Source organism: Microbacterium sp., from assembly GCF_017305435.1.
Taxonomy (GTDB): Bacteria; Actinomycetota; Actinomycetes; order Actinomycetales; family Microbacteriaceae; genus Microbacterium.
Map to the genome: position 1 here is coordinate 115,344 of NZ_JAFKIP010000008.1, position 57,494 is coordinate 172,837.

Genomic DNA, 57,494 nt, shown 5'->3' on the forward strand with positions numbered 1-57,494 from the left:
GGCTTCGTAGATGACGTCGACGCGGTCCATGCCGCGTGAGCGCGCCTCTTCGAGCAGCTTCTCCACGGCGAAGCGGCCGATGCCGCGGCCCTGGTCGTCGGCATCCACGTTGATCCGCCAGAGCACCGAGCGGAAGTGGTCCTTATCGGCCTCTTCGTCGAAGTTCGCGCTGACGAAGCCGACGACCTCGTCGCCGTCGAGCACGACGCGCTGCCACGAGGTCGCGGGATTGACGACGGCGCCGGCGACGGCGTAGCTCGTCGGGGCGATGAACGCCTCCTGTCCGGGCTTGAGAGACAGGGCGTTGACCGCGACGATGGTCGCGGCGGACAGTTCCACGAGGCGCAGCTCGGTCATGGCTCCAGGCTAGCGGGTCGCGCGGAAGGCGGCATCGTCCATTCGTCGATGCCGCGACGGGACCCACTATCGTGAACGGCGTGAGCAGCGGATGGACGCGTCGGGTGCTGGTGGTCGAGGACCAGGCTGCGCTGCGCCTCCTCGTCTGCGACATGCTCACTCAGCGCGGGTGGGAGACGGCGGGCGCAGCGGATGCCGCCGAGGCGACGGCCCTGTTCGCCGAGTTCGACCCCGATGCGCTCCTCACCGACATCGACCTCGGCTCGCGTCCCTCCGGCGGAGAGCTCGCCGCCATGCTGACCCAGCTCGCACCGCACCTGGGCGTCGTCTTCCTCAGCAGCTATCCCCGCGCGGCGGCGGGCGCGAAGGCGATGGGGGTGGACCGCGCGGTGTTCGTCTCCAAACAGGATCTCGGATCGCCCGACGACCTCGTCGCGGCGCTCGAGCGTGCCCTGTCGACGCACCCCGTCCCGGAGGGGTCGGCGCCCGCTCCCGCGGACGCGCTGGACGGCCTCACCCGTCATCAGCTCGACGTGCTCTCGATGATCGCGCGCGGCTGGTCGAACGAGCAGATCGCGACGAGTTCCGGCGCCACGGTGCGCGCGGTGGAGCGGTCGATCAGCCGCATCTTCGACCGGCTGGGGGTGACCGGGGATGCCGCGGTGAGCCCCCGCGTCGCCGCGGCGACGCTGTACCTCGCGGCGTTCGGCCCGAGTCGATCCAGCCGCCCGGGCGGTTCGAGCCACTCGGACGACCCGAACGACCCGAACACCTCCTCGGCGTCATGACGCCCGCGCGATGACCCGACTGATCGCCGCCGTGCGCGCCTCCGTGCAGTCGGGCAGGTACGTCACGGGGTGGACGCTCTCCGCGTCGTTCCTCCTGTCGTTCACGGTGATGGCCCCCTCGGCCGAGGGAACTCTCACACAGGTTCTACTCGCGGGGGCGGCGACGTGGCTCTGCGTCGCGGCGGCGCTCATCGCCCTGGCGGTGACGGAGCGTCGACTGGTGGCCCGCGCCCGGGCGATCGTCGTGACGATCGGCGTCATCCTGATCGCCGCGGCGCGGCCGGTCGTCGCGGATGCCTGGCTCCGGGCCGCCGGCGCGACGCCTCCTGACGCGTGGCAGCTGCCGTTCCGCATGCTGACGAACGCCGTCACGTGGCTCGTCGTGTTCACGGCGATCGCGGTCATCGTCGACGCCGTCCGCTCCCTGCGGACGGTCAACGCACTGCTGCGCGCGGCCGTGGGCGAACGTGCGCGGGTCGACCGCCGGACGGCGGCGTTCGACACGCGCGCCCGTGCCGCCGTCCGCAGCGCTGCCGAGGACGTCGCGCGCGCGTTGCCGACCCTGGCCGGCCACGCCGCCCCGACTTCCCCAGGCGCCGCCGCCCCGACTTCCCCAGGCGCCGCCGCCCCGACTTCCCCAGGCGCCGCCTCCGCCCCGAGCTCCCCAGGCGACGCCGACGACGTCCGCGCCTTCGCGACGGGGCGCGTCCGCGCGGTCAGTCACGCCCTCGTCGACCTCGCGAGCGCCCCGCTCGACGACGATGACGCGCTGGCCGACGAGTTCTCCGCCCAGCGCTCAGCCGCCCGGCACGCGCCCGCCCGGCAGGCACCGCCCGGGCAGGTGGCGGTCCTGAGCGTCCCGCCGCGGTGGGCGGTCACGGTGATCTACGCCGTGTGCCTGCTGCCGTTCGCGATCCGGGCCGTGCCGCTCACCGAGCTCGCCCTGGGCGCCGCCGTCGCGGTGGCGGGGGGCGCGCTCGTCGACACGGTCAGCCGCGGACGGCGGCTGCGGCATCGCGTGCGGGTGTTCCTCGCGGCATCCCTGCTCTGCGCCGTCGCCCTCTCGCTGGTCTCCGTTCTCTGCGGTGCGCCGGCGCTCCGCGCGGTCGTTCCGGGTGTCGTGTACGCGCTCATCGCGGTCGGTGCGGCCGCATGTGCCGGAACGCTCCGCGCGCTGCGCATCGAGCAGCGCCGTCTCTCCGGCGCGGTCGCCGCGGCGCAGCGCTCGGGGCGGGCCGGTACCGCGCCCGCCCGTGAAGCCCTGGCCGAGGCGGCCGAGCTGCTGCACCGCGACGTGCAGGGGAGGTGCGCGGTCTTCGTGCTCGCCCATCCGCAGCCGACGAGCGCCGATCGTGCGGAACTGGTCGACGAGGTCACGCAGACCCTCGCGCAGGTAGGCGGCGTCTTCGCGCGGGAGCGCCGTGCCGTCCCCGTCTCGCTCGACGGCATCGTCCAGACCTGGGGGCGGGTGATCGCGCTGGAGCTCACGGTGAGCCCCGCGGCGCGCACGGCGCTGGATGCCGGGTCGCAGGCGGCGCGTGATGCGTACGACATCGTCGCGGAGGGCGTGCTCAACGCCGTCAAGCACTCCGCGCAGCGCCGGGCGGACGTCGCGCTCGATGTCGTCGCGACCGGCGCGGGGGACGCCCTGCGGGTCCGCGTCCGGTCGTACGGGCCGCTGCCGGGGACAGCGGGCACGGAAGCGCAGCTGCGCCCCGCATCCCACGTCGCCGCCCTCGGCGCGGTGCTGTCGGCCGGCACCGGAGGTGCCGTGCTGGAGGCCGCGATCCCGCTGCCGGCGAGGGTCGCCGCGCCCGCTGTCGCGTCAACCGAACATCCCGGCTGAGCACGCAGGCGACGGTTCTACCGTCGTTCGCATGGCATCCGAGAACCCCACCACCGCTTCCCCCACCCCCGTCGACCCCGCCTGCGTCGTCACGGCGCCCGCCGGCACGTTCCGCGGCTCCGTCCATTCGGGAGTGCGATCGTGGCGCGGCATCCGCTACGCCGAGCCCACCGTCGGGGCGCAGCGCTGGCGCGACCCGATCGCCGCCGCCGTCGCCCTGGACGAGATGGATTCCACGGCCTACGGCCCCGCCTGCCCTCAGCAGGCGAACCCCTCCGTCCCGCTCGGCGCCGACACCGTGATGGACGAAGACTGCCTCTCGCTCAACGTCTGGGCGCCGGATGCCTCGGGGATCCCCCGCCCCGTCATGGTGTGGGTCCACGGCGGTGCCTACACCTTCGGCGCCTCCAGCCAGCCTCTCTTCGACGCGACCTCGCTCGTGAACGCCGGCGACGTCGTCGTCGTGACGATCAACTATCGCCTCGGCGCGTTCGGCTTCCTCGACCTCGCCGGGCTCCTGCCGGACGCCGGATTCGACCGCAACCTCGCCCTCAAGGACGTGCTGCTGGCCCTCCGCTGGGTGCAGCAGAACGTGGCGGCGTTCGGCGGCGACCCCGACCGTGTGACCGTGTTCGGCGAGTCGGCCGGCGGCGGACTCGTGACGACCCTCCTCGCGACTCCCGCGGCGGCGGGCCTGTTCCACCGCGCGATCGCGCAGTCATCGCCGGCATCCAGCGTCTACGGCACCGACCGCGCGGCCGCGGTCGCGGAGCGGTTCGTCCGGGAGCTCGGTCTCGACCCCGCGGCGCAGGATGTCGCCGAGGCGCTGCGGGCCCTCCCGGCGGACGAGATCGTGCGGGCGGGCATGGCGGTCTACGCGGCGGTTCCCGACTCCGACCCCGGCGTGCTCGCCTTCGCCCCCGTCATCGACGGTGACCTGCTGCCCGAGGCGCCCGCGCTCGCGCTGCACGAGGGCCGGGGCCTCCCCGTGCCCCTGCTGATCGGCACCAACAAGGACGAGGCGTCGCTGTTCAAGTTCATGAAGTCGCCCCTGATCCCCATCACCGACGACCGCATCGCGCAGATGTTCTCCGACATGGCCGCCGACAATCCGACGGTCGAACTCCCGTCCGCCAGCCAGGTGCGCACGGCCTACGAGCACGCTCGGGCGCGGGCCGTGGGGCTCGGCATCGCCCGCGACATCGGCTTCCGCATGCCGACGGTGTGGGTCGCCGAGGGGCACAGCGCCGTCGCCGACGTGTGGCTCTACCGCTTCGACCACGCGGCGCCGTTCCTGCGGCTCATCGGCCTCGGCGCGACGCACGCGACGGAGCTGCCGTATCTCTGGGGCAACCTGCAGTCCGGCCCCAACGAACCGAAGGATCCCACCTTCCGTCTGGGCGGGCTGCGCGTCGCGGAGGAGATCTCCCGCCGCATGCAGGAGCGCTGGACGGCCTTCGCCCACGGTCGGAACCCCGACGCGAGCGGAGCCCCGGCGTGGCTGCGTTACGAGGCGGCATCCGACGCGGCGTCGCGCGAGACGCTCGTCATCGGGCGCTCCGACGACCTCGTGCCCGACCTCGACGGAGCCCTGCGTGCCGCGTGGGGCGATGAGGTGCTCGCCTTCCACTGAGGCGCCACTGAGGCGTCACTGAGGCGCGATGTCACGGATGCCGCGCCGGCGAAAGTATCTCGACGTCGAGATACTTTCGCCGTGTGCGGTAGGGTGGGAGGCGACCCCGCGACGCTCGATAGAGGAAGTTCAGACGTGCCTGATTCCACCATCATCTACACCCACACCGACGAGGCCCCGGCGCTGGCCACCGCCTCGTTCCTGCCGATCGTGAAGGCGTTCGCGGGCCAGGCGGGCGTCGAGATCGACACCCGGGACATCTCCCTCGCGGGCCGCATCCTCGCGGCGTTCCCGCAGCGCCTCACGCCCGAGCAGCAGGTCGGCGACGCGCTCGCCGAGCTCGGCGGGCTCGCGACCCTCCCCGAGGCGAACATCATCAAGCTGCCCAACATCTCGGCATCCATTCCGCAGCTGAAGGCCGCGATCGCGGAGCTGCAGAGCCAGGGCTACGACATCCCCGACTACCCGGACGATGCGGGAACCGTCGAGGAGAAGGACGTCCGCGCGCGCTACGACCGCATCAAGGGCTCCGCCGTGAACCCCGTCCTGCGCGAGGGCAACAGCGACCGCCGGGCGCCTCTCGCGGTGAAGAACTACGCGAAGAAGCACCCGCACCGCAACAAGCCGTTCGCGGCCGGCTCGAAGACCCGCGTCGCGACGATGGGTCACGACGACTTCAAGAGCAACGAGAAGAGCTGGATCGCCGCCCACGACGACGTGCTGACGATCCGTCACACCGCCGCCGACGGCGCTGTCACGGTCCTCAAGGACGGCCTCAAGGTCCTGCCGCGCGAGGTCATCGACGCGACCTTCCTCTCCGCGAAGGCGCTCGACGCGTTCCTCGCCGACACGATCGCGCAGGCCAAGGCCGAGAACGTGCTCTACTCGGTGCACCTCAAGGCGACGATGATGAAGGTCTCCGACCCGATCATCTTCGGCCACGTCGTGCGCGCCTTCTTCGCCGACGTCTTCGACGCCTACGGCGCGCAGCTCACGGAGGCGGGCCTGAACGGCAACAACGGCCTCGGTGCGATCCTCTCCGGCCTCGGCGACGTCGAGGGCGGTGACGCGATCTCCGCGAAGATCGCCCAGGGCCTCGAGAACGGCCCGCGCCTCAGCTACGTCAACAGCGACAAGGGCATCACGAACCTGCACGTGCCCTCCGACGTCATCGTGGATGCCTCGATGCCCGCGCTCGTCCGCAACGGCGGCAAGCTCTGGGGCAAGGACGGCGAGGAGGAGGACACCATCGCGGTGATCCCCGACTCGTCCTACGCCGGCGTCTATCAGGCCGTCATCGACGACGTCATCGCGAACGGTCCGCTCGACCCCGCGACGATCGGCACCGTCCCGAACGTGGGCCTCATGGCGCAGGCCGCCGAGGAGTACGGCAGCCACGACAAGACGTTCGAGATCCCGGCGGACGGTGTCGTCGAGGTGCTCGACTCCGCCGGCACGGTGCTCATCGAGCACCACGTCGAGCAGGGCGACATCTGGCGTGCGACGCAGGCGAAGCACATCGCGATCATGGACTGGGTGCGCCTCGCGGTAACCCGTGCCCGCGCGACGGGCGTTCCCGCGGTGTTCTGGCTCGACGTCAACCGGGCGCACGACGCGCAGCTCATCGGCAAGGTGCACCAGGCGCTCGCGACGCTCGAGACCCACGACATCACGATCGTGATACTTCCCCCGGCCGAGGCGACGCGCTACACGCTCGCGCGCCTGCGCCGCGGTGAGGACACCATCTCGGTCACGGGCAACGTGCTGCGCGACTACCTCACCGACCTCTTCCCGATCCTCGAGGTCGGCACGTCGGCGAAGATGCTCTCCATCGTGCCCCTCCTCGCCGGCGGCGGCCTGTTCGAGACGGGCGCGGGCGGCTCGGCCCCCAAGCACGTGCAGCAGCTCCTCGAAGAGGACTACCTGCGCTGGGACTCGCTGGGCGAGTTCTTCGCCCTCGCGGCATCCTTCGAGCACCTCGCGGAGTACACCGGCAACGCCTCGGCCAAGGTGCTCGCCGATACGCTCGACGCCGCCACGGGCACCTTCCTCGAAGAGGACCGCTCGCCCGGCCGCTCGCTCGGCACGATCGACAACCGCGGCAGCCACTTCTACCTGGGCCTGTACTGGGCGCAGGAGCTCGCGAAGCAGACGGTCGCGCCGGAGCTCGCGGCCGCCTTCGCCCCGATCGCGCAGAAGCTGACGGATGCCGAGGCGCAGATCGTCGAGGAACTGAACGCCGTGCAGGGGCACCCGGTCGACATCGGCGGCTACTACCACCCCGACGTCGTCAAGGTGACCGAGGTGATGCGTCCGTCGCCGACGCTCAACGCGGTGATCGACGCCCTCTGACCCGAGGATCACGAAGCGGCGGATGCCTCGGCATCCGCCGCTTCGTCGTGCACGTTCCGGTCTCGATACACCGCGGCTGCGCCGCGGCACTCGACCACCGACACGGGCGGCGGCCGTCATTCCGGTGATCGAGTGCGCCCGCGCAGCGGGCGTGTATCGAGATCAGGTCAATTGTGGATCCAGACGTCGCCGCCGTTGGGCAGCCAGTCGTAGATCTGCTTGGCGCGCCAGTTGGGCATGCCGACGCAGCCGTGGCTGCGCGGGTTGCCGAAGTCGTTGTGCCAGTACACGCCGTGCAGCGCCTCGCCGCCGTAGTAGTACATGATCCACTGGACGTTGGGGACCTCGTAGTTCCAGTAGGAATCCGTGGCCGACGACGACGTCATGGTCTGCACGTCGTAGTGCGACTGCACCGTGAAGTGGCCGACCGTCGTGGGCGACTCGGCGATGCCGCTCGAGATCGGCCACGAGTCGATGACCTGCCCGTTCTCCTTCATGTAGAGCATCTGCTCGGAGAGGTTGACCTCGACCATCCGCGCCGACGTGGTCATCGCGGCGGGGGTCACCTGCACGGGCAGCGTGTAGACGCCGTTGCCGTCGCCGAGCTGTGCGGCGAAGTCCTTCGCGACAGACGCCGTGTCGCCGAGCGTGCGTCCGTCCGCTCCGGGCGTCGTCGTCTCGAGCACGGTGCCCTCGGCATCCGTCACGACGGCCCCGTTGACGGGCGCGCGGTTGACGAGCGGCGGCAGGGCGTCGACGGATGCCTGGATCTTGGCAGGGTCGGCGGTGATCGTGAATGCGCCGCTGCGGTCGGGGGCGACGGTCAGCCAGCCGGCCGCGGTCGCCGCGTCGATCGGGACGGTGCGCTCCTGCCCGACGTAGAAGCCGACGTTCTGCAGCAGGGCGTTGACCTTGTCGGCGGCGGCCTGGGCCTTCGCCGTGCTCGCGGCGGCGGTGACGGCGAACGGCTCGGGGGTGATCGAGATGTCGGTCTGGCCGGCGGCGAGGGCGTCGTGGAGGGCTGCCCTGACCTGGTCGACGTCGATCCCCGTGCCGTCGACGGCGGGGGTGACGGCGAAGCCGGCCCCGGTGAACGACACGGCGGCGGGGGTCGGGTCGGTGTAGGCGGACGGGGCGGCGGCACGCAGCGCGTCGGTCGCGCGGTCGTCGTCGACCGTCACGGTGGCATCCAGCGGATCGCCGAACCACTGCGTGACGTTCCACATCGGCCGCTGCTGGAAGGCCGCGTCGGCGAGAGCGGCGGCGTCGACCTGAGCGCCCAGATCCGCGCCCGAGACTGTGGCCCCCGAGCCGTCGAGCGTGACGGAGGTCTCCGCGAGGCGCTGGTCGATGGCATCCGTCGCGGCCCCCGCGGTCATGAAGCCGACCGGCACGCCGCCGATCGTCGTACCGGGCGCGATGAGCAGAGTGGATGCCGCGGCGACGCCCGCGACCACGAGCGCGACCGGGATGCCGATCCACAGCCACAGCTTCTTGCGGCTGCGCTTCGCCGGCTCGGCGGGAGCCCATGCGACGGGGGCGGCGATCGCGTCGGAGGCCGCGGCGGCATCCAGTACGTGCGTGTCCATCCCCGCTTCGGCGACCGGGGTCGCCGGCGTGGCCGACTCGCCGTCGGTCTCCGACTTCGAAGCCAGATCGGTCATTGCGCACCCCCCGGTCCAGGCGGATCGGCGCGCGCACGCCCCGATCCGCCCCTCAATCGTACGCGAAAACCGCCCGGTCACCGGGGGAGACGGTGCCGCGAGACGTCACGGAAGCATCACGAGGAGGGGCACAGCTTCGTGAAGGCGGTGAGGGAATGCTGGATGCCGGCGGTCGCGGACTGCAGCGCCGGCAACTGGGACAGGTCGCCGGACGCGATCGCGCCGAGCGCCGTGGCGCCCTGTGCGAAGCCCGCCTGCAGGTCCGGCAGGAGGCGTGCGATCTCGGGGTTGTCGACGGCGGTCGCGGCGTCGGCGAGGGAGGCGGCCACGTCGCTCATGACGCGGGCGGAGGCATCCGGATCCGTGACGTCGAGCTGCGTCAGGCGCTGTGCGGCATCCGCGACCTTCTCCCGCACCGCCGTGCACGCGGCGCCGACGTCCTGGGCGGATGCGGACGGGGCAGGGGAGGTGCCCGCGGCGCAGCCCGCGAGGGCGAGCGTCGTGGCGACGATGAGGGCGATGAGCGTGCGGGGGGTTCCGACGGTGCGGCCTCCTCGGTCCATGCGGTCTGTGCGGCGGGACATCCGGCCGGCTCCTCTCGATGGGATGACGTAACGGTTGTGTAAACGATGGGGCGATTCGCGGCGCGCGCTTGCGAAAGGTTTGTTCGTAAGGTTTACTAACAAACATGCCAGGATCGGATACGCAACGGAGCTCCTCCGCCGAGAACACCCCGCGGACGGGGCGTTCCTTCGGGTCGAGCCGCGCGCTGCGTCAGGCCGCGAAGGTCCTTCCCGAGCACGCTCGGGCGCACAACCGATCACTCGTGCTGCAGACCCTCTTCCACCAGGGTGCCATGTCGCGCGCGGATCTCTCCCGGGAGACGGGCCTCACTCGCGTCACGATCTCTGATCTCGTCGCCGAGCTCATCGATGACGGCTACGTCGCGGAGCGCGGCGTGCGCGAAGCCGCCGGGCCCGGAAAGCCCGCGATCCTCGTGGACCTCGACCGGGAGGGCCACCGCATCATCGGCGTCGACCTCTCACGCAGCGACCGCTTCCTCGGCGCCGTGCTCACGCTCGACGGCGAGATCGTCGCGCGTCACGACGTCGACGTCCCGGCCGAACGCTCCGACATCCTGCCGATGGTCATCGCCCTCGTCCGCGCCCTCGTCGACGATGCGCATGCCCCCGTACTCGGCATCGGCGTCGGCTCGCCGGGTATCGTCGACGACCACGGCGTCGTGCTGACGGCGCCCAACTTCGGCTGGACCGCCGTCGACCTCGAGCACATCCTGAACGCAGAGGTGTCGCTCCCCGTTCTCGTCGCCAACGACGCGAACGCCGCCGTACTCGCCGAGTACACCTTCGGCGGATCGGGCGAGGACGTCCTCCTCGTGCGCGTCGGCCGCGGTGTCGGCTCGGGTCTGCTCGCGAGCGGCCAGCCGATGCTCGGCAGTCGATTCGCCGCCGGTGAGATCGGGCACGTCACCGTCGGTACCGATGGCGGGCCGGTGTGCGTCTGCGGCAAGGTCGGATGCCTCGAGGCCTGGCTGTCCGAGCCGTCGCTCCGGCGCGCGCTCGCCGAGCCCGACGCCGACCGCGACGCGGTCCTGCGCGATGCGGGGGAGCGGCTGGGCATCGCGCTGGCGCCCGTCGTCGGCGCCCTCGACCTGTCGGAGATCGTCCTCTCCGGCCCCGAAGAGCTTCTCGACGGCCCTCTCGCCGAGGCGACCGTCGAGACACTGCGTGCACGCACGCTCGCCGAGTTCCACGACGGCGTGCGGGTGCGGATGACGGCCGAAGGGCAGGACATCGTCCTGCGCGGCGCGGCCGTCATGGTCCTCTCCGGACAACTCGGGGTCTCATAGCCCTCACCAATCCCCCCGGACGGTCGGTCGGAGTCCCGTCACCCGACCACACGGGAACACCAAGAAACAAAGGAAGACACCATGAACAAGAAGCTCGGAGCCCTCGCGCTCCTCGGCGCTTCGGCTGTCGTTCTCGCCGGCTGCGCAGGCGGCACCTCCGGTGGCAACTCCGCCACGCCGGAGGCCGCAGAGCTGCGCGTCTGGCTCGTCGGCACCGACACGCCCCAGGACGCCCGCGACTACCTCACGAAGACCTTCGCCGAGGAGAACCCCGGTTCGAAGATCGTCATCGAGGAGCAGCAGTGGACGGGCCTCGTCGACAAGCTCACGACGAGCCTGTCCTCGAACGACACCCCGGACATCGTCGAGATGGGCAACACGCAGGCCGCGGCGTTCACCTCGTCGGGCGCGCTGCTGGACATCTCCGACATCAAGTCCGACCTCGGCGGCGACGACCTGCTCCCCGGTTTCGTCGAGGCGGGTTCGTGGGACGGCAAGCTGTACGCTGCGCCGTACTACTCGGGCGCGCGCGTCGTGTTCTACAACACGGCCCAGTATCAGACGGCCGGCGTCTCGGTTCCGACGACGCTCGGCGACTACGTCTCCAACGCGGGCAAGCTCGCGGCGGCGCTGCCGGGTGTCTCGGGCGTCTACTTCCCGGGCAAGGACTGGTACAACGCCCTCCCCTTCATCTGGGAGAACGGCGGCGAGATCGCCGTGCAGAAGGACGGCAAGTGGGACGCGCAGATGTCCAGCGACGCCTCCGTCGCCGGCATCACGCAGGTCCAGGAGGTCATGGCCTCCTCCCTCGCCCCGAAGGACGGCGACGAGACCGAGGCGTGGGTCCCGTTCCGCACCGAGAAGGCCGCGACCCTGTCCGCCCCGAGCTGGGCGTACTGGTCGATCGTCGCCGATGAGAACAAGGCCGACACGGCGCTGACCAACTCGCTCGGCTACTTCGCCCTCCCGGGCAAGGACGGCGGCGCGGCCAAGGTCTTCGCCGGCGGCTCGAACATCGGCATCGCGGCCAAGTCGTCGCACGCCGACCTCGCCAAGAGCGCGCTGAAGATCATGCTCAGCGACGACTACCAGGAGATCCTGGCCAAGGGCGGCCTCGTGCCGGCCAAGAAGTCGCTCGGCAAGGACGTCGCTGCGGCGACGCCCGAGCTCGCCAAGATCATCGCGGATGCCGCCGCGAACGCCAAGCTCACCCCGGCATCGCCCAAGTGGGCCGACGTCGAGGCGAAGGGCCTCCTGCAGGACTTCTTCGTGAAGGTGGCGCAGGGCGGCGACGTCAAGGCGCTCGCGACGGACCTCGACACGCAGATCGAGTCCATCCTCAACGGCTGATCCCCTCAGCCTGACCCGGCGGGTCCTCCCGCCACCGGTTCCCCCGGGGTCCCGAAACCCCGGGGGAACCACCCCTCGACGCACCCACGGAAGGAGATCGTGCGATGATCTCGACGACAATCTCCCCCGAGTTGACCGAGCCTTCGCCCGCGGCCCCCGCGCCGCGCCGCCGCCGTCCCTTCGACGGCACGCCGCTGGCGCTCTTGCTGCCCGCGCTGGTGATGCTCGTCGTCTTCATCGGCTGGCCGCTTCTGCAACTGATCATCATGTCGTTCCAGAAGTACGGCCGCGAACAGATCTTCGGAGCCCCGCCCAGCTTCGTCTGGTTCGACAACTACATCAAGGTCCTCACGGACTCGGAGTTCTGGACCGTCCTCGGGCGCAGCTTCGGTCTCATGGTCGTCTGCGCCGCGGCGACCATGGTGTTCGGCATCGCGATCGCCCTCATGATGAAGTCGCTCGGCAAGGTGATGCGCACGGTCGTCTCGGTCGGTCTCCTCCTCGCCTGGGCCATGCCGGCCCTCACCGGCACGATCGTCTGGGGCTGGATCTTCGACACGTCCTACGGCCTCGTCAACTACGTGCTGACGCAGATCACGGGGCAGAACTGGATCGGCCACAGCTGGCTGTCCGATCCCCTCAGCTTCTTCGGCGTCGCCGCCATCATCATCACGTGGGGCGCGATCCCCTTCGTCGCGTTCTCGACCTACGCGGGCCTCTCCCAGGTCCCCGACGAAGTGCTCGAAGCGGCATCCCTCGACGGGTCGAGCGCCTGGCAGCGCTTCCGGTTCATCGTGCTGCCCTACGTCCGCTCGATCCTCGTGGTCCTCCTCATCCTGCAGGTGATCTGGGACCTCCGCGTCTTCGCGCAGATCTACGCGCTGCAGACCGTCGGCGGCATCCGCGCCGACACCAACACCATCGGCGTCTACATCTACTCGGTCTCGATGGCCACCGGTGACCTGGGCTCGGGTGGGGCGATCTCGGTGCTCCTCGTGATCATCCTGCTCGCGATCTCCGCGTACTACATCCGCACCATGCTGAAGGAGGACGAGTCGTGAGCGCCCGTACGCGCCGCACCGCCGGCCGTGTCGCCCTGAACGCCGCCGCCGTCGTGGTCTTCGTCTGCTCCGTGTTCCCGGTCTACTGGATGGTCAACACGGCCCTCCTGCCGGGCTCGGCGGTCAAGAGCGACGTGCCGCACTTCTGGCCCGACCAGTTCACGCTGAAGAGCTTCGAGGCGGCATGGAACGGCGGCTTCGTCCCCGCCCTCGGCATCTCGCTCGCGGTGACGCTCCTCACGCTCGTGACCGCCCTCGTCTTCGCGTTCCTCGCCTCGATCGCCGTCTCGCGCTATCGCTTCCGGTCCCGGAAGGCCTTCATCGTCGCGATCCTCGTCATCCAGATGATCCCCGCCGAGGCGATGATCATCTCGACGTTCCGCGTCCTCGACGGCTGGCAGCTGCTCAACACCGTCATCGGTCTCGCCGCGGTGTACATCGCGATGGTGCTGCCGTTCACGATCTGGACGCTGCGCGGTTTCGTGAACGGCATCCCCGCCGACCTCGAAGAAGCCGCCATGATCGACGGCTGCACGCGCACGCAGGCGTTCTGGCGGGTCACGTTCCCGCTCTTGGCGCCGGGCCTCGTCTCGACCGGCATCTTCGCCTTCATCCAGGCGTGGAACGAGTTCGTGTTCGCGCTCGTCATCATGACGCGCCCCGAGATGGAGACGCTGCCGATCTGGCTGCGCAGCTTCGTGCAGGCGACGAAGGCCACCGACTGGGCGGTCGTCATGGCCGGGTCGACCCTCATGGCCATCCCCGTGATCGTCTTCTTCCTCATCGTGCAGGGCAAGATGACGAGCGGTCTCGTGTCGGGAGCGGTGAAGGGCTGATGCGACTCGGATTCGACGTCGGGGGCACCAAGACCGACGCCGTGGTCGTCGCGCCCGGCGAGGAGGTCCTCGCGCGGGTGCGGCGCCCCACCGGGTGGGGGCCCGACGCGGTCGTCACGACCGTGCTGGGCCTCGTCGCCGAGCTGGCCGACACCGTCGGCATCCGCCCCGCCGAGTTCCGTTCGATCGGCATCGGGATGCCGGGGCAGGTCGCCCCGGGGAGCGCCACGGTCACGCACGCGGTCAACCTCGGCGTCGACGAGCTCGATCTCGCGGCCGCCGTCGGCGGTGTCGTCGGGGTGCCGGTGCGCGCCGAGAACGATGTGAAGGCCGCCGCGATCGGCGCGTATGCGCTGCACGGAGCTTTCTCCGGGGCGTTCTCCGGCGTCATCCCGGATGCGACCTCCGCTGCGTTCTCCGGCGCCGAGCCGGCGGGGGCGCACACGCTCGCCTATCTCAACCTCGGCACCGGCGTCGCGGCGGGCTTCGTCCGCGACGGTGAGCTGTGGCGCGGCGCGCACGGCACGGCGGGCGAGGTCGGGCACATCTCCGTCGATCCGCACGGTCCGCTGTGCAAGTGCGGCCAGTTCGGCTGCATCGAAGCCTTCTGCGGCGGCGGCGCCATCGCCGAGCGCTGGGGTCGCGCGTCGGCGCTGCCCGTGCGCGACGTCTTCGACGCGGCGGATGCCGGGAACACCGAGGCGATCGCGCTGCGCGCCGGCCTCGCCCACGGCGTCGCGTCGGCCATCCGCGTGATCGTGCTGTCCGCAGACGTCGATCGCGTCATCCTCGGGGGAGGCGTCACCGCCCTCGGGGATCGTATGCTGAGCCTCGTGAAGGACGACCTCGCCGCGAGTGCCGCGGCATCGCCCTTCATGAGGTCCCTTCGCCTCCCCGACCGGGTGGAGCTGCTGCCTCCCGGGTCGCCGGCTGCGGCCGTCGGCGCGGCACTGGTCGGGGCCGGCGCAACCGAACAGGAGGCAGTCGCCCATGGCTGAGATCGTCATCGTCCCGTCCGCCGCGGCAGCGGGGGTCCTCGTCGCCGACGAGATCGTGAAGCTCATCTCCGCGCGGCCCGATGCCGTCCTGGGGCTCGCGACGGGGTCGACGCCCCTCACCGTCTACGAAGCCCTGCGCCCGCGCGTCGCGGGCCTCGACCTCTCGCGCGTGCGGGGATTCGCGCTCGACGAGTACGTGGGCATCGATCCGAACCACCCGGAGAGCTATCGATCGGTGATCACGAAGGAGGTCGTCGAGCCGCTCGGCCTCGACCCCGCGTTGATCCACACGCCGAACGGCGACCTGGCGACGATCTCGCACGCGGGCGAGGACTACGAGCGCGCGATCGCTGCGGCGGGCGGCATCGACCTGCAGATCCTGGGCATCGGGACATCCGGCCATATCGGCTTCAACGAGCCGGGTTCGTCGTTCGCGTCGCGGACGCGCGTGAAGACCCTCATCGAGCAGACCCGTGAGGACAACGCCCGCTTCTTCGACTCGGTCGACGACGTGCCGATGCACTGCATCACGCAGGGGCTCGGGACGATCCTCGAGGCCAGGCACCTGTTCCTGCTCGCGTTCGGCGAGGGGAAGGCCGCCGCGGTCGCCGGCGCCGTCGAAGGGCCCGTGACGTCGTCGCTGCCCGGGTCGGCGATCCAGCTGCACCCGCACGTGACGGTCGTCGTCGACGAGGCGGCCGCCTCGAAGCTCGCGCACGCCGACTACTACCGCTACGCGTTCGCCAACAAGCCCGCCTGGCAGGGTCTCTGACCCGCCCCGCCGCGGGCATGGTCTCTGACCCGCCCGGCGCGGGCATGAACTCCGCAGATCGTCGCGTACTCCGCAGGCATCCCTCCTCTCGCCTGCGGAGTACGTGCTTTTCTGCGGAGCACGTCCCCCTCCTGACGCGGTGGTCGGCCGGTAGGGTGACCGTATGACGGATGCCGAGGTCCGGACGCCCGTGCGCAGCTGGCTGGGGGGCGGCGCGCTGCTCGCCGCCGCGGCCGTGCTTCCGCTCGTGTTCGGCGCAGGGGTCGGCGTCGGCCTGATCCCGCGAACTCTGGGTCAGATGCTGGTTCTCGCGGCCATGGTCGTCTTCGCCTTCGGGCTGCGCGGAACGGGCTCGCTCGTCGCGCGCCGCCCCGTCGGCATGATCGCCCTGCTCGTGCTGGGGCTCGTGCCGCTGGTGTTCACGCTCGCGACGCCGTCGAGCGTGAGCGAGGACGAGGTGTGGCTCCTGCAGATCCTCGGCTACTCCGAGCTGGTCGTCAGCGTCGGTGCGGCGCTCGTCGCCGCGATCGAGATCGCTCGCGCACGGGTCGTGCCGGATCCGTGGCGGTGGGCTCCCACAGTGGCGCTCGCGGTCATCGTGTTCGTGCAGGCAGCCGCGCAGGTGATCGGGGTCGCGGTGGGGTCGGAGCGTCTGCTGGACCTCGTCCCGGCGCTCAGCGCCGCGGGGTTCGCCACGGCTGTGCTGGTGCCTCTCGCCCTGGGCGTGATCGCGATGATGCTCGGCGCGCGCGGCCGGCAAGGCATCCCCGCGGCATCCCCGCAGGTCTATCCGCCCGCGTGAGGCCACGGCACCGCGCGCGTCAGGGCGCGAACACCTTGCCGGGGTTCAGGATGCCGGCGGGGTCGAACACGCGCGTGATCTGGCGCTGCAGCTCCCACTGATCGGGGCCGAGCTCGTCCTCGAGCCAGCGCCGCTTGAGAACTCCGACGCCGTGCTCGCCGGTGAGGGTGCCGCCGAGGCGCAGCGCTGCCTGGAACAACTCGCCCGCCGCCTCCCACACGCGCTCGGGCACGTCGGGCCCCTCGACGATGAAGTTCGGATGCAGGTTGCCGTCGCCGGCGTGGCAGACGGTCGGGATGACGAGCCCGTACGCGTGCTCGATCCGCGCGATCTCGTCGAACATCTCGGGCAGGGCGCTGCGCGGCACAGAGACGTCCTCGATGAGGGCGGTGCCGAGGGTCTCCATCGCGGGGTGCATCGACCGGCGGATCCGCCAGAGCAGCTCGGCCTCCGCGTCGCTCTGCGCGAGGCGCACGGTGCCGCCGGACGCTTCGAGGGTCGCCGCGATCGACTCCGCCTCTTCAGATGCGGCCGGCCCGTCGGTCTGGATCGTCAGCTGCGCGGCGCCCGCCTCGGGGGCGGGCAGGTCGAGGAGGCGGTGGACGGCCGCGAGCGACGCGGCATCCATCAGCTCCATGATCGCCGGCTGGACGCCCGACGCCGTGACGGCCGCGGCCGCGCCGGCGGCGCGACGGACGTCGGGGAAGGATGCCGTGAGCGTGCGTGCGCGCCCGGCGACGACGCGCCGCAGCTTGAGCGTCGCCGAGACGATCACGCCGAGCGTGCCCTCGGAGCCGATCACGAGTGATGTGAGGTCGAGGCCGGTCACGCCCTTGACGCTCCGGTGGCCGAGGCGCAGCAGCCGCCCGTCGGCCAGGACGAGCTCGACGCCGAGGACCGCGTCGCGCACGACGCCGTACTTCGCGCAGAGGAGCCCGCCGGCGCCCGTGGCGATGTTGCCGCCGACGGTCGAGATCTCGCGGCTGGCCGGGTCGGGCGCCCACCACAGGCCGTCATCGGCGAGCGCGCGGTTCAGGTCGGCGTTGAGGATGCCGGGTTCGACGACGGCGATCAGGTCGTCGGGGCGCACTTCGAGGATGCGGTCCATGTCGCGCACGGACAGGACGATCTCGCCCGCACCCGCGTTCGCCCCACCGGCGAGGCCCGTGCCCGCTCCGCGGGTGACGACGGGGGTCCCGGTGGCGTGCGCGATGCGCAGCGTCTCCTGCACGTCCGCGACGGATGCCGCGTGGACGATCGCCACCGGGCGGCCCGATGCGGCATGACCGGACTTGTCGGCTCGGGCGGCCTCGAGGCATGCCGGGTCGGTGTCGACGCGTCCGTCGAGCGCGAGGCGAAGGCGCTCGACGACGTCGGCCACGGATGCCGCCGTCACGAGAGGCGGCGACGCCCGGCGATGAGTCCGACCGACACCGCCACGACGGCGAAGGCGATCCCGATCCACGCGCTGCCGCTCGTCCACCAGACGATCGTGGCCGCGGCGTAGACGAGCAGTTCGACGAGGGCGCGCGCGAACGGGTGCACGGCGATGACCGCCCGGGGTGAGACGAACAGCGCCCAGAGGAGGATCGCGACGACGGGCGCGGCGATGCCGAGGGCGATGTTCCACGGGAACGGCCACGCCGTGAAGCCCCACACGGCGAGCGTGCCGAAGGCGAACAGCTCGCAGAGGAACGCGATGACGTCGACCGCGTCGAGCGCGGGACGGGTGCCGGCTGCGGTCGACGGCGCCGGCTGCTCGGGTGCGGCGGGTCGGACGTGGGGCAGCTCGGACATGCTCCCAGTCTACGTGCGGGCGTGGTGCCGCGATCGGGCGCGGGTCAGGGTCAGGACGAGATCGTGATCTGCGCGGCTGCCCAGTCGCCGAAGACGTCTCCGTCGACGTATGCGACCTCGACGCCCTTGTTCAACAGCTCGGCCTGGCTCGTCTTCACGTGGAGCGTCACGCGCCCGTCGACGTTCAGCTGTCCGGTGGCTCGCACCTCGTCGCCCACGCGCACGGCGACCTCGGCGCCGGGTTCGCCGGTCACCTCCACGGCCGCGAGATAGCTGAACAGCGTGTAGCTGACCGTCGCCGTGGGCGGCTCGCTCGGGAGCGTCGGGGTGGGGGTCGGTGTCGGTGTCGGCGTCGGGGTTGGTGTCGGCGTAGGCGTCGGGCTCGGCGTCGGGGTGGGCGTGGAGGTCGGCGTCGGTGTGGGGGTCGGCGTCGGGCTCGGAGCCGGGGTCGGAGTGGGACTCGGTGTCCGGATCGGTGCGGCGGCAGGGTTCCGCACGGGCGTGGTAGACACCGGCGGCGCGTCCACGGGGTCCACCGGCGCCGTGGAGGTCATCGGGGCCGACGTCGCGGCGGGCGACGGAGGCACCGCGCTCGGGGAGGGTGCCGCGGCGAGAGGAGCGCCGTCGCCGGATCCGCTGTCGGATGCCGGGCCGGCCGAGCCGGCGCCGCTCGTCGCGGCATCCGCCACCTCCGTCTGCGGCAGGAGGCCGGGGATGGCGAAAGCAGCCACGGCGGCACCGACGACGATCCCGGCGATGGCGGCCGTCCCGAGCGCCCCACCCGCGGCCCCGCCCGCTGCGCCCCCGGCAGCGCCGCCGCCGGCGGCTCCTCCACCGCCCGCGCTTCCGGTGCCCCCGGCGCCACCTGCCCCGGCGCCGCCCGCGCTCGCGGCGCCTGCACCGCCGCCGACGGTCACGGCTCCGGGCAGCGTCGGCGAGGCGCCTGCCGCCAGCGCGACGATCGGCACGCCGCCGCCCTGGACCGCCGCCGCGTAGGCGGCCGCCGCGCCGGCGCCGATCGTGAGGGGGAGGAGCACCAGCACGAGCCGGTGCGAGACATCTTTGGCCTCCGCGGCGACGATGGTGCAGCGCGCGCAGCCGCCGAGGTGGTCCTCGACCTTGCCGTGGTCGCGGCGCCCGAGGTTGCCGCGCGCGTAGGCGCCGAGCCGCTCGATCGTCCACTGGCAGTCCGAGCCGTCTGCGACCGACCGCAGGTGCGCCTGGATCCACGCTTCGCGCAGGCCCTCGCGGGCGCGGAAGGCGAGCTGGGCGACGGCCGTCGCCTTCATCCCGAGCAGGGGCGCGATCTCGGCGGGCTTCATCTGCTCGATCTCGGTGTACCAGAGCACTTCCTGCCAGCGCTCGGGCAGTGCGCGGAACGCCTGCGCGGTCAGGCCGCGATCAAGTGCGTCGTCGGTCGCGTGTGCCTCGGCATCCGGGTCCGGCAGGAACTCGAGCTCATCGATCGGGGTCTCGCGCCGCGCGCGCCCCCAGCCGGCGGCGGTGTTGCGGATGCTCGTGAAGAGGTAGGCGCGGAAGGACCCCGTCGGCCCGCCGCCGCGCACGATCGACTGGTAGATCCGCGCGTACGCCTCCTGCACGAGGTCGTCGGCGTCGAAGGTCGAGGTGATCGACCCGGCCACGACGATGCCGGAGCGGTAGTGGCGTCGCCACAGCTCGCCGAAGGCGCCGCGATCGCCCGAGCGCGTGCGCAGCACGAGATCCGCGTCGGAGATGTCGGCGACATCCTCGCGCGGTCCGTCGTGTTCGTCCATGCTCGTCCTGTTCTCGGGTCGTGATCGCGGTTCATCCATGAGACGCGCGTCCCGCGCGTTCATGACGCCGTTCTCTCCGTTCTCGCCATTCTCCCAGGCGCGTCGCCGCACGATCCCTGTGAGCCCGCCGCGGTGCGGGCACGGCGCCCCGGATCTTTTTCCGGAAGTCGCGTCATAGATCCTGCACGGGCGCATCTCATGGGTGTGCCGGAATCCGGGCGCGCCTCGGGGGAGGCGGGTGCGGCGTTGCGGTCAGAGGTACGGGAGCACCGTGCCGACGTCGGTCGCGACGGGGATACCGGGGGGAACGCCCCGACGCGACGGACAGGGGGACAGAGCGGGGCGGCAGGCGCGGGGGCGCCTCCCGCCCCGCTCGCTCGTCCGCGTCAGATCCGCGTGCCGTCGACCCAGACCGCGGTGACCCGCAGCTCGGAATCGAGCAGCACGGCGTCGGCCGCGGCGCCCGGGCGCAGCGTGCCGTGCCGCTCCGCCACGCCGATCGCCCGTGCGGGCACGACGGTGACGGCCGCGACGGCGTCGGGCAGGGGCAGTCCGCCCGCGACGACGAGGCGCAGCGCGGCGTCCTGCGTCAGCGTCGACCCCGCGATCGCCCCGCCGTCGACGAGGCGCGCCTGGCCGTCGGTGACGCGCACGGCAAGGCCCCCCAGCTCGTAATCGCCGTCGGGGGCACCGGCGGCGGCCATCGCATCGGTGATGAGCGCGATGCGACCGGGAGCTCCCGCGAAGGCGAGCGCGATGACGTCGGGGTGGACGTGGAACCCGTCCGCGATGAGCTCGAGCGTGACGCGGTGGTCGCGCATGGCCGCGAGGATGGGGCCCGGCGCGCGGTGATGGATGCCGGGCATCGCGTTGAACGCATGCGTCAGCAGCGTCGCCCCGGCGTCGAAGGCGGCGGATGCCTCGTCCTCCGTCGCGTTCGTGTGTCCGACGGCGACGGCGACCCCGCCCGCGACGAACCGGTGCACGGCGTCGATTCCGCCGGGGAGCTCGGGCGCGAGCGTCACCTGCCGCACGGTGCCGCGACCGGCGTCGATGAGACGATCGATGGCGGCGGCATCCGGCGTGCGCAGCAGGCTCGCGGTGTGCGCGCCTTTGTGGCCGGGGTCGAGGAAGGGCCCCTCCAGGTGCGATCCCAGGATCGTCCCGTCGTGCGCGGCGAGGTCGGCGATCAGCGCGACCCGTGCCGCGAGGTCGTCGATCGATGCGGTCACGAGGGAGAGCACGGCGCGGGTCGTGCCGTGGGCGCGATGGACCGCGCGGGCGATGCGGACGGCATCCGCGCCGTCGTCGAACGCCGCGCCGCCGCCTCCGTGCCCGTGGATGTCGACGAACCCGGGGGTCAGGTATGCGCCCGCGCCGTCGAAGGCGTCGCCGGCGGGGAGCGCGCGCCGCTCGTCGCCGACGCCGGTGCGCAGCACCGTGTCGCCCTCGAACGCGACCCAGGCATCCTCCGTGACGCCCCCGTCGTCGACGAGACGCACGGAATGGATGACGGTCGTCATGCCGGCACCGCGCCCGTCGCCTCGGCATCCGTCGCCGCGTCGATTCCCGGTGCCGGTGCTGGTGCCGCCGCCGGCCAGGGGATGCCGGGGAGCGGCGTGAACGCGATGCCCATGCTCGTCCACAGCGGCGCGAGCCCGGCGACGCGCTGCGCGAACGAGTCCCACGTGCGCAGCGCGCTCGCGCCCGCCGCGGGAGACCAGCCGGCTTCGGCGGCGGAGGCGATGCGGGGGAAGGCGAGCGTGTCGATGTCGCTCAGCGTACGCGCGGTCTCCGCCCAGAGGGGAGCCTCCACGCCCAGGATCTCGTCGTCACCGATCCCGTCGATGACCGTCGCCGGATCCCACGCATACGACTGCTGCGCGGAGACCACGCCCGCCCAGACGAGACCCAGCGCGGCATCCGCGTCGTACTTCATGTCGAGGTAGATCGCGTCGGCGGGGGAGAGGATGATCTGGCCGCCGGCCGCGACGAAACCGCGGGTCTTCTCGTCCATGCCGTCGGTCGGGGTGCGGAAGCCCCAGTACTGCCCGACCGTGCCGGGCGCGAGGCGCTCGCCGACGACCCCCGCCTCGTGCCACGCGATCGGCGTCTTGCCGGTCGCCGCGACGATCGCGCTCGCGCGTTCCACGAAGTGGGCGAAGTCCTCGGGCGGGGTGCCCAGCGCCTCGTCGCCGCCGAGGTGGAGGTACGGCCCCGGCGTGAGCTCGGCGAGTTCGGTGAAGACATCGGTCACGAACGCGTAGGTCGCGTCGTCGTGGATCTTCAGCGAGGAGAAGCCGACCGCCATGCCGTCGTACGGGACGCCGTGCGCGGGGGCGTCGCCGCCGTAGTCGCGGATGATCTCGAGCATGTGCTCGTCGACCTTCGGCTGCTCGTTCAGTTCGGGGTAGGCGAGGGTCACGGCGTGCGTGTGCCCCGGCATGTCGAACTCGGGGACGACGATCATGTGATGCGCGGCGGCGTACGCGACGATCCCGCGGTAGTCCGCCTGCGTGTAGAAGCCTCCCGGGTCGCCGCCGACGGCCGTCGCGGACGCCTTCTCGGTCAGGAGCGGCCGAGAGCGCAGCTCGAGCCGCCAGCCCTGGTCGTCGCTCAGGTGCAGGTGCAGCGCGTTGAGCTTGAGGCTCGCGGCGCGATCGATGAGCGCCTTCACCGTCTCGACGCCGTGGAAGTGGCGGGCGACATCGAGCATGACGCCTCGGTAGCGGAATCTGGGGGCGTCGGCGATCTCCGCCGCGGGGATCCCCCACCCCCCGCCGTCCGTCTCGGCGATCAGCTGGCCGAGAGTCTGGATGCCGTAGAAGAGGCCCGCCGCGTCTGAGCCGATGACGGTGACGGATGCCGCGGAGGCGTGGAGCCGGTAGGACTCGGGGGTGCCGGCTCCGTCGATCCGGAGCGTGATCGCGGGGTCTGATCCCGTGGAGCCGGATGTCACGGGGCCTGATCCCGTGGAACCGGCACGCAGGTCGAGACCGGTGCGGGTCGCGATCAGGGCGCGGGCCGTCGCCGCGGCATCCGCGTCGCCGGCGATCTCGGTGTGCGCCGTGAGGGGGAAGGCCGCTCCGCCGGGCAGGGCGATCGAGGCGGGTGCGGGAACGACGGCGGGGAGGGCCACGATGCTCCATTCGGCGGGGTCGGGTGTGGCATCCATTGTCTCCGAATCGATTCGAGTTGTAAAGCGCCCTAACAAATACGTCAGGGTTCGGGATGGATCGTTCGCGCGGGCGGGGTGGGGCCGGTATGCTCGCTGTGTCGCGACTGGCGTTGAGGTGGGACACCACCGGGGAGCGACCACATGGCAATCGACCGTACGCCTGGGTCGGCCGTGGTTTCGATACACCGCCGCTGCGCGGCGGCACTCAACCACCGAGTCCGACAGGAGCCGTCACGATCATGACCGATCCGTACTTCAACGCCCCGCTCGCCGAGGTCGACCCCGAGATCGCCCAGGTGCTCGAGCGCGAGCTCGAACGCCAGCGCCGGTACCTCGAGATGATCGCGTCGGAGAACTTCGTGCCCGTCTCGGTCCTGCAGTCGCAGGGGTCGGTCCTCACCAACAAGTACGCCGAGGGCTACCCGGGTCGCCGCTACTACGGCGGCTGCGAAGAGGTCGACGTCGCCGAGGAGCTCGCGATCGCCCGCGCCAAGAGCCTGTTCGGCGCCGAGTTCGCGAACGTGCAGCCGCACTCCGGGGCATCCGCCAACGCCGCCGTTCTCCACGCCATCGCGCGCCCCGGCGATACGCTGCTGGGCCTGTCACTCGACCACGGCGGGCACCTCACGCACGGCATGAAGATCAACTTCTCCGGCCGGCTGTACAACATCGTCGCGTACGGCGTGGACCCCGAGACCAGCGTGATCGACATGGACGAGGTCGAGCGCCTCGCCGTGGAACACTCGCCGAAGGTCATCATCGCCGGTTGGTCCGCGTACCCCCGCCAGCTCGACTTCGCGCGGTTCCGCGAGATCGCCGACAAGGTGGGCGCTCTTCTGTGGGTCGACATGGCGCACTTCGCCGGTCTCGTCGCTGCGGGCCTGCACCCCTCGCCCGTGCCGCACGCGCACGTCGTCTCGTCGACCGTGCACAAGACGATCGGCGGCCCGCGCTCGGGCTTCATCCTCACGAACGACGCCGACCTCGCGAAGAAGATCAACACGGCCGTCTTCCCGGGTCAGCAGGGCGGCCCGCTCATGCACGTGATCGCCGCGAAGGCGACGGCGTTCAAGCTCGCCGCGACGCCCGAGTTCCGCGAGCGTCAGGAGCGCGTCGTGCGCGGCGCGGCGATCCTCGCCGAGCGGCTGGCGCAGCAGGACGTCGTGGATGCCGGGATCTCGGTGCGCTCGGGCGGCACCGACGTGCACCTCGTACTCGTCGACCTCCGGGACGCCGCGATCGACGGCAAGCAGGCCGAGGATCTGCTCCACGAGATCCACATCACGGTGAACCGCAACGCGGTGCCGAACGACCCGCGGCCGCCGATGGTGACCTCGGGCCTGCGGATCGGCACGCCCGCGCTCGCGACGCGCGGCTTCGGCGACGCCGAGTTCACCGAGGTGGCCGACATCATCGCGCTCGCGCTGCTACCCGGTGCCGACGTCGCGGCGCTGCGCACGCGCGTGGCATCCCTGACCGCCGCCTTCCCCCTGTACCCCACCCTCTAACCCACGACACGACCGCGAGACCGCATTGGTGCGCCGAGACTGCACGCACCGGCCGCAGTCTCGGCGCACCACTGAAGTCTCGCGGGCGGGGCGAGGGGCGGGGGACGAGAAGGAGAGAGTATGACGGCACAGAAGCTCGACGGGCGGGCGACCGCGGCGGCGATCAAGGCGGAGCTCGCCGAGCGCGTCGCGAAGCTGAAGGCGGCGGGGGTCACCCCGGGCATCGCGACGGTGCTCGTGGGCGCCGACCCGGCATCCCAGCTGTACGTCGGCATGAAGCATCGCGAGTCCGAGGCGATCGGCATGAACTCGATCCAGGTCGAGCTGCCGGCGGATGCCACGCAGGCGGACGTCGAGGCGGAGATCGACCGGCTGAACGCCGATCCCACGTGCCACGGCTACATCGTGCAGCTGCCGCTGCCCCGGCACCTCGACACGGATCGCATCCTCGAGCGGATCGACCCCGCGAAGGATGCCGACGGCCTGCACCCCACCAACCTCGGCAAGCTCGTGCTGAACGTGAACGACGACATCTCCTCGCCGCTGCCGTGCACGCCGCGCGCCGTCATCGAACTGCTCGAGCGCAATGGCTACGCGCTCGCCGGCACGCACGTCGTCGTGGTCGGGCGGGGCGTCACGATCGGGCGTTCGATCGGGCTGCTGCTCACGCGCCGCGCCGTCAACGCCACGGTGACGCTCACCCACACGGGCACGCGCGATCTCCCCTCGTATCTGCGGCAGGCCGATGTGATCGTGGGCGCGGCGGGCGTCAAGCACCTCGTGCGGCCCGAGGACGTCAAGCCCGGCGCTGCCGTGCTCGACGTGGGTGTGACGCGTGAGATCGACCCCGAGACCGGAAAGTCGAAGGTGTTCGGCGACATCGCGCCAGGGGTCGAGGAGGTCGCGGGCTGGCTCTCGCCGAACCCCGGCGGCGTGGGCCCGATGACGGTCGCGCTCCTCATGACCAACGTCGTCGAGGCCGCGGAGCGCACGATCCGCGCCTGAGTCGGGTCAGGGCCGCGCGCGGGAGCCGGAGTTCATCCATCCCGGCGGACTGAGCGGCCGCGTCAGTGCGCCGCCCGCTCGCCGCGCAGGTGCGTCTGGACGAGTGTGTCGTGCTCCTCGTCGCTGAGCTCGTCGTAGGAGGATGCCTCTGCGCGGTCGAGCCGGCTCCAGCGCACGAGCAGGATGATGAGGATCGGCACGTCCGCCACCTCGGCGATGAACCAGAGGAAGTCGCCCGCGAGGTGCTGATCGTGGAGCGGGTTCGGCCACCACGCGGCGCCGGGCGCGAGCGTCGTGACGGCATCGACGATCCCGTCGTTCAGGCGCAGCAGGATGCCGGGGATCGAGTCGACCACGAGCTCGACGAACGCCAGCAGGAACTCGATCGCGAGGAACGTGCTCGTGTGGAATCCGGTGAGCACCATGAGCGGCACGATCAGGAGCAGGCCGACGACGAGGGTCGCGACGCCGATGACCTCGCCGATGAGCGGTGAGGTGCGCAGCACCCCCGCGAGCGGCGTCAGGAAGAGACAGAACACGCCCGCAGCGACGAGCGTCGCGACCATCGCGTTGCCGAGGACGCGGAAGAACCGGTACTGGATGATCCGGTCGAGTCGTTCCTGGCCGGCCGGGCCGAGGCCCGCGCGGAGCAGTTCGAGCGGCTTCCCGAGGCTCAGGAGGGCGGGGACGATCATCAGCAGCAGCGCGATGCGGGTGACGAACGCCCATCGCAGCCCGCTCGAGTACGTCCCGAGGAAGCCCAGCTCGATGACGGCGTACGAGCCGAAGCCGAGCCCGAAGAACGCGGCGGTGCGGTGCCACGGCCAGGCGACGCCCGCCCGGGCGGCGCGACGGATGCCGAGGGCGTAGAGGACCGCGGCGACGACCAGCACCGCGAGCGTCGCAGGGTCGGCGCGCCATGTCGTGAGGAGGGTAGCTAAGGGAGGCGTGCGGACAGCATACGCCGCCGACGTATGGGGTTGCCTCCGCGCGGCACGACGCGACCGAGCGGGGTCTGCCCCGGTCGTGCGGGTCAGCGGGTGACGCGTGCCAGCAGGGCGCGGGTGCGCGGGTGGGCGGGCGCGGCGAAGACGGATGCCGGGGGGCCCTCCTCGACGATCACGCCCTCGTCGAGGACGATCACGCGGTCGGCGACGTCGCGGGCGAAGGCCATCTCGTGGGTCGCCATGAGGATCGTCGCGCCGCCGTCGGCGATCGAGCGCACGAGGTCGAGGACCTCTCCGACGAGCTCGGGGTCGAGCGCCGAGGTGATCTCGTCGAGGAGGAGCACCTCGGGGTCCGTGACGATCGCGCGCACGATCGCGGTGCGCTGCTGCTGCCCGCCGGAGAGCCGATCGGGGTGTGCCTTCGCGAACTCCGAGAGCCCGACGCGGTCGAGGAGCTCGAGCGCGCGGGCCTCGGCATCCCGTCGCGGCTCCTTGTGCACGACGCGCGACGCGAGCGTCACGTTGTCGAGCACCGACAGGTGCGGGAACAGGTTGTAGCTCTGGAACACCGCTCCCAGGCGCGCTCGCACGCGGTTCTGATCGACGCGCGGGTCGGAGATGTCGAGGTCGCCGAGCCACACGCGGCCGTCGTCGATCGGCTCGAGAAGGCCGAGGCACCGCAGTAGCGTCGACTTGCCCGACCCGGACGCGCCGATGAGCGCGACGACCTCGTGCGTCGCGAGCGACAGGGAGACTCCGCGCAGGACCTCGCGGTCGCCGAACGCCTTCCAGACGTCCTCCGCGCGCAGGATCGGTGGGGTGGCCGTCACAGGACCGCTCCGCTCTGCTCTCGCTCGCGCAGCCGCGCGGTGTACCAGTCGGTGAGGCGGATCGTGGGGATGGCGAGGAGCACGAAGAGCAGGCCCGCCACGACGTAGGGCGTGAAGTTGTAGGTGAGGGATGCCACGGAGCGCGCCGCGGCGATCGCGTCGACCGCACCGAGGATCGAGATGAGTCCGACGTCCTTCTGCATCGAGATGAAGTCGTTCATGAGCGGCGGGGTCATCTTGCGGAGCGCCTGCGGCAGCACGACGCGACGCATGGTCTGCCCGTGACCGAGACCGAGTGCGCGGGCGGCGAGACGCTGCGAGGGGTGCACGGCCTCGATCCCCGCGCGGATCACCTCGGCGACGTAGGACGAGTAGGTGAGCGTGACCGCGATGACGCCGAGGACGACGACGGGGATGCGCACCCCGGCGATCGTCGGCAGGCCGTACCCGACGAGGTAGAGCACGATGATGAACGGGAATCCGCGGAAGAGGTCGGTGTACCCCGCGGCGAGGACCCGCAGCGGGAAGAACACGGGGCCCCGGAGGGTGCGGACGAGCGCGATCGCGAGGGCGAACGCGCTCACCGTCACGAGGGACAGCGCCAGCACCTGCAGATTGATCAGGAATCCGTCCCACACCTTCGGCAGCGCCCGCAGCGCGACCGCCGGGTCGAAGAACGCGCCCTGCACGCCCGCCCACCCGGGGGTGTTGATCACCGTCGCCCAGATGATGACGGCGAAGACGATCGTCGACGCGATCGCCACCACGACCGAGCGTCGCTCACGCCCGCGCCGATAGGCGCGCCGTTCGAGCTCGAGCGGGCTGGGGGGATGGCTGGTCACGGGACGACGTTACCCGAGCCGGTCACTTCAGCTGCGGGATGCCGTCCGTCAGCACGCCGAGCCACTTCTGCTCGAGAGCGGCGAGGGTGCCGTCCGCGCGCAGCGCGTCGACGGCCTCGCTGACGCGAGCCGTGAGCGGCGAGTCCTTCGCCAGGACGAGTCCCCACTGGTCAGGGACACCGGCGGCGGGCAGCTGCCCGACGACGAAGGAGTTCTCGATGTAGGGGACCACGGTCGCGACGTACGCCGTGGGGGTGTCGAGCACGATCGCGTCGATCTGCCCCGCCTTGAGCGCCGCGACGGCATCCTCGTTGGAGCTGTAGTACTGCGCCGGCGTCGTCGGGGCGATGGCTTCTTCGAGCGTCGTGGCGCTCGTCGATCCGGTCATCGCGCCGAGCACGAGACCCTTGAGGCCCGCGAGGCCGGTCACGCCGTCGGCCTTGCCGCCCTTCACCGCGACGACCGACTGGCTCGCCTCGTAGTACGGCGTCGAGAAGTCGACGGCCTGCTTGCGCTCATCGGTGATCGTGTACTGCTGGATGTTGACGTCGAAGTTCTTGGGTCCGGGAGCGATCGCCGACTCGAACGAGGTGCGCACCCACACGACGTCCTCCTTCGCGAAGCCGAGCTTCTCGGCCACCGCGTAGGCGACGGCGGCTTCGAAGCCCTCGCCGGAGGCAGGGTCGTCGTTCAGCACGTAGGGCTCGTACGCGGTCTCACCCGTCGCGAACGTCAGCTTTCCCGCCGTCACGTACCCGGCGTCGGCGTCGCCGGTCGAGGAGGCGGGCTCGGATCCTCCGGCGCAGCCGGCGAGGAGGAGGAGCGCGGCGGCCGCCGCGGTGGCGAGCGTGGTGCGCAGAACGGGACGCGACATGGCGGTGACCTTCCGGTGGGGGACTGCGACCCGTCGAGTGCTGTGGACGGATGCCGCAGCATCCATCATCGCGGTCCCGCGCGGGCCCTCGGCCTCCCGGCGTCGGTTTGTTACAGGGTCGTCATGCGCCGCCGGCCCCGGTCAGCTCTTGCCGAGGTCGTCGAGCATCTTGCGCTGCTCGGGGGTGAGCCCGTCGTCGAGCTCGGTCCGCGCCGCCGCGCCGGTGGCGGGAGCGGTGGATGCCACGCCGCCGCCCGCACGGTTCGTGCCGCGGATCCCGGCCTCCGCCCGGTCGTAGTACCCGGCGGTCTTCGCCTCGACGCGATCGTCGATCTTGGAGTACACGAAACACCCGATCGCGATGATGACGGGCGGCAGCACGTACGCCCAGAACCAGCTGCCGCGGGCGTTGACGCCCGTCAGGAGCAGCGTGATCACCCAGATGATGGCGGCCACCGCGAGCACGATGAGCCCCTGCACGAGCGCTTCGCCCGCGCGGGTGCGTTCGCCGGCCGACTTCGCGGCGGAGCGCCGGAACATCCCCTGCAGAAGCGGCTTCACGAAGAGCTCGGCGAGGGTGAGGATGACGGATGCCCAGATCACCGCCCACCCGACGTGCGCGGGCGTCAACAGGCCGATGAGGAGCAGCACGACGACGTTGAACACATACAGCGAGACGAATCGCACGATCCAGGCCTTCATGACCCCAGCGTGGCATGGCCGGCGTCTCGGGGGGAAGAGCCGCGCACGCGTTTGGGCGTGGGGGTTCCGACGACGACGGTCCCGGTCCTAAGGTCGGCAGCAGGCCGGAAGGAATATGATGACGCGCAGCGACGCCTCCGAGGAGTATCCCGACCTGACGTCGGTGTTCGACCGTTCCCTCGAAGCGCACCCGGTGTCGGCCCGGCACCGTCTGCCCGACCACGAGTCGCTCCCGTCGACGGCCTACCAGGTCGTCCACGACGAGGCGATGCTCGACGGCAACGCGCGGCTGAACCTGGCGACCTTCGTCACGACGTGGATGGACGATCACGCGGCACGCCTCTACGCCGAGGCCGCCGACAAGAACATGATCGACAAGGACGAGTATCCGGCCACGGCGGGCGTCGAGGAGGCGTGCTGGCACATCCTCGCCGACTTGTGGAATGCGCCCGACCCCGAGAAGGCCGTCGGCACCTCGACGATCGGATCGTCGGAGGCGTGCATGCTCGGCGGACTCGCGCTCAAGCGCCGCTGGCAGCACGCGCGCCGGGCGGCGGGCGCCTCCACCGACCGGCCGAATCTCGTGATGTCGAGCGCCGTGCAGGTGTGCTGGGAGAAGTTCTGCAACTACTTCGACGTCGAAGCCCGCTTCGTCCCGATCACCGAGGAGCACCCGACCCTCGACGGTCACGACATCGACCGCTACATCGACGAGAACACGATCGGCGTCGTCGCCATCATGGGCGTCACCTACACCGGCATGTACGAACCGGTGGCGCGCATCGCGGCGGCGCTCGACGACCTCCACGCCCGCACGGGCCTGGACGTCCCGATCCATGTGGACGGGGCATCCGGAGCGATGATCGCGCCCTTCCTGCAGCCCGACCTGGAATGGGACTTCCGCCTCGAGCGCGTGCACTCCATCAACACCTCGGGGCACAAGTACGGCCTCGTCTACCCCGGCCTCGGGTGGGTGGTCTGGCGCGACGCGTCGCTGCTGCCCGACGACCTCGTCTTCCGGGTGAGCTACCTCGGCGGGCAGATGCCGACGTTCGCGCTCAACTTCTCCCGCCCGGGCGCGCAGGTGCTGCTGCAGTACTACTCGTTCCTGCGGCTCGGGCGGCGGGGGTTCACCGCCGTGCAGCGAGAGTCGCAGACGGTCGCACGGCACCTGGCGGCCGGCATCGCGCGGCTCGGGCCGTTCGAGCTCTGGAACGACGGCAGCGACATCCCGGTGTTCGCGTGGCGGCTGCGCGAGGGCGACGCGCGCAACTGGAGCCTCTACGACCTGCAGGACCGGCTGCGGATGAAGGGATGGCTCGTCCCCGCCTACCCCCTGCCCGACGACCTCGCCGACCGCACGGTGCAGCGGATCGTGGTGCGCCAGGGCCTCAGCATGGACCTGGCGGAGAGGTTCCTCGTCGACCTGCGCGCGGAGACGGCGTATCTCGAACTCCTGACGACGCCGCTCCCCGACATCGCCGAGCGCAGCGCCTTCCACCACTGACCGGTCGGCCGTTGCGCGGCGGCGGGCGGCCGGACCTCGGGCGTGCCGCCGTGGTCAGCCGATCGAGACGAGTTCCGTCACGTCATCGGCCGGCAGGACGTCGGCCGTCGCCGTGACCTCGACCTCCACGAGATCGGCCCGGCCGCTCATGACGTTGAGGAAGGCGGTGTCCGCGGCATCCCTCCCCGTCGCGGTCCGCACGAGCGTGCTGCGCGGCGCCAGCGCGGTGGCGTCGACGACGCGCCACGCCCCGTCGATCCACGCCTCCGCCACGGCGTGGAAGTCCATCGGATCGAGCCCCGGCGCGTAGACCGCGACGAGCCGGGCCGGGATGCCGCGGGCACGCAGCAGCGCGATGCACAGGTGGCTGTAGTCGCGGCAGACGCCCTGGCGGTTCAGGAGTGTGCGGGTGGCGCCGTCGGTGGGGAGGCTCGACCCGCTGACGTACGCCAGACGGGTGCCGACCCACGACGAGACGGCGGCCAGCAGATCGGCGGGCTCGTCGACCCCGACGAACTCGGCCGCGGCGGTCGGTGCGAGGGCGTCGGACTCGGCGTAACGGCTCGGACGGCCGTAGACGAGCAGCTCCGCCTCGTCGGCGTCGCCCGCGGTGCTCCCCGCGGAGGGGTCGACCCGGCCGTCGATCGTCGCGGCGTAGTGGAGGGTCAGCCGTCCGGGGCGTGACGTCACCCGGTGCAGCCGCGTGCCGTGCGCGTCGGCGAGCTCGCGGACCTCGACGGGGGCGCCGTCGAGGTCGACGGACACGGTCTCGGATGCCGGGGCATACGCCGTCGCGACCGCGACGGCGAACACGAGGTCGGCCGTCTCGGTGACGTCGAGGACCACGCGGCTGGTGACGATGCGCTGCATGATCCTCAGGGTCGCACACCCGGGCGTCGCACGCGCACACACGGGCCGCTAGCACCCGTGCGGACGGCGCGCAATCCCCGTGGCACGCCTCCGCTCACCGCCTACCGTCGAAGCATGGCCACGACGACAACGACGAAGAACAAGCGCAAGCCTGCGCACGGGGCACGACTCACGGGCGAGCAGAACGCCGAGAGCGGGTTCACCGCGTCGGAGACGCTCAGCGACAATCTGCAGAAGGTGCTCGTCGACCTCATCGAGCTCGCCTCGCAGGGCAAGCAGGCGCACTGGAACGTCATCGGCACGAACTTCCGCGACACGCACCTCCAGCTCGACGAGATCATCGACGCGGCACGCGAGTTCAGTGACACGATCGCCGAGCGCATGCGCGCACTGCACGCCCTGCCCGACGGGCGCAGCGACACCGTCGCCGAGTCGACGACGCTCCCCGAGTTCCCGCAGGGCGAGATCGCGACGACCAAGGTCGTCGACCTCATCACGGCGCGACTGGAGGATGCCGTCGGCACCTGCCGCGTCGTGCACGACGCCGTCGACGACGAGGATCCGACGAGCGCCGACATCCTGCACGCGGTCATCGAGAAGCTCGAGCAGTTCGCCTGGATGATCAGTGCCGAGAACCGGACGGCGCGTTCGTCGTAGCCGGCATGCCGACCGCGCGGGAGCGGTCGGCCGGTGCGGCGCTCCGGCGCGTGCGCGTTCGGTATTCAGTCTCGGCGATGTGCGGCGACGCGCGGCGCGCGCCGCGGAGGCGCGATTCCGGGGCGCGGCCCCGGCGTGCGTGGCGCGCGGACTGAATACGGTACGCCCGTGCGCGTCGCCTGCCCGCGCGTCGCCTGCACCCGCACGGGGACGGGTCAGTACCCGGCGCGCTGCGTGTCGTCGGCGGTCGGGATCCAGCGGGCGGCGAGGGCCTCCGAGCCGCGGGCGAGGAGCGCCACGTCGGCTCCGACGAGCACGAACGAGGCCCCGGCGTCGAGATACGACTGAGCGACCGCGGGGTCGAAGGCGTTCACGCCGACGGGCTTGCCGGCGGCGCGCACGGCCTTGAACGCGCGCAGCACCCCGGCGGTGACGTCGGGGTGCGTCTGCTGGCCGATGAGACCGAGGGATGCCGCGAGGTCGCTCGGCCCCACGAAGACGCCGTCGACGCCGTCGACGGCGGCGATCTCCGCCGCGGCATCCACCCCGGCCGCCGTCTCGATCTGGACGAAGACCGACACGTAGGCATCCGCGTTCGTCAGGTAGTCGTCGACGCGGTTCCAGCGCGCCGAGCGCGCGAGCGCCGAGCCGACCCCGCGCCGCCCGCGCGGTGGATAGCGCACCGCCGCGACGATCGCCTCGGCCTCGGCCGCGGAGGAGACCATCGGCACGAGGACGTTCTGCGCGCCGAGGTCGAGCACCTGCTTGATCGTGACGACGTCGCCCACCGGCACGCGGACGACGGGGACGGCGGGCGACCCGCCGATCGCCTGCAGCTGCGCGAGCACCGTGTCGAGCGTGTTCGGGCCGTGCTCCATGTCGACGAGGAGCCAGTCGAGGCCCGACCCCGCCATGATCTCGGCCACGAGGGGCGACCCCGAGCACACCCACCCGCCGGCGAGCGCCCGCGGCTGGGGCTGCTCCTGCGCTGCAGAGATCCGATCCCGGAAGGTCTCGCTCAGGAAAAGCGGCATTCGATGACTCCCATCGGCCCGAAGTCGGCGCGGACCTCGTCTCCGGCCGACACCCACATCGGGCGGGTGAACGACCCGGCGAGGATGATCTCGCCGGCTTCGAGTCTGGCACCGTGCCGCGCGAACGTGTTGGCGAGCCACGCGACACCCGTCGCGGGGTGGCCGAGGACACCCGCCGCGACACCGGTCTCCTCGATCTCGCCGTTGCGGCTGAGCACGCCGGGCACCCAGCGCAGGTCGATCTCGTCAGGGCGCTTGTGCACGTCGCCCAGGACCATCGCGCCGTAGGCGGCGTTGTCGCTGATCGTGTCGACGATCGTGCGGCCCTCGAGCTCGATGTGCGAGTTCAGTACCTCGAGCGCCGGGACGGCGTAGTCGATCGCGGCGAGGGCGTCTTCGAGCGTGCAGTCGGGGCCCTCGAGCGCCGTGCGAAGCACGAACGCGAGCTCGACCTCGATCCGCACGTTCGAGAAGTGGCTCGTCGGGATGGTGTCGCCGGAGCGGTAGACGGTGTCGTCGAACATGACGCCGTAGTCGGGCTCGGTGATGCCGGTCGCCTGCTGCATCGCCTTGGACGTCAGCCCGATCTTGCGCCCCACGAGGGTGCGGCCCGCCGCGATCATGCGGTCGCGCCACACCCCCTGGATCGCGTAGGAATCCTCGATCGTGGCATCCGGATACCGCGCCGTGATCCGCGGGATCACGGAGTGTGCGCGGTCGGCTTCGGCGAGCTCCTCGGCGATCGAGGCGATCTGCGCGGGGGTCAACATGTGCGTCCGGTCGCTGCCGGCGAGGCATCCATGTCCCACATCTGGCTGGTTTCGCGCCGCCAGACCAGCCGTTTATGGGACATTCTCCGCACCAAGTGGGACATTCTCCGTACCGAGTGGGACGACCCGGGAGCGGAAGAGGGAGGGGGAGGAAGGGTCACAGCTGGTGGCCCAGCTTGTATTCGCCCTGCTTCCACTCGGGCATGGATGCCTCGCCCTCGTCCGCACGCGTGTAGCTGAAGCCGTCCGCGCCGATCGTGACGGCCATCTCGCTGTCGTCGGTGCGGGCGACCACGGGCTGCGGGTTGCCGTCGAGGTCGAGCACGAGCGATGCGTCGGTGTACCACGACGGGACGACGGGGTTGCCCCACCAGTCGCGGCGCTGGTTGTCGTGCACGTCCCACGTGACGACCGGGTTGTCGGGGTCGCCGGTGTAGTAGTCCTGCGTGTAGATCTCGACCCGGTGGCCGTCGGGGTCGCGCAGGTACAGGTAGAACGCGTTGCTCACGCCGTGGCGGCCGGGGCCGCGCTCGATGGCATCCGACCGGCGGAGCGCGCCGAGCTTGTCGCAGATCGCGAGGATGTTGTGCTTCTCGTGCGTCGCGAAGGCGACGTGGTGCATGCGCGGGCCGTCTCCGCCGGTCGCGGCGGTGTCGTGCACCGTGGGCTTGCGGCGCAGCCACGCGGCGTACACGGTGCCCGCCTCGTCCTGGATGTCCTCCGTCACGCGGAAGCCGAGGTCCTGGTAATGGCGCACGGCGCGCGGCACATCGGGGGTGACCTGATTGAAGTGGTCGAGCCGGACGAGCTCACCCGGCGTGTGCAGGTCGTAGCGCCAGCTCAGGCGCTCGACGTGGGTCGTCTCGAAGAAGAACTCGTACGGGAAGCCCAGCGGGTCCTCGACGCGCACCGAGTCGCCGATGCCCTTGACGAACCCCTCCGGGCGGCGCTCGACGCGGCATCCCAGTTCCGTGTAGAACGCGACCGCGCGGTCGAGGTCCTCCGCCGAGCGCACGCGGTAGCTGAACGCCGCGACCGCCGCGACGGGACCCTTGCGGAGCACGAGGTTGTGGTGGATGAACTCCTCAGTGGAGCGCAGGTAGATCGCCTCGTCATCCTCTTCGGTCACGTACAGTCCGAGCACGTCGACGTAGAAGGTGCGGGATGCCGCGAGGTCGGTCACCACGAGCTCCATGTACGCGCAGCGCAGGATGTCGGGCGGGGAGGACTGCGGGGTCGTCACCGGGTCGTCGGAGTGGATGGGCGCCTCGGCGCTCACGTAGTAGCCCGACGAGGTCAGGGTCATGTTGTCGCGACTGGTCATATCAGCGTCCTTGCTTTTATTCGTGTGCCGGGCCGAGTGTCCAAGACACGCGGAGCGCGGGTGGCGCGGGTCGGCGTGTTCTGGACACTCGGCGGGGGCGGAGAGGGGTGGAGAGGGGTCAGTTCTTGCCGAAGGTGGGGTTGTGGACCTTGCCGAGCGTGATGTGCACGGCCTGCTGATCGGTGTAGAAGTCGATCGAGCGGTAGCCGCCCTCGTGCCCGAGGCCCGAGGCCTTCACGCCGCCGAACGGGGTGCGGAGGTCGCGCACGTTGTTCGAGTTCAGCCACACCATGCCCGCCTCGACGGCCTGCGCGAAGTTGTGCGCGCGCTTGAGGTCGTTCGTCCAGACATAGGCGGCGAGGCCGTACTTCGTGTCGTTGGCGAGCGCGAGGGCCTCTTCGTCGGTGTCGAACGGGGTGATCGCGACGACCGGGCCGAAGATCTCCTCCTGGAAGATCCGCGCGGAAGGCGCGACGTCGGCGAACACCGTCGGGGCGACGAAGTTGCCGAACTCGAACCCCTCCGGCTGGCCGCCGCCGGCGACGAGGCGGCCCTCGCCCTTACCGATCTCGACGTAGCTCATGACCTTCTCGAAGTGCTCGGGGTGCACGAGCGCGCCGACCTCGGTCGCGGGGTCGTGCGGGTAGCCGACCTTCACGCGCCGAGCCTGCGCGGCGTACCGCTCGACGAACTCGTCGTAGACGTCCCGCTGCACGAGGATGCGCGATCCCGCCGTGCAGCGCTCGCCGTTGAGCGAGAAGACGCCGAAGATGGTCGCGTCGATCGCGGCATCCAGATCGGCGTCGGCGAAGACGATCGCGGGGCTCTTGCCGCCGAGCTCCATCGACAGGCCCTTGAGGAACGGGGCGGCGTTGCCGAAGATGATCTGGCCCGTGCGGCTCTCGCCCGTGAACGAGATGAGCGGCACGTCGGGGTGCTTCACGAGCGCGTCGCCGGCGTCCTCGCCGAGGCCGTTGACGAGGTTGAAGACGCCCTGGGGGAGGCCCGCCTCTTCGAAGATCTCGGCCCAGAGGGATGCCGAGAGGGGCGTGAACTCGGCGGGCTTCAGCACGACCGTGTTGCCCGTCGCGAGCGCGGGGCCGAGCTTCCACGACTCGAGCATGAACGGTGTGTTCCACGGGGTGATGAGGCCCGCGACGCCGATCGGCTTGCGGTTGACGTAGTTGATCTGGCGTCCCGGCACCTTGAACGTGTCGTCGGACTGGGCGACGATCAGGTCCGCGAAGAAGCGGAAGTTCTCGGCCGCGCGGCGGGCCTGGCCGAGTGCCTGCGTGATCGGCAGGCCCGAGTCGAAGGATTCGAGCTCGGCGAGGCGCGCGTCACGCGACTCGACGATGTCGGCGATCCGGTGCAGGATGCGCGAACGCTCGCGGGGCAGCATCTTCGGCCACGGACCGTCGGTGAACGCGCGGCGCGCCGCGGCGACGGCGAGGTCGATGTCGGCCTTCTTGCCGGCGGATGCCTGGACGTAGACCTCGTTCGAGACCGGCTCGAGCACGTCGAACGTGTCGCCGTCCTGTGAATCGACGAACGCGCCGTCGATGTAGTGCCGGATGCGGTCGGGGAGGTCCGCCGGGACGTGGCGGGCATCGAGCGCGGGGGAGGTGGTGTCGGTCATGGTGTCTCCGTCGTGGGTGTGGCGTCGTTGTGGCGTGCCGAGAGGAACGCGTCGAGTGTGCGCAGGCGGTGGTTGCGCGTGAACAGCTCGAGCTCGTCGGCATCCGCTCCCGTGCGGATGAGCTCGAGGATGCGGTCGTGCTCCTCGACCGAATGCCGGGGCCTCGACGGGATCAGCGCGAAGCTCGTGTCGCGCAGTCCCGCGAGGCGCGACCAGCCGCGGCCGACGAGATCGAGGATGTGCGGGTTCGGGCAGCGGTCGAAGAGCACCGCGTGGAAGCGCTGGTTGAGCTGCGTGTACGCGTGCGGGTCGAAGTCGTCGATGAGCCGGTGCATGCGGGCGTTGATCTCCGCAGCCTGCGCGAGATCGTCGGCCGTGATGAAGGGCGCGGCGAGGCGGGTCGCATAGCCCTCGACGAGGCTGAGGGTCTGCATCGTGTGGACATAGGCCTCTTCGTCGACGACCGACACGCGCGCGCCGACGTTCTTCTCGAACGTGACGAGGTGCTCCGCCTCCAGGCGGCGGATCGCCTCCCGCACCGGGACGACGCTCATGTCGAGCTCGGTCGCGATCGTGCCGAGGACGAGCCGGTAGCCGGGCCCGTACTCGTGGTTCGCGATGCGCGCGCGGATCCAGTCGTAGGCGACCTCGGACTTGCTGCCGGCGGTGACCGTGCTCATGCGGACGCCCCCTTCTCGGCCTCGTAGCGTTCCCGCCAGGCCGTGTTCATCGGGAAGAGCCCGTCGACCGCGTGCCCTTCGGCAACGCGGGCGGCGATCCAGGCATCCTCGTCCTCCTGCGCGAGGGCCGCGTCGGCGACCTCTTCGGCGAGCGCCGGCGGGATCACGATGACGCCGTCGGCGTCGCCGACGATGATGTCGCCCGGCTGCACCGTCGTGCCGCCGCACGCGATCGTGACGTCGTGGTCCCACGGGACGTGTTTGCGGCCGAGGACGGCCGGGTGCGCGCCGACGGTGTACACGGGAATGCCCACCGCGGTGACCGCGTCGGCATCGCGCACGCCGCCGTCGGTGACGATGCCGGCCGCCCCCCGCGCGTGCGCGCGGATCGCGAGGATGTCGCCGAGCGTTCCCGATCCGGCTTCGCCGCGGGCCTCGATGACGATGACCTCGCCCTCGCCGACGGCGTCGAACGCGCGCTTCTGCGCGTTGTAGCCGCCGCCGTGGCTCGCGAAGAGGTCCTCGCGGGCGGGGACGAAGCGGAGCGTCTTCGCCGTGCCGACGAGCTTCCGCTCGGGGTGGAGCGGACGCACGCCGTCGATCGTGACGTTGTTCAGCCCGCGCTTGCGCAGCTGCTGCGAGAGCCCCGCGACCGGGACGCGCTCGAGCTTCGCGCGCAGCCCCGCGCCGAGGGTGTCTTCGTTTGCGCCGAGGGTGTCTTCGTTTGCGCTGACGGTGCTCTCGTCGCGCCGCGGGAGTGCACCCTCGCGCGAAACGAGGGCACCCTCGGGTGAAACGAGGGCACCCTCGGGCGATGCGGGCGGCAGGTTCGCGGCTTCGCGCGACCCCCAGGCCTCCTCGCGCTGCGTGTCGTCGACGGCGGGGAGGGAGCCCACCGTCTCGTCGAACGCGACCTCCGGCCCCGCGACGACGGTCGTCACGAGGCGACCCGACGTGGCGCCGGATGCCGGGGCATCCACCTCGACCTCGACGACGTCTCCGGGCACGATGACCGACGAACCCGCCGGTGTGCCGGTGAGGATGACGTCGCCCGGCTCGAGCGTGAAGTGCTGGGAGAGGTCGGCGACGAACTGCGCGAGCGGGAAGATGAGCCCCGCCGTCGTGTCGTCCTGCCGCAGGTCGCCGTTGACCCACGTGCGCACGCGGAGTGCCGTGGGGTCGATGGTGCGGGCGTCGATGAGGTGCGGGCCGATCGGCGTATAGCCGTCGCCGCCCTTGGACCGCACGTTCGAGCCCTTGTCGTTCTGGCGCAGGTCGTAGAGGCCGAGGTCGTTGGATGCCGTGACCCAGGCGACGTGGTTCCAGGCGTCGGCGAGGGACACGCGGCGCGCGCTCTCGCCGATGACGAGGGCGATCTCGCCCTCGAAGGCGAGCAGCTCGGTGCCGGCGGGGCGCTCCACGATGCCGCCCGAGGCTGCGACCGAGCTGGACGCCTTGAAGAAGTACGACGGCGCGGCGGGTCGGCGCCCGCGCTGATCCGCGCGCGACGAGTAGCTCAAGTGCACCGCGATGATCTTGCCGGGCCGGCCGGGGAGGCCGGTGTAGCGGTCGTCTGCCGAGGCGGCATCCGTGGTCTGGTCGATGGTCATGAGCTCCCTCGCTCTTGCGTCGTATTCGAAATCGTATATGATCTACCGCAGGCGGGCAAGAGCAACCTTCCCGCCTCCGAGACGAAGACGTCACATCGACACTGGAGTCACCGCCATGAGCGCACAACACCCTGATCCCGCCGGATTCACCCCCACCGGCACCATCGCCTCCCACGCCGACCGCCGCCGCGTCGTCTTCGCGACCGTCGTCGGAACGACGGTCGAGTGGTACGACTTCTTCATCTACGCGTCCGCGGCCGGACTCGTGTTCGGCCAGCTGTTCTTCGCCCCCGCCGGCGAGGGATTCGCGCAGGTGCTGTCGTTCATCACGGTCGGCATCAGCTTCCTCTTCCGCCCGTTCGGCGCCTTCCTCGCGGGGCACTACGGCGACAAATACGGCCGCCGCGTCGTCCTCATGATCACGCTGATCCTCATGGGCATCGCGACGACGCTCGTCGGCCTCCTGCCGACGTATGCCGCGATCGGCATCGCAGCGCCGATCCTGCTGATCCTCCTGCGCATCCTGCAGGGCGTCTCGGCCGGCGGCGAGTGGGGCGGCGCGGTCCTGATGGCCGTCGAGCATGCCCCGCGCACGAAGCGCGGCCTCTTCGGGGCATCCCCGCAGATGGGCGTTCCCCTCGGGCTCCTGCTCGCCTCCGGCATCCTCGCGCTCATGGCGCTGATCGCACCAGGCGAGGCCTTCATGCAGTGGGGCTGGCGCGTGCCGTTCCTGCTGTCGTTCGTCCTCATCGTCATCGGCTACTACGTCCGCCGTCGCGTCGAGGAGAGCCCGGTGTTCACCGAGCTCGCCGAGCGCAAGGAGGAGACGCGGATGCCGATCGTGCAGCTCTTCCGCAAGCACGCCCTCCTCGTGATCATCGCGGCGCTCGTCTTCGCCGGCAACAACGCAGTGGGCTACATGACCACCGGCGGGTACATCCAGCGCTACGCGACGGACCCGAAGGGCCCGATCGGTCTCGCGACGGCGGACGTCCTGGGAGCAGTCACCCTCTCGGCGATCACCTGGCTGCTGTTCACGTTCCTCTCGGGGTGGATCTCCGACCGGATCGGGCGTCGCACGACCTACCTCGTGGGCTGGATCATGCAGCTCGTCGGCGTCTTCCTCCTCTTCCCGCTCGTGAACACCGGCTCGATCGTGATGCTGACCCTCGGTCTCGTCATCCTCACCGTCGGGCTCGGCTTCACCTACGGTCCGCAGGCGGCGCTGTACTCGGAGCTGTTCCCGGCATCCATCCGGTTCTCCGGCGTCTCGATCTCCTACGCGATCGGCGCGATCCTGGGCGGGGCGTTCGCGCCGACGATCGCACAGGCGATCGTGCAGGCGACCGGATCGACCGTCGGTGTGACGTGGTACCTCGCCGGGATGACGGTGCTCGGCCTCATCGCGACGCTGCTGCTGCGCGACCGCAGCGGCATCCCGCTCGGGCCCGACCACGAGGCCGAGCAGGCGAAGAGCCCCATCTACGGCGTCGCGAAGGCCTGATCGCCCCGCCGCCGCGCCGACCCGCACCGATCCGCGCCGACGCGCACCGATCCGCGCCGACGCGCACCGATCCGCGCCGATCAGCGCCGATCCGCGGCGCGCTGAGGCTCGGTCAGGACGCCGAGCCGCCCAGCGCGCCGCGGATCGCCGCTGCGGAGAGCTCGAGCCGCGCCGCGAGGGCGGCCGGGTCGGCGTCGGTCCCGACGTGGACGACCGCGATCGCCGCGGGACGATGCGGTCGCTGCGACCCCCGCAGTCGCAGCGGCACCGCGACGGCCTGGACCGTCGGGATCACCTCGTCGTGGCTCGTCGCGTAGCCGCGTTCGCGCGCGTCGTCGATCTGCGCGCGGAGCACCGGTGACGGGTCGACCGGCCATTCCCCTGCGGGGAGGGCCGAGAGGATCGCCTTGCTCGGCGCCCCCACCGTGATCGAGTGACGCGCTCCCGGCCGCTGTGCGACCGACGCGATCGCGTGCCGCGGCTCCACGCTCGCGAGCGTGATGCACTCGTCGCGGTCGAGCACCGCGAGGAAGCACGTCATGCCGAGCTCGTTCGCGACGGCGGTGAGCTCGGGCAGCGCCTCGGCCTGCAGGTCCTGCGACACGCCCGCCGCGAGCGCCGCCATCCGCGCGCCCAGCGCGAGTCGTCCGGCCGCGTCGCGCGAGACGAGGGCATGGTCCTCCAGCGTCCGCAGCAGGCGATAGGCGATCGAGCGGTGCACCCCGAGCTCGGCGGCGAGCTCGTCGATCGTCAGCGGTGCGCGCGCGTCGGCGAGGATCTCGAGGATCCGGATGCCGCGGCTGAGCGTCTGGGAGGCGGGTGCTTGTGCCATGGCATCCCCTTCGTATACGATCTGTTCAATAGTAGAACGGTATGTTCGAATATAGAACACTATCGCTCACGACAGCAACCCTCGACATCGCCGTCCGAGGAAGGAATCGACAACGATGCAGTTCCACCACCACGGATACGTCTCCGCTGACCCGCGCCTCCAGCCCGCCGCCGGAACCGGGATCGACCGACACGTCGAGATCCCCGACGAGGTCGACGTCCTCATCGTCGGGTCGGGACCGGCTGGCATGCTGCTCGCGGCCCAGCTCTCGCAGTACCCCGGCGTCGTGACGCGGATCGTCGAACGGCGCGAGGGGCGCCTCGAGATCGGGCAGGCCGACGGCATCCAGCCACGCAGCGTCGAGACCTTCCAGGCCTTCGGCTTCGCGGAGCGCATCGTCGCCGAGGCGTACAACATCGGCTGGATGAACTTCTGGGGCCCCGACCCCGCCGACCCGAGCCGCATCGTCCGCCGCTCGCGCACCGCCGACTACGCGTACGACATCAGCGAGTTCCCGCACCTCATCGTCAACCAGGCGCGCGTGCTCGACTACTTCGCCGAGGCCGCGGCGCAGGGCCCGGGCCGCATCGTCCCGGACTACGGGGTGGAGTTCCTCGGGCTCACCGTGCCGGCCGACGACGCGCTCCCGGTCGACGTGCGCCTGAAGGATGCCGCGGGCACCGAACGCACCGTCCGCGCCCGCTACGTCGTCGGCTGCGACGGGGCGCGCAGCCGCGTGCGCTCGGAGATCGGGCGCGTGCACGTCGGCGACATCTCGCAGCACGCGTGGGGGGTCATGGACGTGCTCGTCGAGACCGACTTCCCCGACTGGCGCATCAAGTGCGCCATCAACGCGGAGGCGGGGAACATCCTGCACATCCCGCGCGAGGGCGGCTACCTCAGCCGCGTCTACGTCGACCTCGGCGCGGTCGCCGCCGACGACGACCACCGCGTGCGGCAGACGCCGATCGAGGAGATCATCCGGCGCGCGAACGAGATCCTGCACCCGTACACGCTCGACGTGCAGGACGTCGCGTGGCACAGCGTCTACGAGGTCGGGCACCGGGTCACCGACGGCTTCGACGACGCGCACGGCACCGACCGTGCGCCGCGCGTGTTCCTCACCGGCGACGCGTGCCACACCCACAGCGCCAAGGCGGGCCAGGGCATGAACGTCTCGATGCAGGACGGCTTCAACCTCGGATGGAAGCTCGGGTCCGTCGTCACCGGCCTCGCCCCGGCATCCCTCCTGTCGACCTATTCCGCGGAGCGCCGCCCCGTCGCGCAGCAGCTCATCGACTTCGACAAGGAGTGGTCGTCGCTCATGGCGCGCAAGCCCGAGGAGATCAGCGACCCCGAGGACCTCGCCACGTACTACCTCGCGACGGCCGAGTTCCCCTCCGGCTTCATGACGCAGTACGCGGCGGGCGCGGGCGTCGTCGGCGACGGAGCGCACCAGGGGCTCGCGACGGGGTTCCCGATCGGCAAGCGCTTCAAGAGCGCGCCCGTCACCCTCGCGGCGGACGGCAACGTCGTGCACCTCGGCCACCACGCCAAGGCGGACGGCCGGTGGCGGATCTACGCCTTCGCGGATGCCGCGGGCACGGCGCTCGCCGACTTCGCGGCCTGGCTCGGTGAGGCACCCGACTCGCCCGTCGTGCGCCACACTCCCGCTGGTGCCGACGTCGACGCGGTCTTCGATGCGAAGGTCATCTATCCCGGAGGGTATGACGAGATCGACGTGACGCGCGTGCCGGCGATCTTCCGCCCGCGCACGGGCCCGCTGCACCTCACCGATTGGGAGAAGGTCTTCGCCGCCGCGCCGAACCGGTGGAACGAGACCGACATCTACGCCGAGCGCGGGCTGTCACGGGACGGTGTCGTCGTCGTCGTGCGTCCGGACCAGTACGTCGCCGCGGTGCTCCCGCTCGAGGGCACCGACGAGCTGGCGGCGTTCTTCGAGGCGTGGCTGCAGCCGCAGGTCTGAGGCGGGCGGCGGCCGCGGTCTCGCTGCAGGTCGTCGTCAGGCTCCGTCGGCCTGATCCAGACCCCGCAGGCGCAGCTCGTCGATGTCGAGGTGGCCTTCGATCCGCCGGACGACGAGGTCGTCGATCGTGCCCTCACGCCGCAGGCGCTGGAGCACGGCGCGCTTGCGGTCGAGGACGGCCAGCCGCAGCCGCGTCGCCTCCTCGAATCGGGTGATCGGAGAGCGCTGGGTGAGATCGATGCCGTCGCTCGTCGCGATCATCTCGAGCGGCGCGGCAGGGGATGCCGCGACGGCCGGCGCCGCCGTCAGGGCGACCGGGTTCGCCCCGGCCACGGCTCCTGCGGCATCCCCTGAGGTGTCCGGCGCCCCGAGCATGGTCTCGAGCTCGGCGATGGATGCTGCGTCGGCGCGGCTCTGCCGGGCGTAGGCGCGGGCGTTGGCCAGCTCGAGGTACTCGTACGTCTCGCGGCGGGCGCGGTCGCGGACCTCGTTGCTGATGCCGTGCTCGGCGGCGAGGTCGTCCAGGGCGGCGACGGCGGCGCCCGTGATCGTGCGCTGCGCCAGCTCGTACTCGTCGGCCGCGCTCTCGTCGGCGGGCAGGCGCGCCCAACGGACGATCGCGGGGAGCAGCGGGCCCTGCACGAGGAGGCTCAGCAGGATCACGCCGCCCGTGACGAACACGACGATGTCGCGCCCGGTCAGTTCGCCGGGCTCGCCGATCCCTGCGACCGACGCCGGCACCGACAGGGCGATCGCGAGCGAGACCGCGCCGCGGAACCCCGCGAACGTGTTCACGACGCGCCCGCGGTGGTGCCCGAACCGCGGCGCTCCGGACGGCCGTGAGAACGGCGCGAACAGCAGTTGGAACAGATACCGCACGACGATCAGGGCGATCCACGTCGCGATCGTGATGACCACGAGGATGCCGAGCTGCCGCGCCGGCACGTCGTGGACGACGTACTGCACTTCGAGTCCGATGAGGACGAACAGTGCGCCGTTGAGGAGGTACACGCCGAACGGCCATGCCGACAGCGCCTGTCGCCGCGACGTCGCGGTCGTGATGCGCGCGTGCGACCACGCGACGATGAGGCCGGCGAACACGACCGCGAGCACGCCGGAGGCGCCGATGATCTCCGCGAGGAGGAACGCGACGAACGGCACGAGCAGCAGCGTCGTGTTGATGACGAGCGCGTGGTGTGCGCGGCGCAGGAGGACATAGGCGAGCGCGGCGACGGCGATTCCGGCGGCGGCTCCGCCCAGGTAGGAGACGGCGATCATCCCGGTGATCGACCATCCCGTGACGTTCTCGCCGAGGGCGAGCGAGAGGGCGATCGCGTAGAGCACGAGCGCCGTGCCGTCGTTCGTCAGGCTCTCCGCCTTGAGCTTCATGAACATGCGCTCGGGGAGCAGGCGCCCGAGGGCGGCGACGGCCGTGGCATCCGGCGGGGCGACGGCGGCACCGAGGAGGAGCGCCGTGTGGAAGGGCACGCCGAAGAGGGTCGCGATCCACGCGACCGCGAACGCCGAAGCGACGACGAGGAGCGTCGACATCGGCACGATGTAGCGCAGCGAGCGGCGCACCGCGCGCAGCGACGTCGTGAGGCTCTCCCAGAAGAGCATGACCGGCAGGAAGAGGAGCAGCACGGTCTCGGGCGGCAGCTGGATGTCGCGCAGCGCCGGGACGAATCCGAGCAGCAGCCCGATCACGACGAGCACGAGGGGCGTCGCAATCCGCAGGCGCGGGGCGAGCGCCGTCCCGACCAGGATCGCGATTCCCAGCAGTACCGTGACCTCGAGTCCTGCCATGGCATCCCCTCCCGTTCGCACTCAGTGTGCGCTCAGGGTTCAGCGCCGCGCCAGCCTCCGGCATTCCCGACGGCGGGAAGCAAGGGCCGCCGGCAGACGGGTCGTCAGGAGTTCACGCGGATGATCTCCTGCTGGTACGGCGCGATGACGTCGCCGGAGATGCGGCAGTCGAGGAGGAGGAACGGGCGATCGGATGCCGCGGTGGCGGCCCATTCCGCGAGCGCGTCGAGATCGGCCAGCGTCCGCACGACGACCCCGCGGGCGCCGACCGAGGCGGCGAGCCCCGCGAAGTCGACCTCGGGGATCAGCATCGGTGCGCGGGCGAGGCCCTGCAGGCCGTACAGGTTGACCTCGGCGCCGTAGGCCGCGTCGTTCCAGACGACCGCGAGTCCGCGGCCGCCTGCGACGCGCACCGCGGACTCGAGGTCGGCGAGGGCCATGAGCCCGCCGCCGTCGCCCGTCGAGAGGACGATCGTGGCCTCCGGTTTGGCGAGCGCGGCGCCGGGCACCGACGGGAAGCCGAGACCGATCGACTGGTAGGCCGTTCCGACCATCATCATGCGGTCGGGGGCGGCGACCGGCCAGTACATGTTCGCCCAGCCGAGGAAGTGGCCGCCGTCCGTTACGACGACGCGGTCGCGGGTCGAGGCATCCGACTCCAGGAGTTCGCCGATGCGCACCGCGACCGAGCGCGGGTCGAGCCGCCCGTCGGGGGCGAGGGCGTCGCCGGGCTCGCGGGCGCGGAGCGTGGCGACGTGCGCGGCGCTCACCCAGCGCTCGCGCGGCTCGTGGTCGGCGAGGCGGTCGAGCACCGCCTCCGCGACGACCCGCGCATCGCCGCGGATGAAGCCGCCCACGTGCGGGTGGGTCGCCGCCGGGGCGATGTCGACCTGCACGACGCGCGTGCCGGGCGAGAAGAGTGCGCCGAACCGCATCGTGAACTGGTTGAGGCCGGCGCCGAACACGACGGCGACGTCGGCGGTCCCGATGAGCTCCATCGCGGCCTCGGCGCCGAAGCCGCCGGTGACCCCGAGGTCGAAGTCCCCGCGCGGGAAGATTCCGCGCCCGAGCGCCGTCGTCGCCGTGAGGGCGCCCGTCGCATCCGCGAGGCGGCCGAGCGCGTCGCCGGCGCCCGCGAGCCACGCCCCGCGGCCGGCGAGGAGGACCGGACGCCGAGCGGATGCCAGGGCGCGCGCGAGCTCGTCGACTGCCGCGGCGGCGAACGGCGACGTTGGGGCGAGCGGGCCGGGCAGGTGCGGGTCGGGCAGCTGCGCGGCATCCGGAACCTCGCCCGCGTCGAGCTTGGCGACGTCGTACGGGATCGCGAGCACCGTGGGCACGCGGTAGGAGAGAGCGTGCTCGATCGCGATGACGGTCGTCGCCGCGGCATCCGCCCGCCCGACCGTGTACGTGCGTGCGCCGACGGCGGAGGCGAGGGCGATCTGATCGACGTCCCAGGGGCGCGGGCCCGACGTCGGCTCATCGCCGACGACGAGGATGAGCGGCACGTGCGCCTGCACCGCCTCGGCGAGGGCGGTCAGGGTGTTGGTGAAGCCCGCGCCGTAGGTCGCGGTCGCGGCGGCGATGCTGCCCGACGCGCGAAAGTACGCGTCGGCGGCGACGACCCCGCCCGCCTCGTGCCGCATGGCGGTGTAGTGCACGTCGGTGGAACGCTCGAGCGCGTCGAGGAAGTGGGCGTTGCCGTTGCCCATGACGCCGAAGACGTGGTCGATGTGGCGGGCGAGGGTCTGGGCGACGTGCGCGGAGACGGTGGGCATGGGACTCCTCGGAGGCGAGAACGGTATGGGATGCCGTATATGTCTCGCGTGCCCCTTTTTCGAGCACCGGTGCGCGTCGTCGCGGCGCCGGACGATTCGATTATAGACGTCGAGGGAATCGCCCTCACGGCGCTGGCGGGTGCGGTGCCGAGAGCGATGTCGGCGGGGCGGGCCATGATGGGGGGATGGACGTCGCCGAGCTCCGTACGGCGCGACTGCGCGCCCATCGCCTGACGTCCCCCGCCGCGAGCATCGCCGAGGCCGCCGCGCACATGCTCGCCGTTCAGGCGCAGGAGTTCTCGGGCGGGCGTTGGGCCCTCGGGGCACGGACGACCGGTGCGGCGACGCTGTCCGACGTCGACGCGGCCTTCGATGCGGGAACGCTCGTGCGCACCTGGACGCAGCGCGGCACGATCCATATCGTGCCCGCAGCCGATCTCGCCTGGGTGCTCCGGGTCACCTCAGATCGTCAGCAGCGCGCCGTGCCGGCGCGGCTGCGCGAACTCGGCATCGACGACGAACTGCTCGCCCGCGCCGAGCGGGTCGCCCGCGCGGCGCTGCGCGGTGGTGCGCGGCTCACCCGCGCCGAGCTGTTCGCCGTGTGGGATGCCGCGGGCATCGATCCGAGCGCCCAGCGCGGAGTGCACGTTCTGCGCATGCTGTCGCTGCGGTCGGTGCTCGTGCACGGACCGATCGTCCCCCGAGACGACGGCGCGCCGACCCGGCAGCAGTACATCGTGCTCGCGAACGAGTGGATCACGTCGTCCGTCGCACCCGCGGACCCGGTGGCCGAGTTCTTCGCGCGCTACGTCGACGGTCATGGCCCCGCGACGGCGGAAGATTTCGCCTGGTGGTCCGGTCTGCCGCTCGGAGCGGCGCGGCGCGCGGCCGCGGCTGCCGGCGAACTCTGCGACGACCTCGTCGACCTCGGCGAAGGGCTCTTTCAGTCGCGGCACCTCCCCGCCGCCGATCCGGACACCGCCCGGCTTCTCGCGCTGCCCTCGTTCGAGGAGTACTACCTGTCCTACCGCGACCGGGCGTCCGGCATGCCGGCCGAAGTAGCTCGCGCGGTCGGCCCGGGTGCGAACGGCATGGTGCGGCCGATCCTCGTCGCCGCCGGCGAGATCGTCGGCGTCTGGACGCACTCGCTCGCCGTCGGACGCCACGACGGCGACCCCGCGCCCGCGCTCCTCGTCCCCGGTGCGGCGTCGGATGCCGAGATCGCGGCCGCGCTCGAGAGGTACCACCACTTCATCACGGGCTGAGCCCGCGACATCCTGGACCCGGCGCTGTGCCGCACGTGCCCACGGGCGCCGGGTTCAGACGAACAGCCCGGCGCCGACGTACGACCCCGCGGCAGCCCCCGGCGGGACGGCCCAGAGCCCCGAGCCGATGTGCGTCAAGTACTCGTTCATGAGGTCGGTCGACAGCGCCTTCTGCAGCCCGACGAACTGCGCGGGCGAGCGCTGATAGGAGAGGAAGAACAGCCCGGCATCCAGCCGGCCGAGGCCCGTGTTGCCGTCGACGTAGTTGTAGCCGCGACGGAGGATCCGCACGCCGTCGTTGAGGTCGGGGTGCGCGAGGCGCACGTGGCTGTGCGCGTCGATGGCCGTCGCGCCCGTCGCGGCCGGACCCGCCGCCGCCGAGGACGCCGCGAAATCGGGCGCTGTCGTCTCGACCCCGCCCGACAGCGGCGCACCCTGACCCTTGTCGCGGCCGATGATGCGCTCCTGTTCGGCGAGGCGCACGCGGTCCCACACCTCGATGTGCATCGCGATCTTCCGCGCCACGAGGTACGAACCGCCCGCCATCCACGCCGGCTCGTCGCCGGCGCCGACCCAGACGTGCTCGTCCAGCGCGGCGGTGTCGTCGGCGAGGATATTCGCGGTGCCGTCCTTGAAGCCGAACAGGTTCCGCGGCGTCGCCTGGTCCGCCGTCGTCTTGGAGGTCTTGCCGAATCCGAGCTGCGACCAGCGCAGCGTCGCCCGCCCGAACGCGATGCGGCTGAGGTTGCGGACGGCGTGCACGGCCACCTGGGGGTCGTCGGCGCAGGCCTGGACGAACAGGTCGCCGCCGGAGCCCAGCGGGTCGAGGTCGTCGCCGAGGAACGGGGGGAGCTTCTCCAGCTGTGGGGGACGCTGCGCGGCGATGCCGTAGCGGTCGACGCCGTCCTCCGTCTGGAAGAGCGTCGGACCGAAACCGATCGTGATGGTCAGCCCGTTCGCCGCGAGCCCGAGCGCTTCGCCCGTGTCGTCGGGCGGAGCCTCCGGCGACCCGCCGACCGCGCCCGTCGCGCTGACGTCGAGCCCCTGCGACATACGCGCCGCGGCATACGACCAGTCCTGCAGCAGCTCGATGAGATCCTCGCGGGTCGCCCGGGCCCCCATGTCGAACGATGCGAAGTGCAGATGATCCTGCACGGGCGTCGTGATGCCCGCCTGATGCGCGCCGAAGAACGGGTAGACGGATGCCGCGGCATGCGCCGCGCGGCTCCGACCGACGGCGACCCCCGCGGTCGCCCCGGCGCCCGCGCCGAGTGCGAGGCCCGCCGCGCCGACCCCGGCCGCGAGGCCGAGGAGACCGCGGCGGCTGAGGCCGGGCGTGGGTGCGGGCGATTCCTCCGCGGGGGCCGCGCCTGCGGCATCCGTCTCGTTCGTCATCACTCCAGGATGGTGGATGTCAGCTGGGAGAGCGGCTCGGCGAGCGCGTTGATGAGGTCGGTGAACTCGCGCTTGTCGGCCTCGGTCAGCTGGCTGTAGTTCACGAACCCGGCCGTGAGCGAGCCGTGCGCAGCGAGCGACGCGTCGAGGTCGTCGTAGCCCTGCTGGATCTTCGTCACGAGCGCGGCGCCCTTGTCGCCGGAGGAGGTGGCGAAGTCCTGCACGAGCGAGAACGCCATCTTCGAGCCTTCGACGTTCGCGGCGAAGTCGTACAGGTCGGTGCCGCTCCACCAGTCCTCCTCGCCGGAGATCTTGCCGGTGGCGACCTCGTCGAGCAGGCCGATCGCACCGTTGGAGATGCCGCCGATGCCCTGCGCGTCGAGCGCGTCGAGGAAGTCCTGCGAGTGGACGTAGGTGTTGAGCTCGGCGACGTCCGCGACGAGCTGGTCGGCGTAGGCCTGACGCTCGGCCGGCGTCGACGGCTGCCAGTCCTTCCACGCGGGGGTCTCGCCGTCGGCGTTCAGGGCGTCCTGCGCGGGAACCCAGAGGTCCTTCTCGATGCGGTGGAAGCCCGTCCAGTCGAGGCCTTCGGCGACGGCATCCACTTCGCGGTAGTCGATGCGCGGGTCGAGGTCGCCGAGCGACTCCGCGACCGGCTCGATGCGCTCGTAGAAGGCGCGGGTCGTCGGGAAGAGCTGCTTCGCGGTGGCGTCGTCGCCCGATGCGTACGCGGTCGTGAAGGCGTCGACGGCGGGCACGAGCTGCTCGACCTGGTCCTTGACGAACGCGGCGTAGAGGTCGACGGCCTTCTGCTTCTGCTCGGCGTCGTCGCCGGTCGCGGCGATCTTCTCGCCCGAGACCGAGAACGCGGCCTTGCCGACGCCCTCACCGACCATGCCGGGCTTGCAGAGCGTGTAGTAGTCGCCCGGCTGAGCGACGACGGTGAGGCTGCGCGACGCGCCGGGGGCGATGTTCTCGACCTCGCCGACGATACGCAGGCCGTCGTCGGCGAGCAGGTAGAACTCGCTCACGTCCGATCCCGAGTTCGTCACGTCGAAGGTCAGGGTGCCGCTCGTCGCGGCCGCGGTCGACACGTCGCAGGCGCTGTCGGTCGACGAGACGGTGAGCGCGCCGGATGCCGCGGCATCCGTCTTCGCGACGCATCCCGCGAGGGCGAGGGCGGAAAGGCCCACGGCCGCAACGGCGGCCAGGGTGCGGGAACGGTTCATGATGCTCCTTGCGGATTCGGTGCGGAGAGTCCGGAAGGCGAGGTCGCCTGACGGTCGTCGGGCGTCGGCGCCGCGGGCGCCGGGGTGGAAGACGCCGGGCTGGAAGGCGCCGGGGTCGAGGTGTCGGAGGACGTCGCCGGGCGGCGTCGGAGCCCGCGCACGAAGATCGTGCCGACGACGGCGAGGTACAGGACCCAGGCGACGACCTGCAACCAGGTCATCTGCGGCATGAAGCCGACCGTCGCCTGGAGGAGGGCGGCGAGAGGCGAGGTCGGCGGGATCGCCCCTCGCACATCGAACGCCCAGCCGAACGGGAAGGCCGCCCAGCCGGTCGCGACGGCACCCGTGGCATCCACCGGCGCTGCCGCCGTGAAGGGGCCGGGGAGCGCGCCCGCCTCCTGCAGGTCGTGGATTGCGTAGGCGAGCACGCCCGCCGCGACCACCACGAGGAACGCGCCCGTCCACGCGAAGAAGACGCGGAGGTCCACCTTCACCATGCCGCGCGCGAGGAGCCACCCCAGGAGGACGGCCGCGGCGAGACCGAGGAGCGCACCGAGCAGAGTCGACGGCGTGTCCCCGAAGGACTGCACCATCGACCACAGCAGCAGCGTCGTCTCGATGCCCTCGCGGGCCACCGAGATGAACCCGATCGCGACGATCGCCCATGCGCCGCCGGCGGACAGGGCACGATCGACCTCGCCCTCGAGCGTGCGCTTCATCGTGCGCGCCGTCTTCTGCATCCAGAAGATCATCCAGGTCACCATCGCGACGGTGAGGAGCGACAGGATGCCGCCGAGCAGCTCCTGCGCCTCGAAGGTCAGGGCATATGCGCCGAACGTGAGGATCGCGCCGATGCCGAGCGCGAGGGCGATCGCGAGCGAGATGCCGATCCACAAGCGGGGGAGGACGTCGCGGCGGCCGACCCGGGTGAGGTAGGCGACGAGGATGCCGACGACGAGGGCGGCTTCGAGACCTTCGCGGAGGCCGATCAGGAAAGTGGCGAGCACGGCGTGGGATTTCGGGAGAAGAGTTAGGTAAGGGGAGCCTTACCAGCGCATTGAGAGTACACCCGTGCGTCCGCCCCTTCCAACACGCGCATGCCGGCCGGCGCCGGGGTCATCCGTCGGGGCATCCGTTCGCACTGAGGCAATTCCCGCGCACGATGCGACAATCCGCCGCCGTGCCGCGTCCGCACAATGAGATCACCGGCCGCACCGCCGCTCGCCGCTCTGTGAAGGAGACACCGATGTCCGACTCCCCGACCGTTCTCGATGAGACGACTCTCCTCGACCGGGTCACCGCGCCCGAGGGCGAAGGCCGTGAGATCCTCGACGCCGCCACGCGCGAGGTCATCGGCCGCGCGCCGGTGCAGAGCGAGGACGAGCTCGACGCCGCCGTCGCGCGGGCCAAGGCGGCCCAGCCGGGCTGGGATGCCCTCGGTCACGAGAAGCGCTCGCAGCTGCTCGTCGCCGCAGCGGACGCGATCGACGCGCACGCGGAGGCACTCGCGCGCATCCTCTCCCGCGAGCAGGGCAAGCCCCTCAACGGCCCGAACGCCCGCTTCGAGGTGGGTGCGTGCTCGGCATGGCTGCGGGCCAACGCGGCGACCGTCCTCGACCCGCAGGTGCTCGTCGACGACGAGAACCTGCACGCCGAGCTCGTCTACAAGGCGGCCGGCGTCGTCGGCGCGATCAGCCCGTGGAACTGGCCGATGATGATCTCGATCTGGCAGATCGGGCCGTCCCTGCGCATGGGCAACACCGTCGTCATCAAGCCCTCGAGCAACACGCCGCTGAGCGTGCTCGCGCTCGTCGCGGTCATGAACGAGGTGCTGCCGGCCGACGTCCTCATCTCGATCGCGGGACCGGGAGCCATCGGCGGGCGCCTCGCCGCGCACCCCGACGTCGCGAAGGTCATGTTCACCGGCTCGACGGAGGTGGGGCGTCAGATCATCGAGAGCTCGGCGGGCAATCTCGCGCGGCTCACGCTGGAGCTCGGCGGCAACGACGCGGGCATCGTCCTGCCCGGCACCGACGTGACGCAGATCGCCCAGGACCTCTTCTGGGGCGCGTTCATCAACACGGGTCAGACGTGCGCCGCGCTCAAGCGCCTCTACGTGCACGACTCCGTCTACGACGACGTCGTCGCTGCGCTCGCCGAGATCGCGGAGCAGACGCCGATGGGGCCGGGGCTCGACGAGGCCAACGTCCTCGGTCCGGTGCAGAACAAGAGCCAGTTCGACATCATCGCGCACCTCGTCGAGGACGCGAAGGCCCGTGGCGGTCGCGTCGTCACGGGCGGCGAGGCCGCGCCGGAGCTCGGCGAGCTCTTCTACCGGCCGACGATCGTCGCCGACGTGACGGACGGCATCGCGCTCGTCGACGAGGAGCAGTTCGGCCCCGTCCTCCCCGTCATCCGCTACACCGATGTCGACGACGCGTTCGCACGCGCCAACGCCGCGGACGTGGGTCTGGGCGCATCGGTGTGGTCGAGCGACCCCGCCGAGGCGGCGTCCTACGCGACGCGGATGCAGTCCGGCACCGTCTGGGTCAACTCGCACGGCGGGCTCCACCCGATGGTCCCCTTCGGGGGTGTGAAGGGCTCCGGCTACGGCCTGGAGTTCGGCGTCGAGGGCCTCAAGGCCGCGGCCGTCCCGCAGGTCGTCTCGACCCCCGGCCGGAAGGGCTGAGCGATGACGAGCGCGATCGTCGTCGGGGCGGGTTCGTCCGGCTGCGTCGTCGCACGGCGACTGGTGGATGCCGGGGTGACCGTCACCCTCTTCGAAGCCGGCGGTGAGGACACCAACCCCGCGATCCACGACCCCATGCGGATGGGCGAGCTGTGGCACAGCGCGGACGACTGGGACTACCGCACCGTGCCGCAGGAGCACGCCGCGAACCGACGGCTGCATCTGCCGCGCGGGAAGGTGCTGGGCGGATCGCACGCGCTCAACGCGATGATCTGGGTGCGCTGCGCTCCACAGGACTTCGACCACTGGGTGTCGCTCGGCAACGTCGGGTGGGCGTGGGAGGACGTCCTTCCGGTCTACCGCGACATCGAGACGTTCTCGGGGGGCGCCTCCGAGCTGCACGGCGACAGCGGCATCCTGCCCGTCACCGACGACTACGCGCTCTCGCCGATCCAGCAGTCGATCATCGACGCGGGCGTCGAGGAGGGCCTCGAGCACAACGCCGACTACAACGGCGATCACCTCGACGGCATCTCGCAGCAGCAGATCACCGTGCGCGGAGGGCGGCGGGCGAACACGTGGACCGAGTACCTGAAGCCCGTGCGCGACCGACTGGACATCGAGACCGGATGCCACGTGCACTCGGTGATCGTCGAGGGCGGCCGCGCCGTCGGCATCCGGTACCGCCAGGGCGGTGCCGACCTCGAGGCGCGCGCCGATGTCGTCGTGCTGAGCGCGGGCGCGCTGGACTCCCCGGCGATCCTGCTGCGATCGGGCATCGGTCCGGCGGCCGACCTCGACGCGCTCGGGATCGATGTCGTCCGCGACGCGCCGGATGTGGGTCGCCATCTGCACGACCACCTGCTGTCGCCCGTCATCTTCACGACGACCGCGAAGCCCGTCGGCGCGCCGACGCCCGGGGTGTCGGTGACACAGACGCACCTGTTCTGGAAGTCGCTGCCCGAGCTCGAGGTGCCGGACACGCAGCCGATCAACTTCTCGGTCCCGATGTACGGCGAGAACCTCGAGCCGGTGTCGGACGACGGCTTCTCGCTGATGGCGGGGATCGTCACGCCGAAGAGCCGCGGCACGCTGACTCTCAGCGGCCCGGGGCTCGACGATCCGATCCAGATCGATCTGCAGGCGCTCGCCGACCCCGACGACGTCCGTTCGCTCGTGGCATCCGTGCGCCAGTGCCGTTCGATCGGACGCCGCCCGGCCCTCGCCGAGGAGTGGGGCGCCGTCGAGGTGTACCCCGGTCCCGACGTGTCCGACGATGATCTCGAGGACCACGTGCGCCGCACCGTCGCGACCTACCACCACCAGGTCGGCACGTGCCGGATGGGCGTCGACGACGAGGCCGTGGTCGACCCCCGCCTGCGGGTGCACGGCATCGACGGCCTCCGCGTCGTCGACGCGTCGATCATGCCGCGCATCACGACGGGCAACACCAATGCGCCGGCGGTGCTCATCGGCGAGCAGGGTGCGCGCTTCCTGCTCGAGGACCTCGGCGTGTCCGCGTCGGTGTGAGTGCCCCCGTGAGTGCCTTCCGACCGGGCCTGTATGCCGGCAAGGTCGCGGTCGTCACGGGCGGGACGTCCGGGATCGGCGCCGCCGTCGCGATCGTGCTCGCCGAGCTGGGCGCGACCGTCCATGCGGTGGGGCTCGGGGTGGAGCGCGGCGTGGAGCGCGCGCAGTTCCCGTCCGAGCTCGCGATCACGGTGGACGAGCTGGATGTCACCGACGATGCGGCAATGACCGCGCTGTTCGCCGGTCTCGATCGGCTGGACGTGTTCGTGCCCGCGGCGGGCATCAGCCTGGGGGAGCGCGAACTGGAGTGGGACTCGTTCCAACGGGTGGTGCAGATCCAGCTGCTCGCGGTGTACCGCGGCATCCAACTGGCTCGCCCGCTCCTGGCCCGCGCGCACGGCTCCGTCGTCACCATCGCGTCGATGTACGCGACGTTCGGGGGTGGGGAGATCGCCGCCTACTCGGCCGCCAAGGGCGGGATCGTGCAACTCACGAAGTCGCTCGCCGAGGTGTATGCCGCAGACGGCATCCGCGTCAACTCCGTCGCGCCGGGGTGGATCGACACACCGCTCCTGGAAGCGCTCAAGAACGATCCCCGTATCCACGAGAGGCTCCTCTCGCGCACGCCGCTCGGACGCTACGGCGACCCGCGCGAGGTGGGCGAGGCGGTCGCATTCCTGGCGTCGGATGCCGCGGCGTTCGTCACCGGAGCGGTCCTGCCCGTCGACGGCGGCTACCTCGTCGTCGGCATCTGATCCCGCGACGGAGGGGGGTGAGGATGCGCCCCCTCGCGCGTCTGCAAAGAGCATGTCCCAGAAGTGGTCGTTTGGAGCGCCCTGAACCAGCTGTAAGTGGGACGAGGTCTGCCCCGAGTGGGACGACGCCCGCCGTAAGTGGGACGACGGGTGGGGAGGACGGGCGAGGAGGGGGCCTCAGCTCTCGTCGGCGCGGTAGACGACTCGGCCGGCGAACCACGTCTCGAGCACCCGACCGTCGATGATCTCGTCGGGGGAGCCGGCGATCACGTCGCGATCGAGGACGACGAAGTCCGCGGACTTGCCGACGGCGATGCTGCCGGTCTCGGCATCCAGCCCCATCGCCCGCGCCGCGTTCACGGTGAATGCCTCGAGGGCCTCCTCCGCGGCGATCGCCTGCTCGAGCCACAGGGTGCCCGCGGCACGGCGCAGCGGGTCGGCGCGCGTGACGAGACCCTGGATGCCCTCGAGCGGGTTCGGGGACTCGCTGACCGGCCAGTCCGAGCCGCCAGCGACGAGCCCGCCGGTGTCGATGATCGCGCGGTTGGGCTGGGAGTGCCCCGCGCGGTCGTCGCCGAGTGCGTCGGCGAGGGCCTGCGGGATGACGCCCGGGAACCAGATGAACGGCGAGATGTCGGCGGCGACGCCGAGCTGCGCGAGGCGAGGGATGTCCTCGCTCGCGAGGAACTGGCCGTGCGCGATCTGGAACCTCGCATCGGCGAACCCCTCGCCCCGCAGCCGCTCGACCGTGTCGAGCAGCAGCCGCGCCGACCCGTCGCCCGTGCAGTGCACCTTGGCGCCGAGTCCTCGCTCGGCGACGGCGCGCAGCCACGTGTACAGCTCGTC

48 protein-coding genes and 1 riboswitch (2 of these 49 cut by a window edge) are annotated in these 57,494 nt (G+C 71.3%); of the genes, 21 read left to right on the forward strand and 27 right to left on the reverse strand.

Translation table 11 applies throughout. From position 1 onward, the window contains the following. A protein-coding gene (locus J0I43_RS14795; RefSeq protein WP_292865511.1) for a GNAT family N-acetyltransferase crosses the window boundary here: on the reverse strand, positions 1-357 show its 5' portion. Its footprint begins 96 nt before the window's first position; 357 of the gene's 453 nt are visible here — the first part of the coding sequence; it begins with the start codon at positions 355-357; its stop codon lies off the left edge, out of view. Between the two features lie 80 nt (positions 358-437). Between J0I43_RS14795 and J0I43_RS14800 the strand changes: the two genes are divergently transcribed. From J0I43_RS14800 to J0I43_RS14815, 4 genes are all read left to right on the forward strand, one after another. After that, positions 438-1,145, forward strand: coding sequence for a response regulator (locus J0I43_RS14800; RefSeq protein ID WP_292865514.1), 708 nt, complete (start codon positions 438-440; stop codon positions 1,143-1,145). A 10-nt stretch (positions 1,146-1,155) separates the two neighbouring features. Then, a complete protein-coding gene (locus J0I43_RS14805) occupies positions 1,156-2,991 on the forward strand; it encodes a hypothetical protein (protein WP_292865517.1) in 1,836 nt (611 codons plus the stop codon). Positions 2,992-3,022: 31 nt separating this feature from the next. Beyond that, positions 3,023-4,624, forward strand: coding sequence for a carboxylesterase/lipase family protein (locus J0I43_RS14810; RefSeq protein ID WP_292865520.1), 1,602 nt, complete (start codon positions 3,023-3,025; stop codon positions 4,622-4,624). 135 nt (positions 4,625-4,759) lie between these two features. Continuing rightward, the gene (locus J0I43_RS14815) at positions 4,760-6,976 is read left to right on the forward strand and encodes an NADP-dependent isocitrate dehydrogenase (RefSeq protein ID WP_292865522.1); all 2,217 of its coding nucleotides are present in this window, start codon (positions 4,760-4,762) and stop codon (positions 6,974-6,976) included. 167 nt (positions 6,977-7,143) lie between these two features. Here J0I43_RS14815 and J0I43_RS14820 read toward each other — a convergent pair whose 3' ends face one another. Both J0I43_RS14820 and J0I43_RS14825 read right to left on the reverse strand, forming a co-directional pair. Beyond that, on the reverse strand, positions 7,144-8,640 hold the full coding sequence (locus tag J0I43_RS14820; RefSeq protein WP_292865525.1) for a L,D-transpeptidase family protein: 1,497 nt from the start codon (positions 8,638-8,640) through the stop codon (positions 7,144-7,146). Positions 8,641-8,756: 116 nt separating this feature from the next. Next, the gene (locus tag J0I43_RS14825) at positions 8,757-9,224 is read right to left on the reverse strand and encodes a hypothetical protein (protein ID WP_292865528.1); all 468 of its coding nucleotides are present in this window, start codon (positions 9,222-9,224) and stop codon (positions 8,757-8,759) included. Between the two features lie 104 nt (positions 9,225-9,328). On the opposite strand from J0I43_RS14825, the gene J0I43_RS14830 reads away from it, so the two are divergent. The 7 genes from J0I43_RS14830 (at position 9,329) to J0I43_RS14860 (ending at position 16,329) form a co-directional block, all read left to right on the forward strand. Further along, entirely contained in the window at positions 9,329-10,510 is a 1,182-nt protein-coding gene (locus J0I43_RS14830) for an ROK family transcriptional regulator (RefSeq protein ID WP_292865531.1), read from the forward strand. 81 nt (positions 10,511-10,591) lie between these two features. After that, a complete protein-coding gene (locus J0I43_RS14835; protein ID WP_292865535.1) occupies positions 10,592-11,860 on the forward strand; it encodes an extracellular solute-binding protein in 1,269 nt (422 codons plus the stop codon). A gap of 104 nt (positions 11,861-11,964) precedes the next feature. Continuing rightward, positions 11,965-12,921, forward strand: a complete 957-nt coding sequence (locus J0I43_RS14840) for a carbohydrate ABC transporter permease (RefSeq protein ID WP_292865538.1) — start codon at positions 11,965-11,967, stop codon at positions 12,919-12,921. After that, positions 12,918-13,757: a carbohydrate ABC transporter permease gene (locus tag J0I43_RS14845; RefSeq protein WP_292865541.1), complete on the forward strand. Its 840-nt coding sequence runs from the start codon at positions 12,918-12,920 to the stop codon at positions 13,755-13,757. Before J0I43_RS14840 ends, J0I43_RS14845 begins: the two co-directional genes overlap by 4 nt. Further along, positions 13,757-14,755, forward strand: a complete 999-nt coding sequence (locus tag J0I43_RS14850; protein WP_292865544.1) for an ROK family protein — start codon at positions 13,757-13,759, stop codon at positions 14,753-14,755. The genes J0I43_RS14845 and J0I43_RS14850 overlap by 1 nt, the downstream gene beginning before the upstream one ends. Continuing rightward, a complete protein-coding gene (locus J0I43_RS14855) occupies positions 14,748-15,527 on the forward strand; it encodes a glucosamine-6-phosphate deaminase (protein ID WP_292865547.1) in 780 nt (259 codons plus the stop codon). Before J0I43_RS14850 ends, J0I43_RS14855 begins: the two co-directional genes overlap by 8 nt. Positions 15,528-15,690: 163 nt before the next feature. Continuing rightward, positions 15,691-16,329, forward strand: coding sequence for a hypothetical protein (locus J0I43_RS14860; RefSeq protein ID WP_292865549.1), 639 nt, complete (start codon positions 15,691-15,693; stop codon positions 16,327-16,329). 19 nt (positions 16,330-16,348) lie between these two features. On the opposite strand, the gene J0I43_RS14865 is transcribed toward J0I43_RS14860, so the two are convergent. The 5 genes from J0I43_RS14865 to J0I43_RS14885 all read right to left on the reverse strand — a co-directional run bounded on the left by J0I43_RS14865 (position 16,349) and on the right by J0I43_RS14885 (position 23,076). Next, complete coding sequence (locus J0I43_RS14865; RefSeq protein ID WP_292865552.1) at positions 16,349-17,710, reverse strand: FAD-linked oxidase C-terminal domain-containing protein; 1,362 nt, start codon at positions 17,708-17,710, stop codon at positions 16,349-16,351. Between the two features lie 11 nt (positions 17,711-17,721). Next, positions 17,722-18,126 (reverse strand): YrdB family protein, encoded by a 405-nt coding sequence (locus J0I43_RS14870; protein WP_292865555.1) that lies wholly within the window; start codon positions 18,124-18,126, stop codon positions 17,722-17,724. Between the two features lie 50 nt (positions 18,127-18,176). Further along, positions 18,177-19,901: a sigma-70 family RNA polymerase sigma factor gene (locus J0I43_RS14875; RefSeq protein ID WP_292865558.1), complete on the reverse strand. Its 1,725-nt coding sequence runs from the start codon at positions 19,899-19,901 to the stop codon at positions 18,177-18,179. A 386-nt stretch (positions 19,902-20,287) separates the two neighbouring features. Continuing rightward, entirely contained in the window at positions 20,288-21,424 is a 1,137-nt protein-coding gene (nagA, locus tag J0I43_RS14880; RefSeq protein ID WP_292865561.1) for an N-acetylglucosamine-6-phosphate deacetylase, read from the reverse strand. Next, positions 21,421-23,076, reverse strand: a complete 1,656-nt coding sequence (locus J0I43_RS14885; RefSeq protein ID WP_292865564.1) for a family 20 glycosylhydrolase — start codon at positions 23,074-23,076, stop codon at positions 21,421-21,423. Before J0I43_RS14885 ends, nagA begins: the two co-directional genes overlap by 4 nt. Before the next feature lie 93 nt (positions 23,077-23,169). Continuing rightward, positions 23,170-23,252: riboswitch (ZMP/ZTP riboswitch) on the forward strand. A gap of 66 nt (positions 23,253-23,318) precedes the next feature. On the opposite strand from J0I43_RS14885, the gene glyA reads away from it, so the two are divergent. Together glyA and J0I43_RS14895 are read left to right on the forward strand one after the other, a co-directional pair. After that, on the forward strand, positions 23,319-24,587 hold the full coding sequence (gene glyA, locus J0I43_RS14890) for a serine hydroxymethyltransferase (protein WP_292865567.1): 1,269 nt from the start codon (positions 23,319-23,321) through the stop codon (positions 24,585-24,587). 120 nt (positions 24,588-24,707) lie between these two features. Continuing rightward, positions 24,708-25,592, forward strand: a complete 885-nt coding sequence (locus J0I43_RS14895; RefSeq protein WP_292865570.1) for a bifunctional methylenetetrahydrofolate dehydrogenase/methenyltetrahydrofolate cyclohydrolase — start codon at positions 24,708-24,710, stop codon at positions 25,590-25,592. Between the two features lie 62 nt (positions 25,593-25,654). Here the strand turns inward: J0I43_RS14895 and J0I43_RS14900 are convergent, their stop codons facing one another. The 5 genes from J0I43_RS14900 to J0I43_RS14920 form a co-directional block, all read right to left on the reverse strand. Next, positions 25,655-26,485: a cytochrome c oxidase assembly protein gene (locus tag J0I43_RS14900; protein WP_292865573.1), complete on the reverse strand. Its 831-nt coding sequence runs from the start codon at positions 26,483-26,485 to the stop codon at positions 25,655-25,657. Between the two features lie 140 nt (positions 26,486-26,625). Further along, positions 26,626-27,369, reverse strand: coding sequence for an amino acid ABC transporter ATP-binding protein (locus J0I43_RS14905; protein ID WP_292865576.1), 744 nt, complete (start codon positions 27,367-27,369; stop codon positions 26,626-26,628). Further along, positions 27,366-28,211 carry an amino acid ABC transporter permease gene (locus J0I43_RS14910; RefSeq protein WP_292865579.1) on the reverse strand — a complete coding sequence of 282 codons (846 nt, stop codon included), beginning with the start codon at positions 28,209-28,211 and terminating at the stop codon, positions 27,366-27,368. Before J0I43_RS14910 ends, J0I43_RS14905 begins: the two co-directional genes overlap by 4 nt. A gap of 22 nt (positions 28,212-28,233) precedes the next feature. Then, positions 28,234-29,085, reverse strand: coding sequence for a transporter substrate-binding domain-containing protein (locus tag J0I43_RS14915; RefSeq protein WP_292865582.1), 852 nt, complete (start codon positions 29,083-29,085; stop codon positions 28,234-28,236). Between the two features lie 141 nt (positions 29,086-29,226). Next, complete coding sequence (locus J0I43_RS14920) at positions 29,227-29,787, reverse strand: hypothetical protein (RefSeq protein ID WP_292865584.1); 561 nt, start codon at positions 29,785-29,787, stop codon at positions 29,227-29,229. A 118-nt stretch (positions 29,788-29,905) separates the two neighbouring features. Here J0I43_RS14920 and J0I43_RS14925 point away from each other — a divergent pair, with 118 nt between their 5' ends. Next, on the forward strand, positions 29,906-31,294 hold the full coding sequence (locus J0I43_RS14925; RefSeq protein WP_292865587.1) for a glutamate decarboxylase: 1,389 nt from the start codon (positions 29,906-29,908) through the stop codon (positions 31,292-31,294). Between the two features lie 54 nt (positions 31,295-31,348). On the opposite strand, the gene J0I43_RS14930 is transcribed toward J0I43_RS14925, so the two are convergent. Next, on the reverse strand, positions 31,349-32,164 hold the full coding sequence (locus tag J0I43_RS14930; RefSeq protein ID WP_292865590.1) for a transglutaminase family protein: 816 nt from the start codon (positions 32,162-32,164) through the stop codon (positions 31,349-31,351). Positions 32,165-32,278: 114 nt separating this feature from the next. On the opposite strand from J0I43_RS14930, the gene J0I43_RS14935 reads away from it, so the two are divergent. Then, entirely contained in the window at positions 32,279-32,821 is a 543-nt protein-coding gene (locus J0I43_RS14935; RefSeq protein ID WP_292865593.1) for a DNA starvation/stationary phase protection protein, read from the forward strand. Positions 32,822-33,036: 215 nt separating this feature from the next. Here the strand turns inward: J0I43_RS14935 and J0I43_RS14940 are convergent, their stop codons facing one another. The 6 genes from J0I43_RS14940 to J0I43_RS14965 all read right to left on the reverse strand — a co-directional run bounded on the left by J0I43_RS14940 (position 33,037) and on the right by J0I43_RS14965 (position 39,878). Further along, positions 33,037-33,855, reverse strand: a complete 819-nt coding sequence (locus J0I43_RS14940) for an HpcH/HpaI aldolase/citrate lyase family protein (protein WP_292865596.1) — start codon at positions 33,853-33,855, stop codon at positions 33,037-33,039. Continuing rightward, positions 33,840-34,625 carry a fumarylacetoacetate hydrolase family protein gene (locus tag J0I43_RS14945; RefSeq protein WP_292865598.1) on the reverse strand — a complete coding sequence of 262 codons (786 nt, stop codon included), beginning with the start codon at positions 34,623-34,625 and terminating at the stop codon, positions 33,840-33,842. Before J0I43_RS14945 ends, J0I43_RS14940 begins: the two co-directional genes overlap by 16 nt. Positions 34,626-34,782: 157 nt before the next feature. After that, entirely contained in the window at positions 34,783-35,949 is a 1,167-nt protein-coding gene (gene hpaD / locus J0I43_RS14950; RefSeq protein ID WP_292865601.1) for a 3,4-dihydroxyphenylacetate 2,3-dioxygenase, read from the reverse strand. A 118-nt stretch (positions 35,950-36,067) separates the two neighbouring features. Further along, positions 36,068-37,588: a 5-carboxymethyl-2-hydroxymuconate semialdehyde dehydrogenase gene (hpaE, locus tag J0I43_RS14955; protein ID WP_292865604.1), complete on the reverse strand. Its 1,521-nt coding sequence runs from the start codon at positions 37,586-37,588 to the stop codon at positions 36,068-36,070. Next, on the reverse strand, positions 37,585-38,268 hold the full coding sequence (locus tag J0I43_RS14960) for a GntR family transcriptional regulator (protein ID WP_292865607.1): 684 nt from the start codon (positions 38,266-38,268) through the stop codon (positions 37,585-37,587). The genes hpaE and J0I43_RS14960 overlap by 4 nt, the downstream gene beginning before the upstream one ends. Further along, a complete protein-coding gene (locus tag J0I43_RS14965; RefSeq protein ID WP_292865610.1) occupies positions 38,265-39,878 on the reverse strand; it encodes a fumarylacetoacetate hydrolase family protein in 1,614 nt (537 codons plus the stop codon). The genes J0I43_RS14960 and J0I43_RS14965 overlap by 4 nt, the downstream gene beginning before the upstream one ends. A 115-nt stretch (positions 39,879-39,993) precedes the next feature. Here J0I43_RS14965 and J0I43_RS14970 point away from each other — a divergent pair, with 115 nt between their 5' ends. Beyond that, positions 39,994-41,382 carry an MFS transporter gene (locus tag J0I43_RS14970; protein ID WP_292865613.1) on the forward strand — a complete coding sequence of 463 codons (1,389 nt, stop codon included), beginning with the start codon at positions 39,994-39,996 and terminating at the stop codon, positions 41,380-41,382. Between the two features lie 112 nt (positions 41,383-41,494). On the opposite strand, the gene J0I43_RS14975 is transcribed toward J0I43_RS14970, so the two are convergent. Further along, positions 41,495-42,214 (reverse strand): helix-turn-helix domain-containing protein, encoded by a 720-nt coding sequence (locus tag J0I43_RS14975; RefSeq protein WP_292865616.1) that lies wholly within the window; start codon positions 42,212-42,214, stop codon positions 41,495-41,497. Between the two features lie 115 nt (positions 42,215-42,329). Between J0I43_RS14975 and J0I43_RS14980 the strand changes: the two genes are divergently transcribed. Then, positions 42,330-44,201 (forward strand): FAD-dependent monooxygenase, encoded by a 1,872-nt coding sequence (locus tag J0I43_RS14980; protein ID WP_292865619.1) that lies wholly within the window; start codon positions 42,330-42,332, stop codon positions 44,199-44,201. A gap of 36 nt (positions 44,202-44,237) precedes the next feature. Here J0I43_RS14980 and J0I43_RS14985 read toward each other — a convergent pair whose 3' ends face one another. Together J0I43_RS14985 and J0I43_RS14990 are read right to left on the reverse strand one after the other, a co-directional pair. Then, on the reverse strand, positions 44,238-46,007 hold the full coding sequence (locus tag J0I43_RS14985; RefSeq protein ID WP_292865622.1) for a Na+/H+ antiporter: 1,770 nt from the start codon (positions 46,005-46,007) through the stop codon (positions 44,238-44,240). Positions 46,008-46,111: 104 nt separating this feature from the next. After that, positions 46,112-47,785: a thiamine pyrophosphate-binding protein gene (locus J0I43_RS14990; RefSeq protein ID WP_292865625.1), complete on the reverse strand. Its 1,674-nt coding sequence runs from the start codon at positions 47,783-47,785 to the stop codon at positions 46,112-46,114. Positions 47,786-47,970: 185 nt separating this feature from the next. Between J0I43_RS14990 and J0I43_RS14995 the strand changes: the two genes are divergently transcribed. Further along, on the forward strand, positions 47,971-49,050 hold the full coding sequence (locus tag J0I43_RS14995) for a crosslink repair DNA glycosylase YcaQ family protein (protein WP_292865628.1): 1,080 nt from the start codon (positions 47,971-47,973) through the stop codon (positions 49,048-49,050). A 54-nt stretch (positions 49,051-49,104) separates the two neighbouring features. On the opposite strand, the gene efeB is transcribed toward J0I43_RS14995, so the two are convergent. Genes efeB through efeU form a run of 3 tightly spaced genes read right to left on the reverse strand, consistent with a single transcriptional unit; the run spans position 49,105 to position 52,681 of the window. Beyond that, positions 49,105-50,445 (reverse strand): iron uptake transporter deferrochelatase/peroxidase subunit, encoded by a 1,341-nt coding sequence (gene efeB / locus J0I43_RS15000; RefSeq protein WP_292865631.1) that lies wholly within the window; start codon positions 50,443-50,445, stop codon positions 49,105-49,107. After that, positions 50,445-51,674 carry an iron uptake system protein EfeO gene (gene efeO, locus J0I43_RS15005; RefSeq protein ID WP_292865634.1) on the reverse strand — a complete coding sequence of 410 codons (1,230 nt, stop codon included), beginning with the start codon at positions 51,672-51,674 and terminating at the stop codon, positions 50,445-50,447. Before efeO ends, efeB begins: the two co-directional genes overlap by 1 nt. Beyond that, positions 51,671-52,681, reverse strand: a complete 1,011-nt coding sequence (gene efeU / locus J0I43_RS15010; RefSeq protein WP_292865637.1) for an iron uptake transporter permease EfeU — start codon at positions 52,679-52,681, stop codon at positions 51,671-51,673. The genes efeO and efeU overlap by 4 nt, the downstream gene beginning before the upstream one ends. 239 nt (positions 52,682-52,920) lie before the next feature. On the opposite strand from efeU, the gene J0I43_RS15015 reads away from it, so the two are divergent. From J0I43_RS15015 to J0I43_RS15025, 3 genes are read left to right on the forward strand one after another with little or no spacing between them, the layout of a single operon-like run. After that, positions 52,921-54,363, forward strand: coding sequence for an aldehyde dehydrogenase family protein (locus J0I43_RS15015; RefSeq protein ID WP_292865640.1), 1,443 nt, complete (start codon positions 52,921-52,923; stop codon positions 54,361-54,363). Positions 54,364-54,366: 3 nt separating this feature from the next. Next, a complete protein-coding gene (locus J0I43_RS15020) occupies positions 54,367-55,893 on the forward strand; it encodes a GMC family oxidoreductase (RefSeq protein ID WP_292865643.1) in 1,527 nt (508 codons plus the stop codon). An 8-nt stretch (positions 55,894-55,901) separates the two neighbouring features. Continuing rightward, positions 55,902-56,648, forward strand: coding sequence for an SDR family NAD(P)-dependent oxidoreductase (locus tag J0I43_RS15025; RefSeq protein WP_292865646.1), 747 nt, complete (start codon positions 55,902-55,904; stop codon positions 56,646-56,648). A gap of 177 nt (positions 56,649-56,825) precedes the next feature. On the opposite strand, the gene J0I43_RS15030 is transcribed toward J0I43_RS15025, so the two are convergent. Then, on the reverse strand, positions 56,826-57,494 hold the 3' end of the coding sequence (locus J0I43_RS15030; protein WP_292865649.1) for an amidohydrolase. Its footprint extends 990 nt past the window's final position; the window shows 669 of its 1,659 coding nt (coding positions 991-1,659); its start codon lies off the right edge, out of view — the gene reads right to left on this strand; it ends in the stop codon at positions 56,826-56,828.

Coding starts and splice junctions, on each gene's coding strand:
- J0I43_RS14895 (WP_292865570.1), top strand. CDS start 24,708: ATGACGGCACAGAAGCTCGACGGGCGGGCGACCGCGGCGGCGATCAAG.
- J0I43_RS14875 (WP_292865558.1), bottom strand. CDS start 19,901: ATGGACGAACACGACGGACCGCGCGAGGATGTCGCCGACATCTCCGAC.
- J0I43_RS14970 (WP_292865613.1), top strand. CDS start 39,994: ATGAGCGCACAACACCCTGATCCCGCCGGATTCACCCCCACCGGCACC.
- J0I43_RS14995 (WP_292865628.1), top strand. CDS start 47,971: ATGGACGTCGCCGAGCTCCGTACGGCGCGACTGCGCGCCCATCGCCTG.
- J0I43_RS15015 (WP_292865640.1), top strand. CDS start 52,921: ATGTCCGACTCCCCGACCGTTCTCGATGAGACGACTCTCCTCGACCGG.
- J0I43_RS14930 (WP_292865590.1), bottom strand. CDS start 32,164: ATGCAGCGCATCGTCACCAGCCGCGTGGTCCTCGACGTCACCGAGACG.
- J0I43_RS14855 (WP_292865547.1), top strand. CDS start 14,748: ATGGCTGAGATCGTCATCGTCCCGTCCGCCGCGGCAGCGGGGGTCCTC.
- J0I43_RS14870 (WP_292865555.1), bottom strand. CDS start 18,126: ATGTCCGAGCTGCCCCACGTCCGACCCGCCGCACCCGAGCAGCCGGCG.
- J0I43_RS14980 (WP_292865619.1), top strand. CDS start 42,330: ATGCAGTTCCACCACCACGGATACGTCTCCGCTGACCCGCGCCTCCAG.
- J0I43_RS14945 (WP_292865598.1), bottom strand. CDS start 34,625: ATGTTGACCCCCGCGCAGATCGCCTCGATCGCCGAGGAGCTCGCCGAA.
- hpaE (WP_292865604.1), bottom strand. CDS start 37,588: ATGACCGACACCACCTCCCCCGCGCTCGATGCCCGCCACGTCCCGGCG.
- J0I43_RS14805 (WP_292865517.1), top strand. CDS start 1,156: ATGACCCGACTGATCGCCGCCGTGCGCGCCTCCGTGCAGTCGGGCAGG.
- efeB (WP_292865631.1), bottom strand. CDS start 50,445: ATGACGAACGAGACGGATGCCGCAGGCGCGGCCCCCGCGGAGGAATCG.
- J0I43_RS14925 (WP_292865587.1), top strand. CDS start 29,906: ATGACGCGCAGCGACGCCTCCGAGGAGTATCCCGACCTGACGTCGGTG.
- J0I43_RS14990 (WP_292865625.1), bottom strand. CDS start 47,785: ATGCCCACCGTCTCCGCGCACGTCGCCCAGACCCTCGCCCGCCACATC.
- J0I43_RS14810 (WP_292865520.1), top strand. CDS start 3,023: ATGGCATCCGAGAACCCCACCACCGCTTCCCCCACCCCCGTCGACCCC.
- efeO (WP_292865634.1), bottom strand. CDS start 51,674: ATGAACCGTTCCCGCACCCTGGCCGCCGTTGCGGCCGTGGGCCTTTCC.
- J0I43_RS14940 (WP_292865596.1), bottom strand. CDS start 33,855: ATGCCGCTTTTCCTGAGCGAGACCTTCCGGGATCGGATCTCTGCAGCG.
- J0I43_RS14915 (WP_292865582.1), bottom strand. CDS start 29,085: ATGTCGCGTCCCGTTCTGCGCACCACGCTCGCCACCGCGGCGGCCGCC.
- J0I43_RS14860 (WP_292865549.1), top strand. CDS start 15,691: ATGACGGATGCCGAGGTCCGGACGCCCGTGCGCAGCTGGCTGGGGGGC.
- J0I43_RS14850 (WP_292865544.1), top strand. CDS start 13,757: ATGCGACTCGGATTCGACGTCGGGGGCACCAAGACCGACGCCGTGGTC.
- J0I43_RS14965 (WP_292865610.1), bottom strand. CDS start 39,878: ATGACCATCGACCAGACCACGGATGCCGCCTCGGCAGACGACCGCTAC.
- J0I43_RS14820 (WP_292865525.1), bottom strand. CDS start 8,640: ATGACCGATCTGGCTTCGAAGTCGGAGACCGACGGCGAGTCGGCCACG.
- J0I43_RS14935 (WP_292865593.1), top strand. CDS start 32,279: ATGGCCACGACGACAACGACGAAGAACAAGCGCAAGCCTGCGCACGGG.
- J0I43_RS14825 (WP_292865528.1), bottom strand. CDS start 9,224: ATGTCCCGCCGCACAGACCGCATGGACCGAGGAGGCCGCACCGTCGGA.
- J0I43_RS14975 (WP_292865616.1), bottom strand. CDS start 42,214: ATGGCACAAGCACCCGCCTCCCAGACGCTCAGCCGCGGCATCCGGATC.
- J0I43_RS14835 (WP_292865535.1), top strand. CDS start 10,592: ATGAACAAGAAGCTCGGAGCCCTCGCGCTCCTCGGCGCTTCGGCTGTC.
- glyA (WP_292865567.1), top strand. CDS start 23,319: ATGACCGATCCGTACTTCAACGCCCCGCTCGCCGAGGTCGACCCCGAG.
- J0I43_RS14960 (WP_292865607.1), bottom strand. CDS start 38,268: ATGAGCACGGTCACCGCCGGCAGCAAGTCCGAGGTCGCCTACGACTGG.
- J0I43_RS14840 (WP_292865538.1), top strand. CDS start 11,965: ATGATCTCGACGACAATCTCCCCCGAGTTGACCGAGCCTTCGCCCGCG.
- J0I43_RS14920 (WP_292865584.1), bottom strand. CDS start 29,787: ATGAAGGCCTGGATCGTGCGATTCGTCTCGCTGTATGTGTTCAACGTC.
- hpaD (WP_292865601.1), bottom strand. CDS start 35,949: ATGACCAGTCGCGACAACATGACCCTGACCTCGTCGGGCTACTACGTG.
- J0I43_RS14885 (WP_292865564.1), bottom strand. CDS start 23,076: ATGGATGCCACACCCGACCCCGCCGAATGGAGCATCGTGGCCCTCCCC.
- J0I43_RS14985 (WP_292865622.1), bottom strand. CDS start 46,007: ATGGCAGGACTCGAGGTCACGGTACTGCTGGGAATCGCGATCCTGGTC.
- J0I43_RS15020 (WP_292865643.1), top strand. CDS start 54,367: ATGACGAGCGCGATCGTCGTCGGGGCGGGTTCGTCCGGCTGCGTCGTC.
- nagA (WP_292865561.1), bottom strand. CDS start 21,424: ATGACGACCGTCATCCATTCCGTGCGTCTCGTCGACGACGGGGGCGTC.
- J0I43_RS14830 (WP_292865531.1), top strand. CDS start 9,329: ATGCCAGGATCGGATACGCAACGGAGCTCCTCCGCCGAGAACACCCCG.